Source organism: Streptomyces roseicoloratus, assembly GCF_004117935.1.
Lineage (GTDB): Bacteria > Actinomycetota > Actinomycetes > Streptomycetales > Streptomycetaceae > Streptomyces > Streptomyces roseicoloratus.
This window is the reverse complement of record NZ_SDOY01000118.1, coordinates 225,973-278,500: the sequence shown is the minus strand read 5'-3', so window position 1 is coordinate 278,500 and position 52,528 is coordinate 225,973. Positions and strand designations below refer to the sequence as shown.

Sequence of the window (52,528 nt, the reverse complement as noted above, 5' to 3'; positions counted from 1 at the left end):
TGTACGTGTTCATCGACGACCATGTGGCGCCTTGTCGCCGGATCGGGCGACCCCCGAAACTCACGGACGCCGAACTGCTGTGCCTGGCCGTCGCCCAGGTCCTGCTCGGCTTCCCCTCGGCCCGGCACTGGATCCGCTTCGCGCATGCCCGGCTGGGACACCTGTTCCGCTACCTGCCCCAGCAGTCCGCCTACAACAAGCGCCTCAACGCCGCAGGTCCGCTGATCAGCCAGGTGATCGAGGCACTGGCCCGGCAGGTGCCGACCTGGAACGACGACCTGCGGCTGATCGACTCCACCCCGCTGCCCTGCGCGGCCTCCCGCGAGACCGTCAAACGCTCCGAACTGGCCGGGCACTGCGGATACGGCTACTGCCGCAGCCACTCCCGCTTCTTCTGGGGCTTCCGGCTCTACCTGGTCACCACCGCCGAGGGCATGCCCGTCACCTGGTGTCTGGCCAACCCGAAGATCGGCGAGCGGGAGGTGATGGCCGCCCTGCTCGAACACGACCACCACCTCGTCCGCCAAGGGCAGGTGATCCTCGCCGACAAGGGCTTTGCCGGGAAGGAGTTCGAGACCTTCGTCAGCGAGCGCCTCGGCGCCCACCTCGTGCGGCCGGACCGCAAGGACGAACCGGTCCGGCACGGGAAGATCGCCCGGGTCCGACAGTGGATCGAGGCCGTCATCGACACCCTCAAAGGCCAGCTCAGCCTCGAACACCACGGCGGCAGAACCCCGGCCGGTGTCTTCGCCCGCACCGGACAACGACTCCTCGCCCTGGCCGCCGGCATCTGGCACAACTGGACCACCGGCGCCGCAGTCAAACGCTCACTGATCGCCTACGACCACTGAAAACATCGGACTCATTCATCTAGACCGTCCTGACCTTCCCGGTCTTCCCGGTCTTCCCGGTCTTCCCGGTCTTCCCGATCCATCCGCTCCAGGAGCCGTAACACCGTCATGACCGTACGCAAGAACCAGGCCACGCTGACCGCCGACGAGAAGCGGCGTTTCGTCGCCGCGCTGCTCGAACTCAAGCGCTCGGGCCGCTATGACGCCTTCGTCACCACGCACAACGCCTTCATCATGGGCGACACGGACACGGGCGACCGCGTCGGGCACCGGTCGCCGTCGTTCCTGCCGTGGCACCGGCGCTTCCTCCTGGAGTTCGAGCAGGCACTGCAGTCGGTCGACGCCACCGTCGCGCTGCCGTACTGGGACTGGACGGCCGACCGCACCTCCCGTTCCTCTCTCTGGGCGCCCGACTTCCTCGGCGGCACCGGCCGCGCGCGGGACGGGCAGGTGCTCGACGGCGCGTTCGCCCGCTCGGGGAACCGCTGGACGATCAACGTCCGGGTGGACGGCCGCGACTACCTGCGCCGTGACCTGGGCGCGGGTGGACGCCAGTTGCCGACGCGCGCGGAGGTGGACTCGGTCCTCGCCATGGAGACGTACGACACGGCCCCGTGGAACAGCGCGTCGGAGGGCTTCCGCAACCACCTGGAGGGGTGGCGCGGCGTGAACCTCCACAACCGCGTCCACGTCTGGGTCGGCGGCCAGATGGCCACCGGAGTGTCCCCGAACGACCCGGTGTTCTGGATGCACCACGCTTTCGTCGACAAGCTGTGGGTCGAGTGGCAGGCCCGTCACCCCAAGTCGCCGTACCTCCCGGCCGCGGGCACGCCGAACGTCGTCGACCTGCACGACACGATGCGCCCGTGGAACGACGTGACGCCGGCGGACATGCTGGACCACAGGGCGCACTACACGTTCGACACGGCCGCGTGACCTGACCGGGAGGCCGGCAGGGGCGTCAGGGGCGTCAGGGCCGGCAGCGGAACCCGGGCCCGCTCGCGCCCCGCGGGCGTCGACCTCACAGCCCGGCGCGAAGGGATCGAAGCCGTGCTCGATCAGCTGGCCCGCTGCCGGCAGACTGCGCAGCGACGATGTCGCCACCACGCCCGCCGAGCCGCGTCACGGCCCACGGACTCCTCCGCCCCACACGCCCTGCACGGGCCCACACGCCCCACACACACCACACGCCCCGTCCGGTCACCCCTGAGCCGACAGGATCTCTCGCACGCCCGGCGCCCATGCCCGGCGTCCATGCCCGACGCCCATGCCCGGCGCGCCTCAACACGTACTCGGTCCTACGCTGTTCCCTGTGAACGAGATGCCGCGGGACCACCGCCCCGCCAGGTCGACCAGGGTCCTCCTCGCCGAGGACCAGGGGATGATGCGGGGCGCGCTCGCGCTGCTGCTCGGGATGGAGCCGGACATCGAGGTCGTCGCGCAGGTGGGGCGGGGCGACGAGATCGTGGCCGCCGCGCTGACGGCGCGGCCGGACGTGGCGCTCCTGGACATCGAACTGCCGGGCCGTTCGGGCCTGGAGGCGGCGGCCGATCTGCGGGACGAGGTGCCGGACTGCCGGGTCCTGATCCTGACGACCTTCGGCAGACCCGGCTACCTGCGCCGCGCGATGGAGGCGGGTGCGGCGGGTTTCCTGGTGAAGGACGGCCCGGTCGAGGAGCTGGCCGAGGCCATCCGCAAGGCGCTGCGCGGCGAGACGGTCATCGACCCGGCCCTCGCGGCGGCGGCCCTGAGCGCGGGCCCGAACCCGCTGACGGCCCGCGAACGGGACGCCCTCGGCGCCTCGGTGGACGGCGCGACCGTCGCCGACATCGCGGAGAAGCTCCACCTCTCCGAGTCCACGGTCCGCAACTACCTGTCGTCGGCCATCGGCAAGACGGGCACCCGCAACCGCATGGAAGCGGTGCGGGAGGCCCGTCAGCAGGGCTGGCTGTAGCCGCATAGCCGCGGCTAGCCGCGGCGCTCGTCCCGGGGCCGGTGGCTACTTCTGCTCCGGCCTGGGCAGCCACACCGCCATCACCACCGCCGTCGCCACGAGCACGACCGTCGCCACGCGGAAGGCCGCCGCGTAGCCCGAGGTCAGGGCCTCCGGGTCGGTGCCGCCGGCGGTGACCGAGGCGGCCACGGTGGAGAGGGTGGCGAGGCCGAGGGCACCGCCCATGGTGCGGGAGGTGTTGATGAGACCGGAGGCGAGACCGGCCTCGGAGGCGGGCACCCGGGTGGTGGCGAGGACGGCGAGCGGCGTGGAGCCGAGGCCGACGCCGAACATCATCAGGACGCCGGGCAGCAGGATCGAGGTGAGGTACGAGCCGTCGGCGGTCATCGTGGACTGCCAGGCGAAGCCGCCCGCCCCGACCAGGGTGCCGAGGACGGCGACCCGGCGGGCGCCGAGCCGGGGCAACAGGCGGGGGGCGAGCTTGGAACCGGCGATGACGCTGGCGGAGCTCGGAACGAGGGCGAGCCCGGCCATCAGCGGCTCGTAGCCGAGGACGTTCTGCGCGTAGAGCGTCATGAAGAACCACATGCCGAACGAGGTGGAACCGCACAGCAGCATCGTCACGTTGGCGGCCGACACCGCGCGCGTACGGAAGATCCGCAGCGGCATCAGCGGTTCGGCGGCCACCCGCGCCTCGACGGCGACGAAGACCGCGAGCAGGAGGAGCCCGGCGACCAACGGCACCAAGGTCGCCGCGGAGGTCCAGCCGGTCCGCTCCGTCTGCACGATGCCGTACGCGAGGGTCGCCAGGCCCGCCGTGACGAGCACCGCGCCGGGCAGGTCGGGCCGGCGACCGCCGCCGGCCCGGCTCTCGCTCAGCCACCAGTAGGCGCCGGCGAGGACGAGGGCGCCGACGGGCACGTTGATGAGCAGCACCCAGCGCCAGGAGAGCAGGTCGACGAGGGCGCCGCCGACGAACCCGCCGGCGGCACCGCCCGCCGCGCCGACCGCGGTCCAGGTGCCGACGGCCCGGCTGCGGGCGGGCCCGGCGGGCACGGCCGCCGTGATGAGGGTGAGGGTGGACGGCGACAGGACGGCCGCGCCGAGCCCCTGCACGGCGCGGGCGGCGAGCAGCTGCCAGCCCTCCTGGGCGAGCCCGCCCGCGACGGAGGCGAGGGTGAAGAGGGACAGTCCGACGACGAACATCCGCTTGCGCCCGAAGAGGTCCGCCGCCCGCCCGCCGAGCAGCATGAACCCGGCGAACGCGATCGCGTACACGTTCACGACCCACTGCAGCCCCGGCGCCGTCAGCCCGAGCGCCTCCCGCATCGACGGCAGCGCCACGTTGACCACGGACACGTCAAGCACGACGAGGAACTGCGCCGCACTGGCGACGAGCACGACGAGCCAGGGACGGCGGGGCGACGGCGCGGAGACGGCGGAGCTGGGTATGGCGGACTCGGTACGCGACATGCCCGTCATGGTCGCAGACACCCCATGCCCCGTACATCGGGATATGGCCCTACGGCTCCGGGCGGACGGCCGGACTCCGGGCCGGCGGCCGGACTCCGGGCGGACGGACTTCGAGTCGGCGGTCGGACTCCGGCGGACCACCGCGCTCCGGGCGGCCGGACCCCGAGACGGCGGTCGGACTCCGAGACGGCGGTCGGACCCCGAGACGGCGGTCGGACCCCGAGACGGCGGTCGGACTCCGAGCCCGGCGGCCGGACCCCGGCGGACCACCGCGCTCCGGGCGGCCGGGCTCCGCTCGGTGCCGTTCACCTCCGCAGCAGGGTCACCACCGCCGCGCCGCCCAGGCCGATGTTGTGGGCGAGGCCCACGCGGGCGTTCGGGACCTGGCGGGGGCCCGCTTCGCCGCGGAGTTGCCAGACGAGTTCGGCGGTCTGGGCGAGGCCTGTGGCGCCCAGGGGGTGGCCCTTGGAGATGAGGCCGCCGGAGGGGTTGACCACCCAGCGGCCGCCGTAGGTCGTGGCGCCGGACTCGACGAGTTTGCCGGACGCGCCCTCCTCGCACATGCCCAGCGCCTCGTACGTGAGGAGTTCGTTGATCGAGAAGCAGTCGTGCAGTTCGACGACGTCGACGTCCTCGATGCCGAGCCCGGAGGCCTCGTACGCCTGGCGGGCCGCCGCCCGCGACATCGGCCGGCCGACGACGTCGATGCAGGAGCCCGAGGCGAAGGACTCCTCGGTGTCGGTGGTCATGGCCTGCGCCGCGATCTCCACCGCCCGGTCGCGCAGCCCGTGTTCGTCGGCGAAGCGCTCGGAGACGACGACCGCCGCGGCCGCGCCGTCCGAGGTGGGCGAGCACTGGAGCTTGGTCAGCGGGTGGTGGATGGTCCGGGCGGCGAGGATCTCGTCGACCGAGTGGACGTCCTGGAACTGGGCGTTGGGGTTGCGGGAGGAGTGCAGGTGGTTCTTGGCGGCGACGGCTGCGAGCTGGACCTCCGTGGTGCCGTAGCGGTCCATGTGCTCGCGCGCCGCGTTGCCGAAGATCTGGGCGGTGGGCGGCGCCATCTCGAAGCCGTGTCCGGCCGCCATGATCCCGTAGTGCCGGGCGACCGGTGAGCTCGCGAAGTCCCCGCCGTCCGAGCCGCCGCCCAGCGCCCCGCGCGTCATCTTCTCGAAGCCGAGCGCGAGCACGCAGTCGGCGGCGCCGCCCGCCACGAACTGCCGGGCCATCATCAGGGCCGTCGACGCCGTCGCGCAGTTGTTGTTGACGTTGTAGACGGGCACGCCGGTGAGCCCGAGTTCGTACACGGCGCGCTGTCCGGCCGTCGACGCCTGGAAGCAGTAGCCGACGGGCACCTGCTGGACGAGGCCGTACGGGATCCCGGCGTCGGCCAGGGCGGCGGTGCCGGCCTCCTTCGCCATGTCCCAGTACTGCCAGTCCCGGGTCTCCGGCTTCTCGAACTTCGTCATGCCGACGCCCACGATGTACGTCTTCCCCATGGGAGGGGCCCCCTCGTCTCTCGGGTCGGTTTGCCCGTCAGTCCCTCGGCAGGCCCAACAGGCGTTCTGCCACGACGTTCAGCTGTACTTGCGTGGTGCCGCCCGCGATGGTCAGGCACCGTGACATCAGCAGTCCGTGCACTGCCCGCTCCCCCGGGCCCTCCGCCACGGCGCCCGCCGGGCCCAGGAGTTCCAGGCCGAGCTCCGCGACCTTCTGCTGGTGGAGGGTCTGGACGAGCTTGCGGACGCTGGCGCCCGGGCCCGGTTCGAGGCCGGACACCTGGAGGAGCGTGGTGCGCAGGCCGATGCAGGCGAGGGCGTGCGCCTCGGCGACGAGACCGCCGGCCCTGGCGCGGAGCGCGTCGTCGAGGGGCCTGCCGGGCGCGCACGCGGCGACGAGGGCTTCGAGGCCGGTGTCGAAGGCGACCTGGTCGGCCATGTGGACGCGTTCGTTGCCGAGGGTGTTGCGGGCCACCCGCCAGCCGTCGTTCACCTCGCCGACGACCGCGTCGGCGGGCAGCACGGCATCCTCGAACCACACCTCGTTGAACAGCGATTCGCCGGTGATCTCCTTCAGCGGGCGGATGTCGACGCCCGGCGTGTTCCTCATGTCGACGAGGAAGTAGGTGAGGCCGCGGTGCCGGGGCGCGTCGGGGTCGGTGCGGGCGAGGAGGATGCCGTAGTCGGCCCACTGGGCCGAACTCGTCCACACCTTCTGCCCGTTGATCCGCCAGCTGCCGTCGTCCAGGCGTTCGGCGCGGGTGCGGAGGGAGGCCAGGTCGGAGCCGGCCTCGGGTTCGGAGAAGAGCTGGCACCACTGCTGTTCGCCGCGCAGGGTGGGTCCGAGGTGGTGGTCGCGCTGGGCGGGCGTGCCGTACGCGATGAGCGAGGGCACGACCCAGGTGGCGACGGACAGCGGGCTGAGCCGGATGCCGAGGGCCTCCGCCTCGCGCTGGACGGCGAGTTGGCGCACCGGGCCGGCGCCGAGCCCGTACGGCTCCGGCAGGTGCGGGGCGGCGTAGCCGGTACCGGCGAGGGCTTTGCGCGCGGCGTGCGGGTCGAGCCCGACGGCGGGCGCGAGGGCTTCGCGGGCGGCGGCGCGGAACTCCTCCGCCTCCGCCGGGAGTTCGAGGCGGAGTACGCGCCGGGTCCCGGCGGCGGCGAGGCGGGCGGCGGCGAGGCGGTGGCCGTCGCCGGTACCGAGGAGCTGGCGGGAGACGAGGGCGCGGCGCAGGAGGAGGTGGGCGTCGTGTTCCCAGGTGAAGCCGATGCCGCCGAGGATCTGGATGCAGTCCTTGGCGGTGGTGTACGCGGCGTCGAGCGCGGTGGCGGCGGCGAGGGCGGCGGTCAGGGACCGCACGTCGCGGCCAGGGACGGGGCGGGCGTCTCCGTCGCGGCTCTCGCCGTCGCCGCAGGTCTCGCGGGCGGCGCGGGCGGCGTCCCAGGTGAGGGCGCGGGCCTGTTCGAGCCGGACGAGCATGTCGGCGCAGAGGTGTTTGACGCCTTGGAACCGCCCGATGGGTCGCCCGAACTGGACGCGGGTACGGGCGTGTTCGGCCGCGGTGTCGAGGGCGCGGGCGGCGGTGCCGCAGGCGTCGGCGGCGAGGAGGACGGCGGCGAGGTCGCGCACGAGACCGGAGCCGAGGGCGAGGACGCGTCCGCCGGGGACGAGGACGCCGTCGGCGCGGACCTCGGCGGTGGGCCGGACGGGGTCGGCGGAGGCGTGGAGGCGTACGGAGAGGGTGTCGGCGTCGACGGCGAGCCATACGGTCCCGTGGACGGCGCGCGCGGGCAGGACGATCAGGTCGGCGCAGGCCGCGCCGAGGACGGGCGGGGCGAGGCCGTCGAGGACGAGCCCGTCGGCGGTGCGGGAGGGCGCGGCGGTGAGGGTGCCGGGGTCGAGGGCGACGGCGGCGATGCGTTCGCCGCCGGCGACGGCCGCGGCCTGCGTGCCGTGTCCGGCGCGGTGGAGCAGTTCGGCGGCGAGGACGCTCGGGAGGTGGGGCCCGGGCAGCAGGGCCCGCCCGGCTTCCTCCAGGACGACGGCGAGGTCGACCAGATCGCCGCCTCCGCCCCCGTGCTCCTCGGGCAGATGCACCCCGAGCAGCCCCTGCCCGACGGCACCGTCCCAGTACGCGGGCCGGTCGGTGGCGCGGCCGGGCAGGTCGAGGTGCCCGCGCACTTCCTCGGGCGGTACGGCGCGGGTCAGCCAGCCGCGGACGGATCGGGCGAGCTCCCGCTGTTCGTGCGTGATGGCGATGCCCATGGCACGGCAGACTAGAACACGTTTCAATCTGACGGAAGGTCAGATGCGGGCTCGGTTCCGTCGCCGGAACTCGTACCGCCCCGCAGGGCTCCCTCGTCGTCATCGCCCCGCCGCCCCGCCGGCCCCGCCACCTTGCCGCCTTGCCGCCCCGCCGCCTTGCCTCCACGGCGGGCGCCGTCACACCGGCGCCCGCCGTCCGCCGCCGTGGCCCTGCGGCTCGGACCTCGCCAGCGGTGCCGCCGAAGGTGTCGGAGCCCGCCGTTAGCATCCGTCCATGAGCATGATCGGAGAGTACGTCCGCCTGACCCCCGCCGAACTCGATCGCACGATCGTTGACCCCGACTGGGCGCAGGAGTTCGTCTACGGGTTGATGCGCGCCGAGACGGACGCCGCACCCGAGGTGTCCGAGGCACGCTGGCATGAGACCGACAAGGCCTGGCACGCGCTCGGCTTCCTGCTGGACCGTGTCGGCTTCCCCGTCGACGTCGTGCACGGCGAGGAAGAGATCCCGGGGGCAGGCGACTGGGGTTACGGGCCGCCCCGCCTCCTGCGCCCGGACCGCGTGCGCGTCGCGGCGGAGGCCCTCGCCGCCACCCCGCACGAGACCCTCACCGAAGGTGTCGGTCCGGCGGAACTGGCCGAGGCCGGGATCTATCCGACCGTCGTCTGGGAGCGGGGGGAGTCGCTCGACTACGTGACGGACCACTACCAGGCCCTGGTCCCGTTCTTCCGGGCAGCGGCGGACGCGGGGGACGCCTTGCTCCTCTGGCTCGACTGACCCCCTTCGCCGCTCGGCTCCGCTCCGAGGCGGCGCCGCACGGGCCGTGCCGGTCCGTTCTCCCGGCGCCGGGCGGCGCGCGGGCAGGGAGCTGTCGTGCTCAGGAGCGGCGACGGAGTTCCCGCACGTCCTCGAGGTGCGGCGGCATGACGCCGGGTGAGATCTCACCGGCCGGTGGCGCCGACGACGCACCGCCCGCTCCCGGCCGGCCCCTTGACCGGCACCGTCACCACGTCCGGCGGGCACCCGCGTTGGCGTCGGTCCGTGTCCGAGTCACGACCGCCGGAACCCGAGTATCAGCATCGATGTCAGTGCCGTCTGTCACGCTGCGGAGCAGATCACGACAGGATCGGACAGAGAGGGCGTGCGCGCCATGGGAACCTGGGACGTCGGGCCGTTCGACAACGACACCGCCGCGGATTTCTCGTACCGGGTGGACGAGGTGCCGTCGGAGCAGCGCGCCGGCGTGCTGCTCGCCGCGTTCCGCGAGGTGAGCGGCGTCGGCGACGACTATCTGGACGCCGACCAGGCGGTGGAGGCCGTCGCCGCCGCGGCCCTGGTCGCCGCGCAGTGCCCGGGTGGCGACCCGGTCACCACCTCGTACGCCCCGGAGCAGCCGATACCGCCGCTCCCGGCCGAACTGCGCCCGGCGGCCGTGGAAGCCCTGGACCGGGTCCTGACGGAGCCGTCCGAACTGCTCGAGCTGTGGGAGGAGTCGGACGGCGAGGAGTGGAAGGCCGGCGTCCTGCGTCTGCGCACGGTGTTGGCGACGACGCCCGCCGGAGACTAGGGCCCGGTCCGGGGCGGGATTCCGGTCCGAGGCGGGAATCCGGTCCGGGGCGGGAGTTTCGCGCCACCGGGCCGGGAGTCGGTGCGGCCGGAGCGTCGCCCCGTCCGGCCGGCGTCACGTCCCGGCCAGGTGTCAGGAGCCAGATGTCAGGAGCCGGGACCGGAGCCGGGACCCGGAGCCCGGAGCCTGGAGCCGGGTACGGGTCACGCGCGGGTCGCGAGCCAGGTGGCGACACGCCTCCTCATCTCGCGGTCGTAGGGGGTGACGGCGCCCTCCCAGGTCGCGTACCGCTCCAGGTGCTGCACGACGTGCTCCGAGCGGTGCGGATGGCCCACCGCGAGCACGTCGACGCCCGCCTCGCCCGTCGAGCAGCGGACGTACACGCTGCTGTCGAGCGCCAGCATGTCGAAGCCCGGGTGGCCCGCGCGGACACCGAGGAACGCCGACGCGGCACCCCGGCCCATGATGTCCCAGTCGTCCAGGAGCCGGACCCGCGTCCAGGCCCTCGGCTCCGAGGCGTTGCTCCTGTGGGTACGGATGACCTCCGGAAGGAGGACGAGGAACTCGCGTCGCTCGTCGAGGAGTCCGACCGAGACCGCCAGGTCGTACCAGTCCTCGTTGAGACGCTCGACGAGACGTGGGGTCGCGTACGGGTGGGAGAAGCCGCCGACGACATCGCTGATGTCGTACCCGCCGACCCACGGCATCGTGCCGTCCGGGACGGCGTCCGGGATCACCTCGAGGCCGGCCCGCCGCAACGGCCCGTGCATCTTGCGTTCGCGCTCCTGGATTCCCATCGGGCCTGTTGTATCAGGGCGGGCGCCGGGACCCAGCCGGAGAGCACGGGCCCTCGCCGACGCGCTCAGGCGGTGAGGATCCGGCGGAGCCAGCGGGTGCGGGTCGCGCGGGCGTCTGCCGTGACGGCGGCGTGCCGGGCGAGGCCGTCGAAGCCGTGGCATGCGCCCGGTACGACGTGGAGCTCGGCACGGCCGCCGCACCGCCAGATCCGGTTCGCGTACGCCACGCCCTCGTCCCGGAACATCTCCGCCGAGCCGACCTCCACGTAGGCCGGAGGCAGATCCGACAGGTCCGAGGCGCGTGCCGGTGCGGCGTACGGAGGCAGGTCCGCCGCACCCGGCGCGTACCGCTCCCCCAGATACGCCCGCCAGATCGTCGCGTGCGACGTCAGGTCCCACACGTCCACGCCCGACATCTGCCGCGCGGAGTACGTCGCCATGCTGTCGTCCAGCATCGGCGACAGCAGCAGCTGCCCCAGCGTCGACGGCCCGCCGCGGTCCCGTACGAGCAGCGCCAGGGCCGCGGCGAGTCCGCCGCCCGCGCTCTTGCCGCCGATGACGACGCGGCCCGGGTCGACACCCAGTTCCGCCGCGTGCCCGGTCGCCCAGACCAGTCCCTCGTACGCGTCCTCCACCGCGGCCGGGTACGGCGCCTCCGGCGCCAGCCGGTACTCCACCGAGAGGACGGCCATGCCCAGCGGCTCGGCCCATTCCCGCAGCACCGTCGGCAGCACGGACCACGCGTTGCCCATCACCATCGCCCCGCCGTGCAGGTAATAGAGCAGCGGCAACGGCCCTTCCAGGCCCGCCGGCCGGGCACCGACGAGTGTCACGCCACCGTCCGCCCGCAGCTCCTCCACCACGAAGCGCCCGCCGGCCCGCAGTTCCCCGGCCGTGGGCCGGGGCCGCGAGGCCGCGTCGCGCGCCCGCCGCTCGGCCAGGTTCTCCGGGGTGAGCGGCACCCGCCAGTCCGTCCCCAAGGCCTCGATGGCCGCTGCCACTTCGGGATCGAACGGCGTCGGCCCGTACGTCGGCCCGTTCTGCGGCTCGCTCATCGGACCGCCGCGCCTCACGCCGCCGCCCCTCGCGCCGTCCCTCGCGCCGTCCCTCGACCCGTCCACCAGGCTCGCACCGCGAGAACGAGCGACGCGCCCGTCGCCGCGATTCCCGTTCCGCCGAGGACGGTCAGGGCCACGACGAGGACCACGATCCCGATGAGGACCGCCATGACGATCAGCGCCGTCCCATGCGGTCCTCCGCCGCCGCACTCACGAAGGCGGTGAACGCCGCCGGGGAGGCGGGGAAGACGGGGCCGGCGGGGTTCTTGGAGTCCCGGACGGCGATGGGGGCGGCGTGGTCGGCGAACTCGACGCATGCGCCGCCGTCGGGGCCGCTGGAGGACGACTTACGCCACCGCGATTCCTGGCTGGTGCCCATACCGTTGCCCCCTCACGCGCGCGAACAGCGCCGCCGAGTCCTCCCGCGAGAGAGCGGCGGCCTGCAGCCGAGCGTATCCGACGGAACGTTCCCTGATCACTTGCGGATCGGCCGTCATGTGGCCGCCTCCGCAGACCGGCGCGTAGAAGAGGTCCGGTCGTCGTCGAAGCGCACGGCAGACCGCGCCCGAACGGCAGGCCGCGCCCGAACGGCAGGCCGCGCCGCCGGACCGGGCGCCGCCTGCGCCGGCCCCGCCTGCGCCGGCCCCGCCGGGTCAGCTGCGTCCGGTCCTCCCCTTCACCGTCTCCGGGCCGCAGCCGATGCGTTCCGCCTCGGCCTCGACGAACGCGGGCAGCAGTTCGCGGGTGAGCCGCGCCGCGTCGTCGTAGAGGGGCCGGTCCTGCTCCACCATGAACACGACCGGTCCGGTCTGGCACCTCGCCCGGTACACCGCCCGGGTCGCGTTGACCTTTCCGTAGCCCTTGGGGCCGTCGACCCCCGAGCCACCCTTCAGCACGTCCTTCCCGAACAGGTCCACCAGCCCGCGGTCGACCACCGTCGTCAGCCTGATCGAGGCGCCCAGGCTCTCGTAGCCCGCCTCGCACACGCGCACGGGGCCGCCGTCGCCGTTGGTCCTGGTCCAGGTCAGCGACTTGTCCGTGCCCGCGGGCCGCTTCAGCCCCTTGATCCCGCAGAAGGACGTGGCCGAGACCGGGCCGCGCTCCGGGACGGCGGGCAGGCGGTCCGGGGTGCGGTAGGTGCCGGAGCAGCCGAAGTCGCGCATGACGCCGTTGGCCGCCGCGACGACCGCGCGGGTCAGGTCGGCGCGGTCCTCCTCCTCGTACGCCGACGGGTGGTCCCGTCCCATGCCCATCGAGACGTCGACCACGGCCGCCGCCTCGAACTCGCCCACCACGCCCGTGCAGCCCTCCGGCAGGGCGATCCAGGCCCGTTCGCCGGAGGCCATGCCGGGCAGGCCCTCGCCGAGCGGAACCGCCCAGGATGTGAGGAACTCGCGCGGCCAGCGGTGCCCGTCGGTGCCGTAGAGGCCGTCGAGCCGGTGGACGTCGACGTTCACCCGGCGCCGAATGCGGTCGCCGTCGTAGCTGGTGATGCGGCACTCGCCCCAGGTCATGCCCCGGGCGTTGCCGTCGTTCTCCAGGACCTGCTCCTCGACCCGCGTCTCGCGGTCACCGAACAGGCCCTTCATCGTGTCCTCGTCGAACGAGTCCCAGCAGGGGGCGTGGCCGCTCACCAGGGGCAGGGTGTCGGTGCGCCAGGCGACGGTGCCGGCGCCGAGCAGCGCGCCGACGACGGCGGCGACGGTCGCGGTGCGGGCCGTGCGGCTCCGGAGGAGGCGTCGCAGGCGGGAGGGCGGGGCGGCGGTGGCCGTCGCTTCCGTGGCGTGGCCGGAGGCCGTGCCGGGAGCGGCGTCGCCGCCGGTCGCCGTGTCGTCGGAGCCGTGCGCGTTCTCGGTCATCGTGTGGTCTCTCCCCCGGTCGCACCGCAGCCGATGCGCTTGCTCACGGACGTGACGAAGTTCTGGAACACCCGCCGGTCGTCCGGCTGTCCGTGTCCTTGCAGGCCGGGCTGGACGTCCCCGTAGAAGACCGTTTCCCGCCCGTCGCAGCGGGCGCGCACCAGTCCCTTGTCGGCGCCTTCGGGGAGGCCGGTGAACAGCGCGGCCATGCGTGGTTCGCCCGCCATCACGAACTGGGCGCCGGGCTGGGTGACCACGTTGCGCGTGCCGTACCACGCCGAGCAGGTCTGGAGTCCGTCCCCGACCGTTCCCACCTGTTCCCTGTAGTGGATCGTCTTGTCGAGCGTGAAGGTCAGACCCGGTATCCGGCACAGGGGTTTGTTGGCGAGTTCGCTGTCCTCCGCGAGCTTCACCAGCGGCGAGGTCATGCGCAGTTCCTCGCCCGGCGCGCAACCCGCCTGTTTCATGAGCTGGTTGGCGGCGTCGACGAGCATGCGGCCGACGGACGCCGGCCTGCCGATCACCATGTCGTCGCTCCACATCGTGACCGTCACCGGCCTGCCGTCCGCGTCGCAGGCGGCGGGCAGGACGATCATGCCCCGGTCGCCGGCGACGAGGCCGGGGACGCCGTCCGGCAGCGGGGTCGCGGAGCCGTGGAGGTAATCGGAGATCCACTTGCGGCGTTCCTCGGCTCCGGCGGGCACGGCCCCGTACGTCAGGGTGACCTTGCCGTGATCGTCGTCGTCGGCGTCGGACGCCGCCACCTCGACCGTGCAGGTGGCCTGCGGCCGGCCGGGTGCGGGTGGCGCGGACTCGGTGGAGTGGCGTTCGAAGCCCGGCTCGCCGAAGGGCTCGTCACCCAGGAGGCCGGGGCCACCGTGTTCCTGCCAGGTGCCCCAGCAGTACGCGTCCCGGAACGGACCGGTGTCCGTCGCCCACAGTCCGATGCCCGTGCCCGCCGCGATCGTCGCGCCCGCGATGACCGTGACGAGCAGTCCTCGTCGCCTCTTCCGGCTGCCGCCGTCCACGCCGTTCCCCCTTGCGAAGCGTTCATGCCAAAGCAAACGTCCATGATCGTACGACCTCGGGAACGGCGGGCGGGGTGCGGGTCGCCTCCGGGCCGCACCCCGAGGGGTCTCCACGCCGCACCCCGAGGAGCCTCCGGGCCGCACCCCGAGGAGCCTCCGGGTGCGACAGGGGACCGGGCATGGGGCACGATGGGCGCCCACACGTCGTACCGACCAGTAGGAGTGGTCCCATGGCCGCCACCACGGAGCCCAGCCCCGAGATTCTCGCCGCGTTCGAGGCGGCCAAGGGCTTCATGCCCGTCAAGGAGGGGCTGGCCCTGTACGAGGCCGCCGCCGAGGCGGCGAAGCTGGGCCTGCCGCTGCTGGAGGTCGGCACGTACTGCGGGCGGTCGACGATCCTGCTCGCGGACGTGGCGCGGCAGGCGGGCACGGTCGCGGTGACGGTGGACCACCACCGGGGCAGCGAGGAGCAGCAGCCGGGGTGGGAGTACCACGACCCGAGCGTGGTGGATCCCGAGGTCGGCGTGATGGACACGCTGCCGACGTTCCGCCGGACGCTGCGGAAGGCCGGCCTGGAGGAGCACGTGATCGCGGTGGTCGGCCGTTCGCCGCAGGTGGCGCGGGTCTGGGCCGGGCAGCTGGGCTTCGTGTTCGTCGACGGCGGGCACACGGACGAGCACGCGACGAACGACTACGAGGGCTGGGCGCCGAAGGTCGCTCCGGGCGGCGTCCTCGTCATCCATGACGTCTTCCCGAACCCGGAGGACGGCGGGCAGGCCCCGTACCGCATCTACCGGCGCGCGCTGGAGTCCGGCGAGTTCGAGGAGACCTCGGTCACGGACTCCCTCCGCGTCCTGCGCCGCCGCCGGGCCGCGTCCGCGTAGGGGCTTCCCGCGGACCCTGGAGGGGCGGGAGAGGCAGGAGCCACCGGCCGTCCGGGCGGCGCGGACGCCGGGGCGCTCCTCCGGGAGCGCCCCGGCGCGTCAGGCCGCGTGCGGGGCGGGGTCCCGGGCCGTGCGGGCCGCCCCGTGACCCGCCCGGTCCGAGGTTCCCGTGCCCGCCACCGCGCGGGTGAAGGCGTCCGGGTCGTCGAACATGATGTTGTGGCCGGCGTCGGGCACGGTCACCACGTCGACGCCGGCGGCCATGAGGGCGTCGGCGCCCGGGAGTTCGCCGCTCCGTTCGCCCTGGAGGTAGACGCGCTCGGCGCGCGAGCCCCGGAACATCTCCCGTACCGTCGGTTCGCTCTCCGCCCGCAGGTGGGTGGCCGAGCGGTACAGCGCGAGCGGGTCCGCGAGGCGCATGGTGGCGGCCCAGGTGGGGCCGACGCGTTCCAGGACGCGGGCGAAGCCCCCGCCGTGGACGAACTCCTCCTCCGTGTACGCCGCGATGCCGCTGCTGCCCGCCGTGGCCGGCGGGAACGGGTCGAGGTTCCCTTCGGTGACGACCAGCCGGGACACGAGGTCGGGCCTGCGGTGCGCGAGGACGATGACGACCCGGCCGCCCATGCTGTGCCCCGCCAGCACGGCGTCCCGCACGCCCGCCTCGTCCAGCGCGGCGGCCAGCGCGTCCGCGTGCTCCTCCGGGGTGTAGCCGAAGTCGGCGGGCCGGTCGCTGATGCCGTGCCCCGGCAGGTCCACGAAGAGCATCCTGCGGCCCGCGAGCTCCGGACGGGCGGCGATGTGGGCGTGGTAGACGGTCGAGGCGGCGCCGAGGCCGTGCACGAACACCACCGCCGGCCGCTCCCCACGGCCGGCGTGCCCCGAGCCCGCCTCCCGCCGGCCCGTCCCACCCGCCGCCGCGCCCGGAGCGGTCCCCGCCGGCACCTCGCCCCGGGCGGTCACAGCCGGAACCTCGCCCCGGCCGGCCCCACCCGGCGCCTCGGTCCACCGGATCCTGCTGCCCCGCGCGTCGAACCGTGCCTCACGCATCGTCCGCTCCCCTCGTCGCCGCTTCTCGCCGCTTCTCGTCGCCTCTGTCGCTCACGGCTCTCGCGCTTGCGACGCCGCGACCATACATCGACAACGTAGTACTACGTCAACGATGTACAGCGATCAGGAGAGAAAAGGAGGGACGTGAGGGAGAATGCGAGCCATGCTGGAACTGTCGATCCTCGGATTCCTCCACGAAGCCCCCCTGCACGGCTACGAGCTGCGCAAGCGCATCACCGCGCTCACCGGCCACGTGCGCCCGGTCGGCGAGTCCACGCTGTACCCGGCGATCAAGCGCCTGGAGAAGGCCGGGCTCCTCGCGCGCGAGACCCGGCAGGGCCCCGCCGCCGCGCCGCGGCACGTCCTCAGCCTCACGGCCGAGGGCAGGCGCGAGCTGCACCGCAGGCTCGCCGAGGCCGGGGGCACCGACATCACGGACGAGAACCGCTGGTTCACGCTGCTCGCGTTCCTGCGGCACCTGGACGACCCGGCCGCGCAGGCCGCCGTACTGCGGCGCCGGCTGGCCTTCCTCGACGAGCCGGCCAGCTTCTTCTACGACGGCGACCGGCCGCTGCGCGCCGAGGAACTGGACGACCCCTTCCGGCGCGGCATCCTGACCGTGGCCCGCGCCACCAGCGAGGCGGAGCTCGGCTGGCTGCGGGCCACGATCGCCGGCCTGGAGGGGTGAGGGGACGGCCTCAGCCGTTCGGCGTGCCGCCCAGGCGGATCACCCAGCGGCGTGACGGGTCGGAGTCACAGGTGAACTGGACCAGCCGCACGTTGTTGTCGGTCGACCTGCCCCCCGCGACCGTCGCGCACTTGCCCGTCTGGACGTTCACCAGCTTGTACGACGTGCCGCCCCAGTCCGTCAGGCGCCAGCGGCGCGAGGGGTCGGAGTCGCAGGTGAACTGCACGAGGGTGACGTTGTTGTCGGTCGACCGGCCACCGGCGACCGTCGCGCACTTGCCGCTCCGGGCGTTCACCAACTGAAAGGAATCACCGTCCCAGTTGGTGATGAGCCAGCGGCGCGACCGGTCCGTGTCGCAGTCGAACTGGAGCAGTTCGAGGTTGTTCTGGGCGAGCGTGCCGCCGTTGAAGGTCATGCACTTGCCGGTCTGGAGGTTCCTGAACTGGAAGGTGCCGCCGGAGATCCTGGCCTCCGCCGGGGACACCGCCGAGGAGTCGGCGGAGCGCGCCGCGGGATGGGCGATCGCGGGAGCGGGCAGGAGCAGGGTGCTTCCGGCCAGCAGGATCGTCGACGTCGTCAGAAGGCGACGGGAGCGCGTTTCCTTGCGTGGACGCATGGCGCCGCTCCTCTCTTGCGTACGAGGTGCGCCTGCGGGGTCTCGCCTGCGAAGGACTCGTGGTGCCTTCGAGGCATCCCCGCAAAGGCTCGTGGTGCTTTCGCGGTGTCACCCGCAAAGGCTCGTGGTGCCTTCGAGGCAGGTATCGGCCGCGAAGGCCTGCGGTGCCTTCGCGGTATCGCCCGCGAGGCGTCGCCTTCCTGGAGGGAGGGGCGACGGCCGCCCTCACCACTATCGGCGGGTCCGGCGACCCGCGCAAACGCGGGGCACCGGACCGTTGCCCGGTCAACATGTCAGCCGAACAGCGAGGTCACGTACAGGCAGTTGGTATACGAGTAGCCCGACTCGATCTTCGCCGTGCTGGCCTTCTTCACCTCCGCCGACGTGCTCGTGCCCGCGCGCTTCTGGAGCATCTGGTACGTGCCCGGCGGAAGCGTCAGCGTCCGCTTCGGGTACTTCGACGACGGCCCCGAGCAGGCCTTGACCTTGCCGCCCACCGGCAGGATCGACGGATAGGCCTTGCAGCCGCCGCAGGCCGGGAGGGTGACGCGGCCGGTGACCGGGCCGGTGTAGAGGAGCTCGACCTCGCCCGGGCCGTCGTTGCTCACCACCATGACCATGCCGGAGCCGTCCGGCGTGGCGCCCGACGGGACCTTGCCGCCGGCGGCCGGGCTCTCCTCGGCGATCTCGGCGACGATGGCGACGTTGCGCGCCTGGGCCGTCTGCGGGCTGCCCGGGTAGTCCTTGACGTAGTCGTTCATCGTCGAGACGGCCTCGGCGTAGTCCTTCTTCTTGAACTGGTCGATGCCGCAGGCGAAGTCGCCGCGCTGGATCGACCGGTCGACGTCCTTGCCGAGCGGGGCGAAGGCCGCGCTCGGCAGCGCGCCGACCGTCGTGTCGAAGCGGCGCAGGTCCTCGGCCGTGGCGCAGGGCGCGACGCCGAGGGACTTGTCGCGGGTGCGCAGGGCCTCGCGGAGGGCCGGCTCGACCTTCTGCGCGTAGGGCGACTGCGGGAAGGTCGTGAGCAGCGCGTTGAGGTGGTCGGCGGAGCTGGTCTCCTGACCGGCGTTCCCGGCCGTGCCGGTGCCGCACTGGAACAGCGACTCCGCCAGCGGCTCGTCGGCCCGGCCCGCGACCGTGCCGAGCAGGGCGGCGTCGAGCGTCCGGGGCAGCTCGCGCAGGTGTGTGAGGGCCGGGACGGCCCTGCAGTAGTCCTTCTTGCCGTACGGCGCGGAGACGGAGGCGTAGTAGGCCTGGACGCGGTCCGGGACCAGCTTCCCGGCCCGGGAGCCGGCGTGCTTCGTACCGATCCGCTGATACGTGTCGAGGGCCGAGCGGTAGCCGCTCTCCACACTGGTGAACGTCTGCCCCTCACCGTCCTTCACCAGCTTGTCGGCGGCGGCGAGCTGCTCCAGGAGCCGCTGCTCCTTCGCCTCGTCGCGGGCCGCGCCGTAGGCGAAGCCGCCGCCCACGGGCACCGCGAACAGCGCGAGCGCGAGCGGCACGACCAGGCCCTGGCGGGCCGCGGCCCAGGAGGCGAGCGGGGTACGGCGGGCCCGGCGCGCGGCGTCCGCCGCGGCCAGGAGCAGGAAGACGCCGTACGAGGCGAGCGCGCCGACCGGAATGCCGTCGGGGTCGGCGGGCAGGGCCGCGACGACCAGCGCGACGGTGGCGGCCCAGCAGACGACCGCGCCGATCCACTGGCGGAGCAGGACGTAACCCAGGCCCAGGAAGGAGAGGTTCAGGAGGCCGGCGGCGACGGCGTGGGACCAGGGCTGCGGCGGGGGCGGGGGCGGGGGCGGGAGCGGCGGCCCTGCCGGAGGCATCGCCCCGGCGCCGCCCCCGGGCCCGAACCCGGGTGCCGGCGTGGCGCCGGGCGCCGGTCCGAAGCCGGTCGCCGGCGTGCCGGGCGGCGGCACCGCGTCGTACACCGGCGGATGCGCGGGAGGCTGCGGGGGCGTCTGGGGCGCGTGGGGCGGCTCGGGCGCCTGGGAGGCCTGCGGGATCTGAGGGGCCTGCGGCACCTGGTGCGGTTGGTGCGGTTGGTGCGCCTCAGGCGCAGGAGACGCGGGAGGCACAGGAGGCTCGGGAGGCGCAGGAGACGCGGGAGGCGGCGGCTGAGGCGTCCGGGGTGGTGACTGCGGCGCCTGGTCGCCGGTCCATTCCCAAGGTGATGGGTGTCGCCCGGTCGTGCCGTGGGCGCGGTCGTGGTCGTGATCTTCCCCCGCCACAGGTCCCCCCTTGTGGTCGTCGTGGTTTTCCCCACTTACCCTTCACCCACCCCTCACACACGTGGGGCCCGTTCGGTTCCGGTACGGGCATTCCGGCGCGGGACCGCCTACAGTCGCGGGGTGCCGTACGACCACCGGAAGCCCCTCGCGAAGCGCCCCGCGAAGCCGCTCGCGCTCGCCCTGCCCCTGACCCTGGCCCTGCCGCTCGCCCTGACCGGCTGCGGCGGCTCCGCCGCGCCCGCGGGTCCGGCCGCGCCCGGGCAGTCCCGTACCGCGGACGCCAAGGGCGCCACCGCCCCGTCCGCGAGCGGCACCACGCCCTCCGCGCACGCGACCGGCCCCTCCACGAGCGCCGGCGCCACGACCCCCGCGCCGCTTCCGCTCGCCGGTCGGACCGTCGTCATCGACCCTGGGCACAATCCGGGAAACTTCCGGCATTCCTCGGAAATCAACAAGAAGGTGAACATCGGGACGACTCGTAAGGAGTGCGACACCACCGGCACCTCCACGAACGGCGGCTACACCGAGGCCGCCTTCACCCTCGATGTTTCACACCGCCTTCGCGATCTCCTCGAGAAGCAGGGCGCCGAGGTGGTCCTCGTCCACGACGCCGACCGCCCCTTCGGGCCCTGCATCGACGAGCGCGCCCGGATCGGCAACGCCGCGAAGGCGGACGCCGTCGTGTCCGTGCACGCGGACGGCTCGGCGGGCGGCAACCGCGGCTTCCACGTGATCCTGCCCGCGCGGGTGAACGGCGGTTCCGCGGACACGGCGACGATCGTGGGCCCGTCCCGTACCCTCGGCGAGAAGCTCGTCACGCACTTCGCCCGCGCCACCGGCTCCAGGCCCGCCAACTACATCGGTTCCGGTACCGGGTTGGACGTCCGTGACGATCTCGGGGGACTCAATCTCTCGACCGTGCCCAAGGTCTTCCTCGAATGCGGCAATATGCGTGACCCGAAGGACGCCGCGCTGCTGACCGACGCCGCGTGGCGCCAGAAGGCGGCGCACGGGATCGCGGACGGCATCGGCGCCTTCCTCCAGGGGTAGGACCGAGGGGCGGTCGGGCAAGCGATAGATTCGCTCCGTACGATGGGGCGCCCCCCGTGCTTCCGCGCCACCCGACGAGACGAACCGACGAAGGACTTCTTACGTGAATATCCGCTCCCTCACCCGAGGCGATGGCGTGTTGATCGGTGCAGCGGTGGTGCTGTTCATCGCCTCGTTCCTCGACGTCACCGGCTGTGACGCGCCGGACAACATCTGCGACCAGGTCGAGTCGGCGTTCTCCTGGGAGATGTCGCCGCTCGGCTGGGGCTCGTTCTTCCTGGGCATCGCCGGTGCCGCGCTCGTGATCGTCTCGCGCGCGCTGCCGCAGCCCCGCAAGGTGGCGGGTCTGGAGCTGGGCCAGGTGGGCGTCGCGTTCACCATCGCGTCCGCGTGGACCATGCTGATGTGGGTCTTCGAGTCCAACAACGCGGGCGCCGGCCTGATCCTCGGCGTCATCGCCTCGCTGATCCTGGCGGCCGGCGCGGTCGCCGCCCCGCTGGTCCCTGCCCTGCAGGGCCCGCTGGTCGGCGCGCCGGCGCCGCAGGCCCCGCAGCCGTACGGCATGCAGCCCGGCCAGGGCGTTCCCGGCGGCTACGGCTACCCGGGCGGCGCGCAGCAGCCGTACGGCTCCCAGCCCGACCCGTCGCTCGGCGGCCAGGGCTTCGGCGCGCAGCCGCAGGCGCACCAGCCGCAGCCGGGTCCGCAGGCCGCCGCCCCGCAGCAGCCGCAGGCCGCGGCGGCTCCGACCGGCGACTTCACCGCGTTCTGGTTCGCGGTTCCGGCCGCCCGTCCGCTGTACGCGGAGGACGGCTCGGCCGCGCCGATCGCCGAGCTGGCGCCGGGCACCTGGTACCTGGCGGTCGAGCAGCGCGGCCAGGCGCTGGTCGCGCAGACGCAGGACGGCCGCCGCGGTGTCCTCCAGGACACCACCGGCATCCAGCGCGGCTGACGCGAGGCACACGCGCGTTCCCTGCCGACGGCCCTCCGCCCGGACCCTGTTCCGGGCGGAGGGCCGTCGGCGTGCGTGCCGGGGGCCACGCCCCTTCCGGGTCGGGGGCCGTTGCCGTACAGTCCCGGCCTGTCGGCATAACTGACTCACCGTCAGAAAGGCTGCGCGGCATGCGACTCGGACTCGCCCTCGGCTACTGGGGCCGCGGCCCCTCCCCCGCCCACCTCGACCTGGCCCGCGAGGCCGAGCGGCTCGGCTACGACTCGGTGTGGACCGCCGAGGCCTGGGGCTCCGACGCCTTCACCGCGCTCACCTGGATCGCCGCCCACACCTCGCGGATCCGGCTCGGCACCGCCGTCGCGCAGATGGCCGCGCGCACGCCGACCGCGACCGCGATGCACGCGCTCACCCTCGACCACCTCTCCGGCGGCCGGATGACGCTCGGGCTCGGTCTTTCCGGGCCGCAGGTCGTGGAGGGCTGGTACGGGCGGCCCTTCCCGCGCTCGCCGCTCACCGCGACCCGCGAGTACGTGGACGTGGTGCGCCAGGTGCTGCGCCGCGAGGGGCCCGTCATGCTGGACGGGCGCTATCACCCGCACCCGTACGCCGGTCCCGACGGCGCCGGTCTCGGCAAGCCGCTGAAGCCGATCACCCATCCCCTGCGCGCCGACCTGCCCGTCCTCCTCGGCGCGGAGGGCCCGAAGAACATCGCGCAGACCCTCCGCATCGCCGACGGCTGGCTGCCGCTCTACTGGTCGCCGACCCGCTGGGCCGAGGTGTACGCCCTCCCCGACACCCTTCCGGAGGGCTTCGCCGTGGCTCCGCTGGTGCGCGCCCAGGTGTGCGAGGACGTCTCCGCCGGGCTGCTGCCGGTGAAGGCGATGCTCGGCTTCTACATCGGCGGCATGGGGCCGAACGGCACGCGTGCGCGGCACCCCCCGGGGGGCGGTGGCCGGGCGGCGGGCGGGCACAACTTCCACGCCGGCCTGATGGCGCGCATGGGCTACGAGGCCGAGGCCCGCCGCATCCAGGAACTGTTCGCCGCCGGACGGCGCGAGGAGGCGGTCCTGGCCGTGCCGGACTCCTTCGCCGACGAGATCTCCCTCGTCGGCCCGCGCGAACGGATCGCGGAACGCCTCGCGCAGTGGCGGAAGGGCCCGGTGACGGACCTCCTGGTCACGGCACCGGACCCGGCCACCCTGCGGACGCTGGCGGAGCTGAACGGCTGACGCCGGGGCCGGAGGCCCGCGCCGCCGCCCCGCGGCCTGCGGCCTATCCGCCGCTCAGCTGGGACGCGCTCGGCACCTTGTCGACGACCTCGGCACCCGCGCTCTTCCCCGCGTCCTTGACGCTGTTGATGACGTTCTCGAACGAGCCGACGTCGTCGGCGGTCGCCTCGCCCTTGCGGAGCTTCGTACCGAGGTCCTTGAGGGACTCGATGCCCGCGGTGAGCGGCGCCACCGCCTTGGAGAGCAGCGGATCGCCCTTGGCGTTGTTCACGGCCGCCTTGAGGCGGTTGTACGTGAAGGCGCCGGCGAGGCCCGCCTTGACCAGGGCGAAGGTCCGCCCGTCCGCGCCCTTCTTGAACTTGCCCTCGCGGTACGGCTTGACGATCCACTGGTACGTGGCGCCCGCCGCGAGGCCCGCGTTGGCGACGAACCGGGTCTTCGCCAGCTTCTGTTTCTCGAAGCTCGCCGACGCCGTCGGCGAGGCGGCGGCGCCCGTCGTCATGCTCTGCGTGCTGTCGCCGCCGCACGCGGCGGTCGTGGCGAGCAGCGCACCGGACAGGAACAGCGCGACGAGCGCGCGGCGCGCGCGTATGAGGCTGGGCACGGCGAGGACCTCCCTGAGGTCGTGACATCCCGGGGCCCGGGGACCGCTCCGGGCTGTGGCGCCAGCCTCGCCCCGGGGCGCGGGCCGCGCACCCGCTGTCCGCCGGGTGAGTGAACCGGCACCGGCGCCGCGGCGGCGGGCCGGTGCCTCCGGGGAGCGCCGAGGCGCCGTGCGCGCACGGCGCACGCATCAGCCGCAGCAGTCGGGCTCCAGACCGCGCGGCAGGCGTTCGCCGCCGAAGACCGCGACGGTGGCTTCGTCGCCGCCGAGGGCCGCCACCGCGAGCAGCAGCGAACCGGCGGTCCAGGTGGTCTGTTCCTCCGGCCAGACGGCGCGGTCGCCCTCGAAGACGTAACCGGTCCAGTAGTTGCCGTTCGGGGCGCGCAGGTGGCTGATGGAGGTGAGGATCTCCAGGGCCCGGTCCGACTCGCCCATGGCCCACAGGGTGAGGGCGAGTTCGCAGCTCTCGCCGCCGGTCACCCACGGGTTGGGCAGGACGCAGCGCACGCCGAGGCCGGGGACGACGAAGTCGTCCCACTTCTCGTCGATCCGGGCCTTCGCCGCCTCGCCCGTGACCGCGCCGCCGAGCACCGGGTAGTACCAGTCCATGGAGTAGCGGGACTTGTCGAGGAAGCGCTCGGGGTGCCTGCGGATCGCGTGGCCGAGGGCGCCGGCCGCCAGCTCCCAGTCCGGCTGCGGCTCCTCGCGTTCCTCGGCGATGGCGAGGGCGCAGCGCAGCGCCTGGTGGATGGAGGAGCTGCCGGTGAGCAGGGCGTCGGTCACCGGCGTGCCGTCGGCCTCGCGCTTCCAGCCGATCTCGCCGCCGGGCCGCTGGAGCCCGAGGACGAAGGCGACGGCCGCGTGGACGACGGGCCACATCCGGTCGAGGAAGGCGTCGTCGCCGGTCGACAGGTAGTGGTGCCAGACGCCGACGGCGACGTACGCGACGAAGTTGGACTCGCGGCCGCGGTCGGTGACGTCCTCGGGGTCGCCGTCCCGGTAGGCCGCGTACCAGGAGCCGTCGGCGTTCTGGTGCCGGGCCAGCCACTCGTAGGCGCGGCGGGCGGCCTCGTGCTCGCCCGCGGTGTCCAGGGCCATGGCGGCCTCGGTGTGGTCCCACGGGTCGAGGTGGTGGCCGCGGAACCACGGGATGGCGCCGTCCTCGCGCTGGACGGCCAGGATGCCGGCGACGGTCGCGGCGGCCTGCTCGGCGGTGAGCACCCCGGGCAGGACGAGGTGCTCCGCCATCCGCTCGGGAAGGGTCACTGGGCGTCGGCCTTCGGCAGGTGGGGCTTGGTCGCGTACGCCACGAAGCTCTTGCCGACGACCGGGTTGAGCAGCTGCTCGGCGACCCGGGTCAGGGCGGGCTTCTTCATGATGTCCCAGACCAGGAGCTTGTGGTAGGCGCGGACCGGCAGCGCCTTGTCGTTGTCGACGCCGAAGGCGCACTTGAGCCACCAGTACGGCGCGTGCAGCGCGTGGGCGTGGTGGGTGCCGTACGGCTTGAGGCCGGCCTGGCGCATCTTGGCGAGGAGCTCGTCGGCCTTGTAGATGCGGATGTGGCCGCCCTCGACCTCGTGGTACTCGTCGGAGAGCGCCCAGCAGACCTTCTCCGGGCCGTAGCGCGGGACGGTGACGGCGATCCGGCCGCCGGGCTTGAGGACGCGGACCATCTCGGCGAGGACGCCCTTGTCGTCCGGGATGTGCTCCATGACCTCGGAGATGATGACGACGTCGAAGGACTCGTCGGGGAAGGGCAGGTTGAGCGCGTCGCCCTCCATGGCGGTGGCGGACGCGCCGGCCGGGGCCTCGCCGGCCTCCTTCATCGCGGCGAACCACTTGGCGACCTCGCGGATCTCCTCGCCGTTCTGGTCGAGGGCCACGACCTGGGCGCCGCGCCGGTAGCACTCGAAGGCGTGCCGGCCCCCGCCGCAGCCCAGGTCGAGCACGCGGTCGCCGGGGGCGAGCGGGAAGCGGGTGAAGTCGACGGTCAGCACGGAGTCTGCCTTTCAGTGGCGTCGCGGTTCGCGGAGGTGAGGTGGCCGCGGTGTCGTGGGCTCAGTGACGGGGTGCCGCGGCGCGGCCCTGGCGGGCGAGGGCCTCGCGGTAGAGGTCGGCGGTGCCCTGGGCGGCGCGGGCCCAGGTGAAGCGGGCGAGGACCCGGTCGCGGCCGGCCCGGCCGAGGCGGGCGCGCAGCTCGGGGTCGCCGAGGACGCGGCCGAGGGCGGCGGCGAGGGCGCCGGGGTCGCCCGGCGGGACGGCCAGGCAGGTGTCGCCGTCGGTTCCGGCGACCTCCGGGATGGCGCCGCCGGTCGTGGCGACGAGCGGGGTGCCGGTGGCCATGCCCTCGGCGGCGGGCAGCGAGAAGCCCTCGTAGAGGGAGGGGACGCAGGCGACCTGGGCGGAGCGGTAGAGGTCGACGAGCTCGGCGTCGCTGACGCCCTTGACGAACCGGACGGCGCCGTCGAGCCCGTACCGCTCGATGGCCTGGGCGACGGGGCCGTCCTCGGCGCGCTTGCCGACGACGACGAGGTGGGCGTCGGGGTGCTCGGTGCGGAGCTTGGCGAGGGCCTCGATCAGGAAGACGAGGCCCTTGAGCGGGACGTCGGCGCTGGAGGTGGTGACGATCCGGCCGGGCACCTCGGCGACGGACGGGTCCGGGGACCACAGGTCGGTGTCGGCGCCGATGTGGACGACCTCGATGCGGTCCGCGCGGACGCCGAGGTGGTCGACGATCTCCTGGCGGGAGGTGCCGGAGACGGTGAGGACGGACGGCAGCCGGCGGGCGACCCGCTTCTGCATGCGGGTGAAGGCGTACCAGCGGCGGACGGAGGCGCGGCGCTTCCAGTCGGCGGCGGCGTCGAGTTCGAGCTGCCGGTCGACGGTGATGGGGTGGTGGATCGTGGTGACCAGCGGGGCGCCGAGGGCGCGCGGGCCGCCGAGGAGTCCGTAGCCGAGGGTCTGGTTGTCGTGGACGACGTCGAAGTCGCCGCGGCGGGCGGCGAGCAGCCGGCGGGCGCGGAGCGAGAAGGTGAGCGGCTCGGGGAAGCCGCCGGTCCACATGGTGGCGACCTCGAGGCCGTCGATCCAGTCCCGGTACTCCTCGCGCTTCGGCGTGCGGAAGGGGTCGGGCTGGCGGTAGAGGTCGAGGCTGGCGATCTCGGTGAGCGGGACGCCCTCGTCGAGGGTGGGGTACGGCTGGGAGCCGATGACCTCCACGCTGTGGCCGAGGCGGGCGAGCTCGCGCGAGAGGTGGCGGACGTAGACGCCCTGACCGCCGCAGAACGGGTTCCCCTTGTACGTCAGGAGAGCGATCCGCAACGGACCGTCACCGTCCGGGCCGGCACCCTGTCGGGGGCTTGCCTCTATGGCCTCCGCGGTCAACTGCGACCCCCTTCGAGCGTGCTTTTCGCGGGAGCGTAACCGCCCCGCTAATCTAGAACAAGTTACAGACTTGATCGCGAGACTTGATCACTCAAGATCTTCTTGATCTGCTGGATCCGGTCGATCCGCTCGATCCGCCGGGATCGACCGGAACGGCTCGACCGATCCGCTCGACCGATCCGCTCGACCGATCCGCTCGACCGATCTTCTTGATCCTTCGAGGAGCACAGAATCTACCGGCAGGTAGCTCCGTCGGGAGATCCGGAACAGGTGATTCGCGCCACGGCCGTCGCCCGTCCCATACTGTCGCTCCGCCACCGCACGGCACCGCACGGAACGGGGACCTCATGAACGCGGAAGGCAGACCTGCGTCGCCGCCCCTGACAGAGCGCCAGGAGGCACGCCGCCGGCGCATCCTGCACGCCAGTGCCCAGCTGGCCGGTCGCGGCGGTTTCGAGGCCGTCCAGATGCGGGAGGTCGCCGAGGCGGCCGGAGTGGCGCTCGGCACGCTCTACCGCTACTTCCCGTCCAAGATCCACCTCCTGGTCGCCACCATGCAGGACCAGCTGCAGCACCTGCACACCACGCTGCGCAAACGCCCGCCGGCGGCCGAGGACCCGGCCGAACGGGTGGCCGAGACCCTGATGCGGGCCTTCCGCGCGCTGCAGCGCGAACCGCAGCTCGCGGACGCGATGGTGCGGGCGCTGACCTTCGCCGACCGCAGCGTGAGCCCCGAGGTCGACACGGTGTCGCGGCTGACGACCGCGATCATCCTGGACGCGATGGGCGCGGAGCACCCGACACCGGAGCAGCTGTCGGCGGTGCGGGTGATCGAGCACACCTGGCACTCGGCGCTGATCACCTGGCTGTCGGGCCGGGCGTCGATCGCACAGGTGAAGATCGACATCGAGACGGTCTGCCGCCTGATCGACCTGACGGCACCCGAGGTGACGGCGACGCCCTGAGGTCCGCGCCCCGCCCGCGCCCCGCCCGCGCTCCCGAGGATCCGAGGACCCCACGAGTGAGGACCCGGCCCGCGCCCCCGAGGGGCGGCGCGGGGCGCGGTCCCGGCCGATTCCCGGTCGGGCTCCGCCCGTCCTACTGCTTGCTCTTCTCCAGGTCGGCCTTGAACAGGGCCTCGCAGGCGGGCGAGGTGTCGGTGGCGATGAACATCACCAGCTTCAGGACGCCGGCGCTGTGGTCGCTGGCCTTGAGCTGCCAGCCTCCCTTGGAGAGGCTGGTGATGGTCGAGCCGCTCTGCGAGAAGGTCTTGTCCGTCTTCCAGGACTCCTTGCCGAGCGCCGCCACGGTGTCCGTGTAGGACTTCTTCGGGTCGGCGGCCTTCTTGGCCTCGGCGCTCCAGGAGACCATGCACTTCTCCAGGCCGGGCGGGACCTGGTCGCCGGTCGCGGCCTGGACGAAGCCCGCGCCGGTGGCCGCGGTCTCGATCTCCTGCTTGACGTCGTCGGCCGTCAGGGCCTCGTCGCCACCGGTCCCCGCGCCGCCGCCCGCCGTCGAGCCGGCCGAGGAGCCGCCGGCACCCGCGGACGAACCGCCCTTGTCCGAGCCGCCGTTGCTCCCACAGCCGGCAACGAGCAGCACCACACCGGCAGCCGCGGCCGCGGTCATCAGCCTCGCCTTGCGCACAACACTCCCCATTCCGCGCGCACAAGGGCCTCTTGCCCCCGTGATCAAGGCAGTAGTTTTGCATAAGGGAAGCCCTTGTCCGGGGTCGGGACGAAGGCCGTGGCGCCCCGGGCGGCTACTCCTCCGGCGGGAACACCGGCTCGCCGCCGTCCGCGAGGGCGAGGGAGATCGCCTCCACCGGGCAGCCCTCCGCCGCCGCGAGGAGGCGTTCGTTCGCGTCCGACACCGGCTCGCGCGGGTGGGACTGGCGGGCGGTGTCGAGGCGGAAGGCGTCGGGGGCGTGGCCGACGCACATGCCGGAGCCGATGCAGACGCCCCGGTCGACCTCCACGTGCCAGCGGTCGCCCATCAGGCACCACTCCCCGGGCCCTCGTAGCCGGCGGGCAGGTGGATCATCTTGTGCTCCAGGTACTCGGACAGGCCCTCGGGCCCGAACTCCCGGCCCAGGCCGCTGTTCTTGTAGCCGCCGAACGGGCCGAGCATGTCGAGGCTGAAGGTGTTGACGTTGAAGGTGCCGGTGCGGACCCGGCGGGCGAAGTCGACGCCGCGGTCGACGTCGCCGGTCCAGACGCTGCCGGAGAGCCCGTAGTCGGAGTCGTTCGCGATCCGCAGCGCCTCGGCCTCGTCCTCGTACGGGAGGAGGCAGATGACCGGGCCGAAGATCTCCTCGCGGGCGATCCGCATCGTGTTGTCGACGCCGCCGAAGAGGGTCGGTTCGACGTACCAGCCGCGGTCCAGGCCCGCCGGACGGCCGCCGCCGGCCAGGACCTTGGCGCCCTCCGCCTGGCCGATGCCGATGTAGTCGAGCGAGCGCTGCTGCTGGCGGCGGGCGACGAGCGGGCCGACCTGGGTGGCCGGGTCCAGCGGGTCGCCGACGACGAGCGCGCCTGCCGCCGCCGCGAACGCCTCGGCGATCTCCTCGTAGCGGGAGCGCGGGGCGAGGATGCGGGTCTGGGCGACGCAGGCCTGGCCGTTGTTCATCCACGCGGCGGGCACGATCCCGGCGACGGCCGCGTCGAGGTCCGCGTCCGGCAGGACGACCGCGGCGGACTTGCCGCCGAGTTCCAGGGTGACGCGGGTGAGGTGGCGGGAGGCGACCTCCATGACGCGCCGGCCGGCCGCCACCGAGCCGGTGAAGGAGACCTTGTCGACGCCGGGGTGCCCGACCAGGTACTCGCTGACCTCCCGGTCCGCGGGCAGGATGGAGAGGACGCCTTCGGGCAGCCCGGCCTCGGCCGCGATCTCGCCGAGGATGTACGCGTCGAGCGGCGACTCCGGCGAGGGCTTGAGGATCACGGAGCAGCCCGCGAGCAGCGCGGGCCCGAGTTTGGCGGCGGCGGTGAACTGCGGCACGTTCCACGGCACCACGGCCGCCACCACGCCGACCGGCTCGCGCCGGACGAGCAGCGGCCCGAGGACTCCGGCCCGCCGCTCCTCGAAGGCGTACTGCCGGGCCACCGTGATGGCCGAATCCCACACCATCATCGCGCCGAGCGCCTGCGCGAGGACGGACCAGGAGTAGGGCGAGCCGTTCTGGGAGCTGATGGAACGGGCGATCTCCTCGTGCCGTACGGCGACGGCGTCCTTGATCCGCCCGACGACCTCGATCCGCTCCTCCAGCGTGGCCCGCGGCCAGGGGCCGTGGTCGAAGGCGCGGCGCGCGGCGGCGACGGCCCGGTCGACATCGGCCTCGGCGGCGTGCGGGACGCGGCCGATGACCTCCTCGGTGTGCGGGGAGATCACCTCGATGACCTCGCTGCCGAGCGGATCGGTCAACTCGCCGCCGATGAACAGTTTTCCGTGCTCCACAAGCTCGGTCATGACCGACTGCCTCCCGGAACCACGCGATTTCTGACGGTGCTTCAGTTCCAGAACTGATACCAGTTCTCGTTTCAGTTGGCCATACGCGGGACCGAACGGGGCCCACCCCCACCAGCGGGTTCACCACCGGCGGCGAGGGAGCGCGGCGAACGGGAGCGGGGCCCGTCAGGGCCGTGCACCCACGGCCCCCACCCCGACCGGCACGCCCGGCGCGGCGAGCGCCGCGCCGCCCACGAGGGTCTGCGCACCGCGCCGCACGAACGGGCCGCGGCTTCGGCGACCCCCTGCAGAGGGGACGCCCGGCCTGAATCCCGAAGCGCGCACAGGTCTCTGACGACACGTCAGTTCTCGTTATAGTGGCCCTGGCCGTACCGGGACCGAGCCGACTCGAGATGAGGGCGCCATGACCGAGGTGACCGAAGCGGTGACCCGACACGGCGGGGGCGTCTGGTCGTTGCGGGTGCCGATCCCGGACAACCCGCTCGGGCACACCCTCGTCCACGTCCTCGACACCGACCGCGGGCCCGTACTCGTCGACACCGGCTGGGACGATCCCGAGTCCTGGGGCGAGCTCTCGGCCGGGCTCGGCGCTCTGGGCCTCTCGCCCGCCGACGTCCACGGCGTCGTCGTCACCCACCACCACCCCGACCACCACGGCCTCTCCGGCAGGGTGCGCGAGGAGTCCGGCGCCTGGATCGCCATGCACGCCGCCGACATCGCCGTCGTCCGCCGCACCCGCGACGCCGAGCCCGGGACCTGGCTCGACTACCTGGCCCGCAAGCTCGCCGCCGTCGGCGCGCCCGACGAGCACACCGCCCCGCTGCGCGCCGCCCGGGCCGCGGGCGGGCGGATGCGGACGCTGCCCGGACTGCGCTCCGCGCTGCCCGACCGCGAGATCGTGCCCGGCGAGCTCCTCGACCTGGCCGGCCGCCGGCTCCGCGCCGTCTGGACGCCGGGCCACACGCCCGGCCACGTCTGCCTCCACCTGGAGGAGGCCCATCCGGCCGGGCTGCCCGGCCACGGCCGGCTGTTCTCCGGCGACCACCTGCTGCCCGGCATCAGCCCCCACATCGGCCTGTACGAGGACCCCGACGACGTCACCGGGACCGACCCCCTGGGCGACTACCTCGACTCGCTGGAGCGGATCGGCCGGCTCGGCGTCGCCGAGGTGCTCCCGGCCCACCAGCACGCCTTCACCGACGCCGCCGGCCGGGTCCGCGAGCTCCTCGCCCACCACGAGGAACGCCTCACCGGACTGCTGGCCCTGCTCGTCGTGCCGCTCACGCCGTGGCAGCTCGCCGAGCGCATGGAGTGGAACCGTCCCTGGGACCGCATCCCGTACGGTTCCCGCAACATCGCCGTCAGCGAGGCCGAGGCCCACGTCCGCCGCCTGGTGAAGCTGGGCCGCGCCGAGCCGGTGGCCGGCACCGACCCGGTGGCGTACGTGGCGGTGTGACGCGGCAGCGGTGGCGGGCGCGTACCTGACGGTGTGACACGGCAGCGGGTGGCGGGCGCGTACCTGGCGGTGTGACGCGGCGCACCTGGCGGGGCGCGCCCGGCGGTGTGACGTACGGCTCCGGGAGCGGCCGGCGGCAGGCCGGTAAAGTGGGCGGTCGTCGTCATGCCCGTGCGGGGGGAAGCCGGTGGGAATCCGGCACTGACCCGCAGCCGTGAGCCACCCCGAGTGGCGAGTCGGAATGCCCGGTACGGGACGTGAGCGCCGGCACCGTCGAGGAATACGGCGCCGGAGGCTGGCCCCCCGGGGTGCCGGTGTCCGGTGCCCGCAGAGAGGGACCCATGATCAGCGTTCGCCGCGCCGCCGCCGCACTCGCGGCCGGTGCCGTGCTCAGCACCACCGCCGCCGGAGTGGCCGCCGCAGCGCCCTCGCCGACCCCCTCGCCCGTCACGGTCCCGGCGGGGCTCTACGGCACGTCCGACCCGACCTACGACGGCGTCTGGCGGCAGTCGCTCGCCTTCCTCGCGCAGCGCACCTCCGGGATCCAGCCCGCCGACCAGGCCGTGGACTGGCTGCTCGGCCAGCAGTGCGCCAACGGCGGCTTCGCCGCGTACCGCCCGGACCCGGCGAAGGCCTGCGACGCCACGACCATGGTGGACAGCAACTCCACCGCCGCCGCCGTCCAGGCCCTCGGCGCGGTGAAGCGCCAGTCCGTCGCCCCGGCGAAGAACGACAAGGCCGTCAAGGCGGGCGTCGAGTGGCTGAAGAGCGTCCAGAACAAGGACGGCGGCTGGGGCTACATGCCCGGCGGCCCCAGCGACGCCAACTCCACCTCGATCGTCATCGGCGCCTTCGCCGCCTCCGGCGTCCGCCCCGGCCTCGTGAAGTCGGCCGACGGCAAGACCCCGTACGACGCGCTCCTCACCTTCGCCCTGCCGTGCACCGGTGGGACGGAGAAGGCCGCGGGCGGCGAGGCGGACAAGGCCGCCGCCGGCACGACGGACAAGACCGCGGCCGGTGCCGGGGGCGCCTTCGCCTACCAGCCCGACAAGAACGGCAAGCTCCTCGCCAACGCCGACGCCACGGCCGCCGCCACCCTGGCCGGCCTCGGCAAGGGCATCACCGCCCGCGGCGCGGACCCCGAGCAGAAGCCGGTCTGCACCGACCAGACCGGCAAGCCCACGCCCGAGCGGGCCGCCCTCAACGGCGCCTCCTACCTCGCCGCGCAGCTCGCGAAGACCGGCCACCTCGTCGCGCCCCCGATGCCCGGCGCCGCCGAGCCCGCCGAGCTGCCCGACTACGGCAACACCGCCGACGCCGTCGTGGCGCTCGCCGCCTCCGGCGCCAAGAAGGAGGCCGGCGGCGCGCTGGCCTGGCTCGAGAAGAACGCCGCGACCTGGGCCGAGACCAACGGCCCCGCCGCCTACGCCCAGCTGGTCTTCGCCGCGCACGCCATGGACACCGACCCGCGCGCCTTCGGCACGGTCGACCTCCTGAAGAAGCTGAACGCCACCGGCCCCGAGCCCAAGGCGCCCGACAACTCGCAGGCGTCCGCGGGCGCCGACGAGGACGAGGGCGGCTTCGACCTGTGGTGGATCATCGGCATCGGCACGGTCGTCGGCGTCGGCATCGGCTTCCTTCTGAGCGGCCGCAAGAAGTGAGGACCCGGCTCGCCGCGGGCGTCGGCGCAGCGATCCTGACGCTCGCCGTCGCGGCGCCCGCCGGGGCGGAGTCCGGCTACCGCTACTGGTCCTTCTGGGAGGGCCCGGCCTCGGGCACGACCGCCGGTTCCGGTTCCGGCGCCGTCGGGAAGTGGGGCTACGCCTCCCTGGGCCCGGCGCTCGCCCGGCCCGAGGACGGCGACGTCGTCGGCTTCCGCTTCGCCGTCAGCCGTGACGCCGCCGACGCGACCCAGCCCTCCGCCGCCCCCGACTTCGCCCGCATCTGCGCGGGCGTCGGGAAGAAGGACGGGACGAAGCGGGTCGCCGTGGTCGTCGACTTCGGCGGCGCCGAGGACGCGCCGACCGGCGAGACCCCGCCGATTCCGGCGGTACGGACCGACTGCCCGCGCGTACGGGAGGAGGCCACCGCCGCGGAGGCACTGGCGGCCGTCGCCAAGCCGCTGCGGTACGACAGCAACGCGCTGTTGTGCGGCATCTCCGGCTACCCGCGGCAGGGCTGCGGCGAGCAGGTGACGCTGCCGGACACCGCGCCGGGGACGAAGCCGGGCACGAAGCCGACGGCGGAGCCCGCCCCGTCCGCCTCCTCTTCCTCCTCTTCCTCCTCTTCCTCGTCGGCCTCGTCGGACACCGGTGGCCCGTCCCTCGGTCTCGTCGCGGGCGGAGCCGCCGTGCTCCTCCTCGGCGCCGCGGGCGTCTGGCAGGCCCGCCGCCGCGGCCGATGACCGCGAGACCGCCGGCGGGGCAGGCGGAGGCGCCCGGGCCGGCCGCGCGCCTGCGGGCGCCGGCCGCCACGCGGGCCAACGCGCTGCACCCCGGTGCCTGGTGGCTCTGGGCGCTCGGGCTGGCCGTGGCCGCGTCGCGGACCACCAATCCGCTGCTGCTCGGGCTGATCGTGGGCGTCGCCGGTTATGTCGTCGCCGCCCGCCGTACCGACGCGCCCTGGGCCCGCTCGTACGGCGCGTTCGTGAAGCTCGGTCTCTTCGTGGTCGGGCTCCGCGTGCTCTTCTCGCTGCTCCTCGGCTCGCCGATCCCCGGCTCGCACCCGCTGTTCACGCTGCCCGAAGTGCCCCTGCCCGACTGGGCGCAGGGAATCCGGTTCGGCGGCCGGGTCACGGCCGAGCAGCTGCTGTTCGCGCTGTACGACGGGCTGAAGCTGGCCGCCCTGCTGATCTGCGTGGGCGCGGCGAACGCGCTCGCCAATCCCTCCCGGCTGCTGAAGTCGCTGCCGGGGGCGCTGTACGAGGCCGGGGTCGCCGTCGTCGTGGCCATGACGTTCGCGCCGAACCTCGTCGCCGACGTGGTGCGGCTGCGCACCGCACGCCGGCTGCGCGGCCGGCCGGCCGGCGGCGTGCGGGCGCTGCTGCAGATCGGGCTGCCCGTGATCGAGGGCGCGCTGGAGCGATCGGTGGCGGTTGCGGCGTCGATGGACGCGCGCGGGTACGGCCGTACGGCGCAGGTGCCGCCCGCCGTGCGGCGCACGACCAACGCGCTGACGCTCGGCGGGCTGCTCGGCGTGTGCGCCGGCTCGTACGGCCTGCTGGCCGCGCAGGGCGCCGGGTACGGGCTGCCGCTGTGCGTGGCGGGGCTCGTCGCGGCGGTCGCGGGGCTGCGGCTCGGCGGGCGCAGGGCGGTGCGCACGCGCTACCGGCCGGACCGGTGGGGTGTGCGGGCGTGGCTGGTCGCCGGTTCCGGGGTGGCGGTGGCGGTGCTGGTGATCCGTACCGGCGCGGCCGTGCCGGAGGCGCTGCACCCCGGGGTCGTACCGCTGGAGGCGCCGGCGCTGCCGGTGTGGCCGGCCGTCTCGGTGCTGGTCGGCCTGTTGCCGGCGTTCGTGGCGCCGGTGCCGCCCGTGGCACCGACGGCGCCCGCGGCCGGTGGGAGCCCCGCGCCAAAGGACGTACGTGACGTAGACGAGGCACGCAAGGAGAGTCCGCGCCCGTGATCCGCTTCGAGAACGTGTCGGTCGCGTACGACGGCGAGGCCGAACCCACGCTGAAGAACGTCGACCTGACCGTGCCCGAGGGCGAGCTCGTGCTGCTCGTCGGCCCGTCGGGCGTCGGCAAGTCGACCCTCCTGGGCGCCGTCTCGGGCCTGGTCCCGCACTTCACGGGCGGCACCCTGAGCGGCCGGGTGACGGTGGACGGGCGGGACACGCGGACGCATCCGCCGCGTGAGCTGGCGGATCTGGTGGGCACGGTCGGGCAGGACCCGGCGGCGCACTTCGTCACCGACACGGTCGAGGACGAGCTGGCCTACGGCATGGAGTCGCTGGGGCTCGCGCCGTCGGTGATGCGGCGGCGCGTCGAGGAGACGCTCGACCTGCTCGGCCTCGCGGAACTGCGCGACCGTCCCATCGCCACGCTGTCGGGCGGGCAGCAGCAGCGGGTCGCGATCGGATCGGTGCTGACGCCGCACCCGAAGGTCCTCGTCCTCGACGAGCCGACGTCGGCGCTCGACCCGTCGGCCGCGGAGGACGTGCTCGCGGTGCTGCAGCGCCTGGTCCACGACCTGGGCACGACGGTCCTGATGGCGGAGCACCGCCTGGAGCGGGTGGTGCAGTACGCGGACCAGGTCCTGCTCCTGCCGGAAGCGGTCCTGGGCCCGCCCGCCGAGATCATGTCCGTGTCCCCGGTCCACCCTCCGGTCGTCGCCCTGGGCCGCCTGGCGGGCTGGTCCCCTCTTCCCCTCTCCGTCCGCGACGCCCGACGGGCCTCCGACCCCCTGAAGGCCCGCCTGTCCCGGTCCCCGGCTCCGGCTCCGGCTGGGGCTGCGGCTGGGGCTGCGGCTGCGGCTCCGGTTGGGGCTGCGGCTGGGGCTGCGCGTCAGGCTGTGGATCCGGGTCCGGGCGCCGCGGCCGTGGGTGCGGGGGCGGTCGCGGAGGCGCCTGTGCCGAGGTTCTCCCTGTTCCGGCGGCGCCGTACGCGCCCCGTCGGCACCGCAACCGCAACCGCAGCCGGAACGGGCACTGGCACGGGCACGGGCACCGGCACCGGCACCGCCGCCTCCCCCGCCGGCCCGCTCGTCTCCGTCGACCGCCTCGCCGTCCGTCGCGGGCGGGTCGAGGCGCTGCGGCAGGTGACCGTGCGGGTCGCGGCCGGGGAGACCGTCGCGCTCATGGGGCGGAACGGGGCCGGGAAGTCCACGCTGCTCGGGGCGCTCGTCGGCATGGTCGCGCCGACGGGCGGCCGGGTCCGGGTCGCCGGACTCACCCCGCACACCACCGATCCGCGCGAGCTGATCCGGCACGTGGGCCTCGTGCCCCAGGAGCCGCGGGACCTGCTGTACGCGGACACCGTCGCGGCGGAGTGCGCCGCGGCCGACGCCGACGCGGGCGCCGCGCCCGGCACCTGCCGGGAGCTGGTGTCGGAGCTGCTGCCGGGCGTCGCGGACGGCACGCACCCGCGGGACCTGTCCGAGGGCCAGCGGCTCGCGCTCGCCCTCGCCGTCGTCCTGACCGCCCGCCCGCCGCTCCTGCTGCTCGACGAGCCGACCCGGGGCCTGGACTACGCGGCGAAGGCCCGCCTGGTGACCCACCTGCGGGCGCTCGCCGCCGACGGGCACGCCATCGTGCTCGCCACCCACGACGTGGAGCTGGCCGCGGAGCTCGCACACCGTGTCGTGATCGTCGCGGGCGGTGAGGTGGTCGCCGACGGGCCGACCGCCGAGGTCGTCGTCTCGTCCCCGGCCTTCTCGCCGCAGGTCGCGAAGATCCTCGCGCCCGAGCCGTGGCTCACGGTCGAGCAGGTGCAGGAGGCGCTCCGCGCATGAAGGCCCTCCTCTCCGCCGACCGGACCCGGCCCACCCGGCCCACCGGCCGCCCCACCCGCCCCATCCGCCTCGGCCCGCGCTCGGTCGCCGCGCTCGTGCTCGTCTCGTTCGTCGGGCTCGTCGGCATCTGCTGGCCGCTGTTCGCCGACGCCGGCTCCGCCGTGACCGACCACGCCGCCGACGCCCCCTGGCTCTTCGCCCTGATCCTGCCGCTGCTCATCGCGGTCGTCGTGGCGACCATCGCGGACTGCGGCATGGACGCGAAGGCGGTGGCGATGCTGGGCGTGCTCGCCGCCGTCGGGGCGGCGATGCGGCCGATCGGCGCCGGTACGGCCGGCCTGGAGCCGATGTTCTTCCTGATGGTGCTGAGCGGCCGGGTCCTCGGGCCGGGCTTCGGCTTCGTCCTCGGCGCGGTCACGATGTTCGCCTCCGCGCTGCTCACGGGCGGCGTGGGTCCGTGGATGCCGACGCAGATGCTGGCCATGGGCTGGTTCGCGATGGGCGCGGGCCTGCTGCCGGGCCCGTCACGGCTGCGCGGCCGGCGCGAGCGCCTGCTGCTCGCCGCGTACGGCTTCGTCGCGGCCTTCGCGTACGGCACGGTCACCAATCTCTACGGGTGGGTGACCGTCAGCGGCGGGGAGAACCCGGGCGCCGGGGGGATCTACTTCGTCCCGGGCGCGCCTGCCGCCGAGAACCTGGTGCGTTTCGCCGCGTACGTCCTCGCCACCTCCCTCGGCTGGGACCTCGGCCGCGCCCTCCTCACCGCCGTCCTCACCCTCACGGTCGGCGGTCCCCTCCTCCGCGCGCTCCGGCGGGCCACGCGGCGCGCGAACTTCGAGGCCCAGGTCACATTCGAGGGCCCCGAGAGGGCCTCACGGGGTGAGGCCCCTCATAGGACCCATGTCACGTACGAACGGGAGTAGTAGCCGGGACGAGCCTCCCATATCACCCCATACGCGCACGTGACCTGCGGAAACGGGGTGGGTCGTACGTCCCGGGAGCGCCCGGGACCGGTCGCCGTGGTCCGAATCCTCCTCGTACAGGGGGTCGTTGCATCGCCGCCGCAGGCCTGTTTGTCTGGTGGACGTCGCCAGGCAGCCGGTGCTCAGCGAGGTTCGTGAAGAGCCACCGCGAACACCACGGCACACGCCTCGGCAGGCCGGTTCCCCGCCAGTCCCCGGATCCCCGGGCTCTGGTTCCGGCATGCCGGAAACGCCTGGCGCGACCTTGCCCCCGACGTTAGGTATGACGCTTTGTTCCGCTCGATCGCCACCCGCGCCGTCTCCCGCAAGAAGACCTTCGCCGTCTCCGCCGCCGTCCTGATCGGCGCCTCCGGCGCGGTCCTCGGCAACACGGGCACGGCCTCGGCCGCCACTCCGCAGGAGATCGCCCGGAAGATCGTGCCGCCGGCGCAGTTCGCGTCCTTCAGCAAGATCGTCGAGCACGAGTCCGGCTGGAACCACACCGCCACCAACTCCTCCAGCGGCGCCTACGGCCTGGTCCAGGCCCTCCCCGCCTCCAAGATGGCCTCCGCCGGTTCCGACTGGAAGACCAACCCCGCGACCCAGATCAAGTGGGGTCTGGAGTACATGAACGAGCGCTACGGCTCCCCGAACGGCGCCTGGAACTTCTGGCAGACCCACGGCTGGTACTAAGAGTCACCACGCCGCGACGCGCCACCGCAAGGCCCCGCCCTCCGCACGGAGGGGCGGGGCCTGCGGCGTTTCCGGGGCTCCGTCGTGGCGTTTTCGGAGCTCTGCCGTCCGATTCCCGGAGCCCTGCGACGCGGCGTTCCGGGGCCTCGCGACCCCATCCGCGAGCGGGGGCTACAGCCGCTGGATGATCGTCCCCGTCGCCAGCGCGCCGCCCGCGCACATCGTGATCAGCGCGAACTCCTTGTCCGTGCGTTCCAGCTCGTGCAGCGCCGTCGCGATCAGCCGCGCGCCGGTGGCGCCCACCGGGTGGCCGAGGGCGATGGCGCCGCCGTTCACGTTGACCTTCGCGAGTCCGTCCAGGTCCCGGTCGAACTCCTGCGCCCAGCTCAGCACGACCGACGCGAAGGCCTCGTTGATCTCGACCAGGTCGATGTCCTTCAGCGACATCCCGGCCTTGCCGAGCACCGCCCTGGTCGCGTCGATCGGCCCGTCGAGGTGGAAGTGCGGATCGGCGCCGACCAGGGCCTGGGCGACGATGCGGGCCCGGGGGCGCAGCTTGAGGGCGCGGGCCATGCGCTTGGAGGCCCACATGATCGCGGACGCGCCGTCGGAGATCTGGGAGGAGTTGCCGGCGGTGTGGATCGCGGCCGGCATGACCGGCTTCAGCCCGGCCAGTGCCTCCATGCTGGTGTCGCGCAGGCCCTCGTCGCGGTCGACGAGCCGCCACATGCCCTGTCCGGCGTGCTGCTCCTCCTCCGTGGTCGGGACCTGGACGGCGAAGGTCTCGCGCTTGAAGCGCTCCTCGGACCAGGCGACGGCGGCGCGTTCCTGGGAGAGCAGGCCGAGGGCGTCGACGCGTTCGCGGGTGAGGCCGCGTTTGCGGGCGATGCGCTCGGCGGCCTCGAACTGGTTGGGCAGGTCGACGTTCCACTCGTCGGGCCAGGGCTTGCCGGGGCCGTGTTTGGAGCCGGAGCCGAGCGGGACCCGGGACATCGCCTCGACGCCGCAGCTGATCCCGATGTCGATGACGCCCGCGGCGACCATGTTGGCCACCATGTGGCCGGCCTGCTGGGAGGAGCCGCACTGGCAGTCGACGGTGGTGGCGGCGGTCTCGTACGGCAGGCCCATGGTGAGCCAGGCGGTGCGGGCGGGGTTCATGGACTGCTCGCCGGCGTGGGTGACGGTGCCGCCGACGATCTGTTCGACGCAGTCGGCGGGGATGCCGGTGCGGCCGAGGAGTTCGCGGTAGGTCTCGCCGAGGAGGTAGGCGGGATGGAGGTTGGCGAGGGCGCCTCCGCGCCTGCCGATGGGGGTGCGTACGGCTTCGACGATGACGGGTTCCGCGGCCATGAGCTCGTCCTCTCCTCGCCCGGACGGGGGGTGTCCCGGCACCCCTCGCCGGTCGACGTCACGTAGAACTAGTACGCGTTCTAGTTCCGAGTGCAGTCTTATGACTGCTACCGCGGGTACGCAAGGGTCCGGGACGCAACAGTTCCCACCCCTTCTCTTGCGCCTTGTAGGACTCGTTACTACCTTTCCGGCATCTTCTGATGGGCCATCAGATAATGGAGTGTGTTGCCGATGCCCTGCCCCCGCCTCTCCGAAGGGTTCGACGCCACCGACCCCGATCTGCTCCAGAGCCGTGTCCCGCACCCCGAGTTCGCCCGGCTCCGGCAGACCGCTCCCGTCTGGTGGTGCGCCCAGCCCCCCGGCGTCACCGGCTTCGCCGACGAGGGCTACTGGGCCGTGACGCGGCACGCCGACGTCAAGTACGTCTCCACGCACCCCGAGTTGTTCTCCTCCCAGGAGAACACCGCCGTCATCCGCTTCAACGAGCACATCAAGCGCGAGCAGATCGAGGTCCAGAAGCTGATCATGCTGAACATGGACCCGCCCGAGCACACCCGGGTCCGCCAGATCGTCCAGCGCGGCTTCACCCCCCGCGCCATCCGCGGGCTGGAGGCCGCGCTGCGCGACCGCGCCCGCGCGATCGTCGCCGAGGCCCGGGCCGAGACCGGCCCCGACGGCGCCTTCGACTTCGTCACCAGGGTCGCCGTCGAACTCCCGCTCCAGGCCATCGCCGAACTCATCGGCGTACCGCAGGAGGACCGCGCCCGGATCTTCGACTGGTCCAACAAGATGGTCGCGTACGACGACCCCGAGTACGCGATCACCGAGGAGATCGGCGCCGAGGCCGCCATGGAACTCATCGGCTACGCCATGAACCTCGCCGCCGCCCGCAAGGAGTGCCCGGCCAGGGACATCGTGTCCCAGCTCGTCGCCGCCGAGGGCCAGGGCAACCTGTCCTCCGACGAGTTCGGCTTCTTCGTCCTGCTCCTCGCCGTCGCCGGCAACGAGACCACCCGCAACGCCATCAGCCACGGCATGCACGCCTTCCTCACCCACCCCGACCAGTGGGAGCTCTACAAGCGGGAACGGCCCGCGACGGCCGCCGAGGAGATCGTCCGCTGGGCGACACCCGTGGTGTCCTTCCAGCGCACCGCCACCCAGGACACCGAACTCGGCGGTCAGAAGATCCGCCGCGGCGACCGCGTCGGCCTCTTCTACTCCTCCGCCAACAACGACCCCGAGGTCTTCGAGAACCCCGAGGCCTTCGACATCACCCGCGACCCGAACCCGCACCTCGGCTTCGGCGGCGGCGGACCGCACTTCTGCCTCGGCAAGTCCCTCGCCATCAAGGAGATCGAGCTGATCTTCGACGCGCTCGCCGACGCGCTGCCCGGCCTCACCCTCGCGGGCGACCCGCGCCGCCTGCGCGCGGCCTGGCTCAACGGCATCAAGGAACTGCGGGTGCGGGTGGGGTAGAGCTCCCGGTCCGTGTGCGGAACCGCATGATCCGTTCCTGCGTCGCAGCAGGCATGCGGGGGACACACAGAATTCTCACGACGATCATCGCGCTGCTCGCGCTCCAGCTCGGCTCGCTCGTCGCGCCGGCCTACGCCTGCGGCTGCGGCGCCATGGTCACCCACCGGATGGACCGGATCGGCGTCGACCGGGAGACCTCGGCCGTGCACTGGGACGAACGCACCGGCACCGAGCGGATCGTCATGCGCTTCACCGTGCACGGCGACGCCGAGAAGGCCGCCTGGATCATGCCGGTGCCGCACCGCGCCGACGTCGAGCTCGGCGACCCGGAGCTCTTCGACGAGCTCGCCCGGCTCACCGCGCCCGAGCGCCGCCCCCGCGACTACTTCTGGCCGCGCGGCCGCGACTGGCCCTTCTCCTGGGGCGAGACGGACGGCGCCGGCGCCGCGGCGCCCGGCGCGGCCGGCGGTCCGGGTGTCGGTGTCGTCGGCCGCGAACGGCTCGGCCCCTTCGACGTGGCCCGGCTCACCGCCACCGACCCGACCGCGCTCGGCGACTGGCTGCACCGCAACGGCTTCGAGCTCTCCGACCGGCTGGAGGAAGGGCTGCGCCCGTACGTCGAGCGGAAGTGGGAGTACGTCGCCGTCCGCCTCGCGCCCGCGAAGCCCGGCGAGCCGCTGCGCGGCGAACTCGACCCGCTCCGCATCACGTTCACCAACGACCGGCCCGTCTACCCGATGCGGCTGTCCCGGCTCGCCACCACCCCGCAGTCCCTCGGCCTGTACGTGCTCGCCGGCCACCGCACGGAACCGAAGGACGCCATCGGCGGCGACCGCCCCGAGGTGCTCTTCGCGGGCGCCATCGACGAACCGGCCGGCGCCGTCGCCGACCTCACCGGCCCGGGACGGGTGTTCCTCACCGCCGTCGACCAGTCGTTCCCCGAGCCCGCCCGCATCGACGACGACCACGAACTCGTCCGCGCCGCCGCCGACACCCCGTACCGCGAGGTGATCTGGCGGGACCGGCTGTGGCGGGTCGGCGGCGTCCCGGTCTGGGTGCTGACCATGGCCGGCACGCTCGTGCTGCTCGTGGCGGGCGGGTTCGCCGTGGCACGTGCCCGAAACGCGCGGCCCGCCGCGCCGTCCACCGGTGTACGTTCGGGCGCATGACCAATGATCAGGCCCAATGGAACGCCGTCGACGCCTACTTCACCGACCTCCTGGCCCGGGACGACGAGGCGCTGACCGCCGCGCTCGCCGACTCCACGGCCGCCGGTCTGCCCGAGATCGCCGTCGCACCGAACCAGGGCAAGCTGCTCCACCTGCTGGTGGCCGCGCAGGGCGCGAGGAACATCCTCGAAATCGGCACCCTCGGCGGCTACAGCACCATCTGGCTGGCCCGCGCGCTGCCCGCGGACGGCCGGCTCGTCACCCTGGAGTACGACCCGAAGCACGCGGACGTCGCCCGCGGCAACCTCGCCCGGGCCGGCTTCGACAAGACCGTCGAGGTGCGGGTCGGCCCGGCCCTGGACACCCTGCCGCTCCTGGAACAGGAGGGCGCGGGTCCGTTCGACTTCGTCTTCATCGACGCCGACAAGGTCAACAACCCGCACTACGTGGCCTGGGCGCTGAAGCTGTCGCGGCCCGGCACCCTGATCGTCGTCGACAACGTGGTGCGCGGCGGCAAGGTCGCCACCGCGCACCCGGACGACCCGGCGGTCACCGGCACCCGCGAGATGTTCGACCTGGTCGCCGCCGAGCCGCGCCTCGACGCCACCGCCCTCCAGACGGTCGGCACGAAGGGCTACGACGGCCTGCTGATCGCCCGCGTGGTGGACCCGGCGTAGCCGGAGGCCCCTCTGCGGTGGACGGCGAAGGGATGCGGCCGGAGGCCCTTCCGCGTACGGCGAAGGGGTGTTGGCCGGAGGCCCTTCCGCGTACGGCGAAGGCCGCCCGGTCCGGTCCGCCGCCGCCGGGGAATTGAGCTGCGTCCCGGTCATGCGCGTCGCAGAATGGCGCGCATGGCCTGGTCCTTCTCTCCCGAGCGCGTCGACACCCCGGACGCCACCGCCCTGCGCCGCGACTACTACGGCGACGTCGCGGGCCGTTACTTCCGGCGCGTCCTGACCGAGGACGAGTACGACCAGCAGATGATCGACGAGGGGCTCGACCTGCTCGCCCCGCCCGCCGGCGCCTTCCTCGTCGGCCGCCACGAGGGCAAGCCGGCCGCCTGCGGCGGCGTCGTCCTGCTCGACGCCGAACGGGCCGAGCTGACAAGGGTGTTCATCCGCCCCGCCTTCCGCGGGACCGGCGGCGCGAACCTCCTCCTGAGCGGACTCGAGGACGCGGCGCGCGCACTCGGCGCCCGCCGCACGGTCCTGAACACCCGCCTGGACCTGGTGGAGGCGCGGTCCCTGTACACGCGCAACGGCTACGCGGAGATACCGGCGTACTGCACCGGCCCGTACATGGAGATCTGGTACGGCAAGGATCTGTAGCCCACGTCGGCCCCACACGGGGCGGGCGCGGGCGGCCCGCACGGGAGGCGGGGCGGCCTCACGCCTGGTGGTCGCGGGGCGGTTCCGGTGAGCGGGGGCGTTCCGCGTCGCAGCCGCCCAGCTCGGCCGTCAGCTCCTCGACCAGCTTCACCAGGTCGGTGGGCCGGTCCGGCCCCCACCAGTCGCCGAGCAGCTCGCTCAGCGAGTCCTCACGCGCCGTGTCGAGCCGTACCGCCGTCCGGGCCCCCTGCTCGGTCAGCACCAGCTGGATCCCCTCCCTGGCCACCAGCCGCCGTTCCTCCAGCTGTCTGGCCGCCTCCGTGACCACCCGCAGCGGTACGGGCGTGGCCTCGGCGAGCCGCGCGGGCTCGACGGTGCCGTGCCGGCGGACCCGCAGCAGCAGCCAGCTCGACGCGGGCAGCAGGTCGAGCCCGGCGCGGGCGGTGATCTTCTCGTAGACGGCCTTGCGGCCCTCCCGCGACCCGAGCACCGACAGCGCGCGGGCGCACTCGTCGTACGAGGAGCGCTCGACGGGGTTGGAGGCGAGGGTCTGGCTGGGGTCGGGCGCGGTGACGGAGACGCGCAGCGGGTCCTCCTTGAGGAACCACGCGACGACGAAGGCGACGAGGACGACCGGCGCCGCGTACAGGAAGACGTCGGTGATGGATGTCGCGTAGGCGTCCAGGACGGCGGGCCGCAGGTCGGGCGGGAGTCCGGCCAGCGCACGCGGGTCGGCGGCGAGCTGGTCGGGTCCGGCGCCGGGCGGGAGGTCCTGGCCGGCGAGGGCGTCCTCCAGGTTGCGGGTGAGCCGGCCCGTGAAGATCGTGCCGAAGACCGCGACGCCGAAGGAGGCGCCGACGGAGCGGAAGAAGGTGGCTCCGGAGGTGGCGACGCCGAGGTCCTCGTAGGAGACGGCGTTCTGCACGACGAGGACCAGGACCTGCATGACCAGTCCGAGTCCGGCACCGAAGACGAAGAAGGAGACGCTCATCTCCCAGGTGGAGCTGGTCCCGGTCAGCCGGTGGAGGAGCAGCAGGCCGAGGGCGGTGACGGCGGTCCCGGCGATCGGGAAGACCTTCCAGCGGCCGGTGCGGGACACGATCTGCCCGGAGCCGGTCGAGGTGAGGAGCATGCCGACGACCATGGGCAGCATGTGCACGCCGGACATGGTCGGGCTGACGCCCTGGACGACCTGGAGGAAGGTCGGCAGATAGGTCATCGCGCCGAACATCGCGAAGCCCACGACGAAGCTGATGACGGAGACCAGGGTGAAGGTGCGGATCCGGAACAGCTGGAGCGGGAGGACCGGTTCCGCGGCGCGCCGCTCGACGTACACGAAGCAGACGAGCAGGACGGCCCCGAGGACGCAGAGGCCGATGATCTGCGCCGAGCCCCACTCCCAGGTGGTGCCGCCGAGGGAGGCGACCAGGACGAGGCAGGTGGCGACCGAGGCGATGAGGAAGGTGCCGAGGTAGTCGATGCGGTGGCGGGTGGCGCGGACCGGGATGTGCAGGACGGCGGCGATGACGAAGAGGGCGACGATCCCGATCGGCAGGTTGACGTAGAAGACCCAGCGCCATGAGAGGTGTTCGGTGAACAGGCCGCCGAGCAGCGGGCCGAGGACGCTGGTGGCGCCGAAGACGGCTCCGAAGAGTCCCTGGTAGCGGCCGCGTTCGCGGGGCGAGACGAGGTCGCCGACGATCGCCATGGACAGGACCATGAGGCCGCCGCCGCCGAGACCCTGGATCGCGCGGAAGCCGATGAGCTGGGGCATGTTCTGGGCGATGCCGCAGAGCGCCGAGCCGATGAGGAAGATGACGATGGCGGCCTGGAAGAGCCGCTTGCGCCCGTACTGGTCGCCGAGCTTGCCCCAGAGGGGCGTGGCGGCGGTCGAGGCCAGCATGTAGGCGGTGACGACCCAGGACAGGTGCTCCATGCCGCCGAGCTCGCTGACGATGGTCGGCAGGGCGGTGGAGACGATGGTCTGGTCGAGTGCGGCGAGGAGCATGCCGAGCAGCAGCGCGCCCATCGCGACGACGACGGAGCGGCGGCTCTGCCCCTCCCCCGGCCCGGGGCCGCCGGGGCCGCCAGGGCCGCCACCGGTGTGCGGCGCGCGTACTTCCTGGGCCATGGGCGTCTCCTCGGGGGCGGCTTCTCGGGGCTTCTCAGGGGCGGCTTCTTGGTAGCGGCTTCTTGGTAGCGGCTTCTCGGGGGTGGCTTCTCGGGGCGTCTCCGCGGGCTCTGGGTGCGGGCCGTCGGGCTCGCGGCCGTCGGGCTCGCGGCCGTCGGACTCGGAGCCGTCGGACTCGGAGCCGTCGGACTCGGGACCTTCGGGCTCCGGCCGTCGGGCTCGGGTCCTCTCCATCCTGGGGCGTTTGCCCCGTTCTGGCCTGCGGAGGAGCACGGCTGCGGTACATCTGTTCGCCCCGCGACGGCGGTCGGGCTGCATAATCGCTCCGAGTTGACCGGGGAGGGGACCCATCGATGTCCGGACACGTCTGTCTCGAATGCGGCGTACACAGACCCGGCTGCGCCTGCGAACGCGCGCAGGCGCAGGCCGCGGAGCAGGCCGCGGCGGAGGACTTCCACCCCCTGCGCATCCGGCCGTACGTGACGCTGAGCGCCACGGAGGACGAGGCGGGGACGCCGGCGGCCACGGAGGCTCAGGGCGCGGCGTACGAGAACCCGTACGGCGGGTACGAGCCCGGCCGCGCGGACGACCGGCCCGGAACCGCCCCGGCGGGCCACCCGGCCGACTTCCGCGCCGGCAACCCGGCCGACTTCCGCACCGGCCACCCGGACGGCGTTCCGGGCGGGATTCCGGGCGGCTTGCCGATCGGGATTCCGGGCGGCGTTCCGGGCGACTTCCCGGGTGGGTTTCCGGGCGACCACCCGAACGCCACCACGACGGCGGCCCACCCCAACGGCTTCCCCGGCGAACCGCCGAACGGCTTCCCCGCCGGCCACCCGGACGACGACGGGCCCGCACTGACCCTCGCGTACGCCCCCGAGGGGCGCGGGGCCGTGCGGCGGCGCGGCCGGGGCGCCGTGATCGCGGGCGTGGTCGCGGCGGCCGTCGTGAGCACGGCGGCGCTGGCCGCCGCCCTGATCGCCGGCGACGACGGCACGGACGACCTGGCCGGCGTCCCGGAGGTCACCACCAGCGCATCCGAGAACGTGGCCGTGTCCGAGGCGCCGACGAGCACTCCGTCCAGCTCGGCCTCCGCCTCGGCCGACCCGTCCCCGACGTCCGCCTCGCCCTCGCCCTCCGCGTCCGCATCCGCGTCGCCGTCCCCCACCGCCGCCCGGACCAGGTCCACCGATCCCTCCGCTCCTCCCACCCGCACGGCCCCGGCCGCACCGGCGCGCCCGAGCGTGACGACCGCGCCTTCGTACGGACCCTCCGAGCCCCCGACGCTCAGCCTCGGCTCCTCGGGCGAGGAGGTCTCGGAGCTCCAGCGGCGACTGTGGGAGCTCGGGCTCTACGACGGCCCCGTCAACGGCTCGTACGGCAGGAAGGTGGAACGCGCGGTCGAGCGCTACCAGTCGTACATGTACATCGAGGAGGACCCGCGAGGCGTCTACGGCCCGCACACGCGGGAGGCCCTGGAGGCGGTCACGGAGGGCTGAGCGGACCCGGGGATCCTCGCGGCCCCTGCCGAGTCGCGGGGGGCTGCCGGATCGGTCCCGGGATGCGGACGGGGTTGGCCAGGTGCGGAGCCGTTTTGTATCGTGGAGGAACAAAGTGGCCCCGCCCGTATTCCCTGACCGGCGGGCGGGACCGCTTCGTTTCTTCGCGCCCATCTCCGACCACCCTTCCTGGAGATTCCCGATGACCGCCACCACCCCGGCGTCGCTCACCACACGTGCCCTCCTCCTCGACATGGACGGCACGCTCGTCAATTCCGACGCCGTCGTGGAGCGCTGCTGGCGGCGCTGGGCGGAGCGACAGGGGCTGGACCCGGCCGAGGTCCTGAAGGTGGTGCACGGGCGCCAGGGCTACGCCACGATGGCCGTGCTGCTCCCGGACCGGCCGATGGAGGAGAACCACGCGGACAACCGGGTGATGCTCGCCGAGGAGACCGCCGATCTCGACGGGGTCGTGCCGGTGGCGGGCGCACCCGCGTTCCTGGCCGCGCTGGCTCGGCTGCCGCACGCCCTGGTGACCTCGGCCGACGAGGCCCTGGCCCGGGCCCGGATGGGCGCGGCGGGCCTGCCGATGCCGGAGACGCGGGTCACGGCGGAGAGCGTCGGCGCGAGCAAGCCGGATCCCGAGGGCTTCCTGAAGGGCGCGGCGGCGCTGGGCTTCGAGCCGGCCGACTGCGTCGTCTTCGAGGACTCCGAGGCGGGCATCCGGGCGGGCCGGGCGGCGGGCATGCGGGTGGTCGGCATCGGCCCGCGCGCCGCGGCCTTCGCCCCGGACGTGCACGTGGCCGACCTCACGGCCGTACGGATCGAGCCGGCGGCGGACGGCACGCTCACCCTGGCGTTCGCACAAGCCTGAGAAGACCCCCGCTCCGACTCCGCGGCGACGCGTCTACCGTGACGCGCCGCCGCGGAGTCGTTCGCGCACCCGGGCGCACCGCGCACCCACCCGCACGACGGCGCGGCGCAGCGCTCCCCGCGCCCGCACCCCCTTGGAACGCCCCCAACTCCCCTACATTCCGGGCACTTCACACCCCTTGATGTGACGTGAGCATGTCGCCACCCTGTTACCTGGCGCACCCCTCACGGAAACCAGGCGCCGCCACGATGACCGGGCCGGCCGTCCCCCAGGGTCCGACCCCGGGAGACGGATCCGGTCAAGGTCCCCCCACATCAAGGGAGTTCGCATGTCCAGCGTCCGCATCTACGCGCGTCACACAGCGGCACTCGCCGCCTCGGCCGCCCTGGCCGCGACCGGCCTGCTCGCGACCGCCCCGGCGGCACAGGCCGCTCCGCCCACACCGGTCAGCGCCTCCACCGCCCGTACGTACCTCGCCTCGCTCACCGTGAAGGCGGAAGGTTCCTCCAGCGGCTACAGCCGGGACCTGTTCCCCCACTGGATCACCCAGTCCGGCGCCTGCAACACCCGCGAGGTGGTCCTCGAGCGCGACGGCGTGAACGTCGTCCAGGACTCCAGCTGTGCGGCGGTGAGCGGCAGCTGGTACTCCGCATACGACGGGGCCACCTGGACCGCGGCCTCCGACCTGGACATCGACCACGTGGTCCCGCTCGCCGAGGCCTGGCGTTCGGGCGCCAACTCCTGGACCACCAGCAAGCGCCAGGGCTTCGCCAACGACCTGACGCGCCCGCAGCTCATCGCGGTCACGGACAACGTCAACCAGTCGAAGGGCGACCAGGATCCGGGCGAGTGGATGCCTCCGCGCGCGTCGTACCGCTGCACGTACGCCCGGATGTGGGTGCAGGTGAAGTACCACTACGGCCTCAGCGTCGACTCGACGGAGAAGAGCGCCCTGCAGTCGACCCTGAACGGTTGCTGACGCGGGATCGGCGGCCGCGGGGACGGGAGGGCGCGACAGCCATCGACGCGGGACGCGACGGCCATTGACGCAGCGTCAATCAGTGCTGACGCGCGGTCGATGGCCCCGACACCTATTTGTTGAACTTGCAAGCAATAGTGAGGGGTGCCTAACCTGAGGTCCTCGGTTCCCGTCCCCCACGGCCCGCGCCTCCGGCGCAGCCAGACCGAAGGAGTCCACCTCCATGAACGCGCTTGCGAGCCGTCTGAACCAGGCTCAGCCCTACGCGCTCGGCCTCTTCCGCATCGTCGTCGGCCTGCTCTTCGCCTGCCACGGCGCCGCCTCCCTCTTCGGATGGCTCGGCGGCGCCGGCGGCAGCGGCGGCACGATCCCGGGCGGCACCTGGCCCGGCTGGTACGCGGCGGTGATCCAGCTCGTCGCGGGCGGCCTGGTCCTGCTGGGCCTGTGTACGCGCGGCGCGGCGTTCCTCGCCTCGGGCTCGATGGCGTACGCGTACTTCGACGTCCACCAGTCCCAGGCCCTGTTCCCGCTCCAGAACGGCGGCGAGTCGGCGGCCCTGTTCGCCTGGGCCTTCGTGCTGCTCGTCTTCACCGGCCCGGGTGCGCTGGCGCTCGGGGCCCTCTTCGGGGCACGCGGCACGGCCGCGGAGGGCTCGGGAAGCCCGGAGGAGAAGCGGGCGACGACGGTCGCCGCGTAAGCGGCGAGCAGACGGACCGGGCCGAAGTGACGCACGGATCCGCCGGACGTCGCGCATCCTGCGCACGCGGCAGGTCCCGCCGGAGTCGCGCGGCAGGTCCGCCGGAGGCGCGGGTCCGTGCGTACGCGGCTGGCCCGCCGGGCACCGTTCGTCGACAGGGGCCGGAGACCGCGAGGGCGGTTTCCGGCCCCTGTCGGCGTCCGGGCCCGGGGCGCCGCGTAGGCTCTGGCCCCGTGAACGTGCTCGACAGCACGGGGTGGTCACTGCAGTCGCTGACCGCGGGCCCGTGGATCTACGCGGCGGTGATGACGTCGATCCTTCTCGACGTCTTCCTGCCGGTGCTGCCGAGCGGCATCCTGGTGGTCACGGCCGCCACCGCCGCCTCGGCCACGGCGGCGGGCGCGACGGGTGCGGCGGACGCCGCCGGCGCCGTCGGTACGGCCGGCGCGGCCGGTGCCGAGGCCGCCGCGTACGCCCCGGCCCTGGTGCCGCTGCTGCTCTGCGCCGCCACCGCCTCGATGCTCGGCGACCTGGCCGCGTACCACCTGGCCCGGCGCGGCGGGACCCGGTTCGGGCACGCCGTGGCCCGCTCGCGCCGCCTGAACGCGGCGCAGGAACGTCTCGGCGAGACCCTGGCGCGCGGCGGCGGACTGCTCGTCGTGCTCGCCCGCTTCGCGCCCGCCGGGCGCTCCGTCGTCTCGCTCGGCGCGGGTGCGACCGGGCGCCGGCTGCGGGACTTCCTGCCGTGGTCGGCGCTGGCGGCGGTGGTGTGGGCGACGTACGGCGTGGGGCTCGGCTGGCTCGGCGGCCGATGGCTGGGCGCGACCTGGCTGGGCGCCTGCGTCCCGGTGCTGGCGCTCTTCCTGGCGGGCTCGCTGGCGGCCTGGGTCATACGGCGTCCGGCTGCGGCTCCGGCTCCCGCTCCGGCGTCCTGACGGGGTGCGACCCGCGGATCTCCAGGTCGGCGAGGAGCCGTGCGGTGGCGGCGGCCACCTCTTCCACGGCGCGGTCGAACACCTCGCGGTTGTGGGCGGCGGGCGCGCGGAACCCGGAGACCTTGCGGACGAACTGCAACGCGGCGGCATGGATGTCGTCGCCGGTGGCCTCGTGGGGCAGGGCGGGCGGGCGAAGGGTCTTGATGCTGCGGCACATGCCTCCAGTGTGACGCGCCCCACTGACAACGGAGGTCTACCGGGACACGGGCCACCGCGGCGGGCCCGGGCTGCGACGAGGCGGGGCCCGGCGGCCCCGGCCGCCTCAGGTGCCCAGCCCCCGGCGACTGCGCGCGTTGATCTCCGCGGCTCGGGCGCGCAGCTCCCGCAGGGGCGTGGCGAGCTGGACGTCGGCGGGGTCGGCCTCCCACTCGCCGCCGCCGTTGACGCACCGGATGCGGAACCGCCCGGCGACGCTCGCGACGTAGAAGCCGACCTGTCCGGTGGCGGCATCGCGGACGAGGTCACCCTTCTCGGGCACTGATTGCACGCGCGTCCCTCCGTCCATCGGTCCCTCCGTCCATCGGCCCATCCGTCCGTTCCGTCACCGGATCCGTGCGACCGGACCGGAGAGGAGACTCCGTACGACCGGACCGGGGATCGGACGGCGACGGATACGCCTGGATGCACCTGGATACACCCAGCGAAGCCTGGGGATCGCTCTCTGTCAACGCATCTCTAGAGATGTCCCCCGAAGGATGGATCGCCCGCGCGGGACGGCCCACCGGTGTCCTTCGCCTCCTCGGGGCGCGCCGTAGGGTGTCCCGCAGAACGAAGGGAGTGGTCCACTCATGACTGACCCGGACAGCGGTCGTCGGCCCAAGTACCAGCGGATCGCCGACGAGTTGAGAACCGCGATCCAGGCGGGCACCTTCGCGCCGGGCGACCGGCTCCCCGGCGAGAACGACCTGATGTCGACCTACGACGTGGCCCGGATGACCGCCCGCCAGGCCCTGTCCGTCCTGCGCAACG

The 52,528-nt window shown here is 73.6% G+C and carries 50 protein-coding genes, 1 pseudogene and 1 riboswitch (1 of these 52 cut by a window edge); of the genes and pseudogenes, 28 read left to right on the top strand and 23 right to left on the bottom strand.

The features are described from left to right. Positions 1–851 (top strand): IS982 family transposase (locus tag ESG85_RS17090; RefSeq protein WP_128978292.1); only part of this gene is annotated, 851 nt, incomplete at its 5' end. A 108-nt stretch (positions 852–959) separates the two neighbouring features. Then, positions 960–1,787: a tyrosinase MelC2 gene (melC2, locus tag ESG85_RS17085; protein WP_128980176.1), complete on the top strand. Its 828-nt coding sequence runs from the start codon at positions 960–962 to the stop codon at positions 1,785–1,787. 63 nt (positions 1,788–1,850) lie between these two features. Here the strand turns inward: melC2 and ESG85_RS35925 are convergent. Then, positions 1,851–1,943 (bottom strand): annotated as a pseudogene (locus tag ESG85_RS35925) (aminoglycoside phosphotransferase family protein); the annotation flags it as partial. Between the two features lie 229 nt (positions 1,944–2,172). Here ESG85_RS35925 and ESG85_RS17075 point away from each other — a divergent pair. Continuing rightward, positions 2,173–2,805 (top strand): response regulator transcription factor, encoded by a 633-nt coding sequence (locus tag ESG85_RS17075; RefSeq protein WP_128980230.1) that lies wholly within the window; start codon positions 2,173–2,175, stop codon positions 2,803–2,805. Between the two features lie 45 nt (positions 2,806–2,850). On the opposite strand, the gene ESG85_RS17070 is transcribed toward ESG85_RS17075, so the two are convergent. The 3 genes from ESG85_RS17070 to ESG85_RS17060 all read right to left on the bottom strand — a co-directional run bounded on the left by ESG85_RS17070 (position 2,851) and on the right by ESG85_RS17060 (position 8,040). Then, complete coding sequence (locus ESG85_RS17070) at positions 2,851–4,287, bottom strand: MFS transporter (protein ID WP_128980174.1); 1,437 nt, start codon at positions 4,285–4,287, stop codon at positions 2,851–2,853. 296 nt (positions 4,288–4,583) lie between these two features. Beyond that, positions 4,584–5,774, bottom strand: a complete 1,191-nt coding sequence (locus tag ESG85_RS17065) for a lipid-transfer protein (RefSeq protein ID WP_128980172.1) — start codon at positions 5,772–5,774, stop codon at positions 4,584–4,586. 37 nt (positions 5,775–5,811) lie between these two features. Then, positions 5,812–8,040, bottom strand: coding sequence for an acyl-CoA dehydrogenase family protein (locus ESG85_RS17060; RefSeq protein ID WP_128980170.1), 2,229 nt, complete (start codon positions 8,038–8,040; stop codon positions 5,812–5,814). Positions 8,041–8,314: 274 nt separating this feature from the next. Between ESG85_RS17060 and ESG85_RS17055 the strand changes: the two genes are divergently transcribed. Both ESG85_RS17055 and ESG85_RS17050 read left to right on the top strand, forming a co-directional pair. Beyond that, on the top strand, positions 8,315–8,818 hold the full coding sequence (locus ESG85_RS17055; RefSeq protein ID WP_128980168.1) for a YfbM family protein: 504 nt from the start codon (positions 8,315–8,317) through the stop codon (positions 8,816–8,818). 373 nt (positions 8,819–9,191) lie between these two features. Further along, entirely contained in the window at positions 9,192–9,608 is a 417-nt protein-coding gene (locus ESG85_RS17050; RefSeq protein ID WP_128980166.1) for a DUF4259 domain-containing protein, read from the top strand. Positions 9,609–9,811: 203 nt separating this feature from the next. Here ESG85_RS17050 and ESG85_RS17045 read toward each other — a convergent pair whose 3' ends face one another. The 5 genes from ESG85_RS17045 to ESG85_RS17020 all read right to left on the bottom strand — a co-directional run bounded on the left by ESG85_RS17045 (position 9,812) and on the right by ESG85_RS17020 (position 14,350). Then, positions 9,812–10,405 (bottom strand): hypothetical protein, encoded by a 594-nt coding sequence (locus ESG85_RS17045; RefSeq protein WP_246095093.1) that lies wholly within the window; start codon positions 10,403–10,405, stop codon positions 9,812–9,814. A 65-nt stretch (positions 10,406–10,470) separates the two neighbouring features. Further along, the gene (locus tag ESG85_RS17040) at positions 10,471–11,460 is read right to left on the bottom strand and encodes an alpha/beta hydrolase (RefSeq protein ID WP_128980164.1); all 990 of its coding nucleotides are present in this window, start codon (positions 11,458–11,460) and stop codon (positions 10,471–10,473) included. Positions 11,461–11,638: 178 nt separating this feature from the next. Continuing rightward, positions 11,639–11,842, bottom strand: coding sequence for a DUF397 domain-containing protein (locus tag ESG85_RS17035; RefSeq protein WP_128980163.1), 204 nt, complete (start codon positions 11,840–11,842; stop codon positions 11,639–11,641). A 274-nt stretch (positions 11,843–12,116) separates the two neighbouring features. Further along, on the bottom strand, positions 12,117–13,322 hold the full coding sequence (locus ESG85_RS17025) for a hypothetical protein (protein WP_128980161.1): 1,206 nt from the start codon (positions 13,320–13,322) through the stop codon (positions 12,117–12,119). Continuing rightward, on the bottom strand, positions 13,319–14,350 hold the full coding sequence (locus ESG85_RS17020; RefSeq protein ID WP_128980159.1) for a hypothetical protein: 1,032 nt from the start codon (positions 14,348–14,350) through the stop codon (positions 13,319–13,321). Before ESG85_RS17020 ends, ESG85_RS17025 begins: the two co-directional genes overlap by 4 nt. 230 nt (positions 14,351–14,580) lie before the next feature. Between ESG85_RS17020 and ESG85_RS17015 the strand changes: the two genes are divergently transcribed. After that, positions 14,581–15,234, top strand: coding sequence for a class I SAM-dependent methyltransferase (locus ESG85_RS17015; RefSeq protein ID WP_128980157.1), 654 nt, complete (start codon positions 14,581–14,583; stop codon positions 15,232–15,234). Between the two features lie 99 nt (positions 15,235–15,333). Here the strand turns inward: ESG85_RS17015 and ESG85_RS17010 are convergent, their stop codons facing one another. After that, on the bottom strand, positions 15,334–16,281 hold the full coding sequence (locus ESG85_RS17010; RefSeq protein WP_219825197.1) for an alpha/beta fold hydrolase: 948 nt from the start codon (positions 16,279–16,281) through the stop codon (positions 15,334–15,336). Between the two features lie 163 nt (positions 16,282–16,444). Between ESG85_RS17010 and ESG85_RS17005 the strand changes: the two genes are divergently transcribed. Then, positions 16,445–16,969 (top strand): PadR family transcriptional regulator, encoded by a 525-nt coding sequence (locus ESG85_RS17005; RefSeq protein ID WP_128980155.1) that lies wholly within the window; start codon positions 16,445–16,447, stop codon positions 16,967–16,969. Between the two features lie 10 nt (positions 16,970–16,979). On the opposite strand, the gene ESG85_RS17000 is transcribed toward ESG85_RS17005, so the two are convergent. Together ESG85_RS17000 and ESG85_RS16995 are read right to left on the bottom strand one after the other, a co-directional pair. Beyond that, positions 16,980–17,585: an RICIN domain-containing protein gene (locus tag ESG85_RS17000; RefSeq protein ID WP_128980153.1), complete on the bottom strand. Its 606-nt coding sequence runs from the start codon at positions 17,583–17,585 to the stop codon at positions 16,980–16,982. Between the two features lie 293 nt (positions 17,586–17,878). Beyond that, positions 17,879–19,609, bottom strand: coding sequence for a tol-pal system YbgF family protein (locus ESG85_RS16995; RefSeq protein ID WP_246095091.1), 1,731 nt, complete (start codon positions 19,607–19,609; stop codon positions 17,879–17,881). 327 nt (positions 19,610–19,936) lie between these two features. Between ESG85_RS16995 and ESG85_RS16990 the strand changes: the two genes are divergently transcribed. From ESG85_RS16990 to ESG85_RS16980, 3 genes are all read left to right on the top strand, one after another. Further along, a complete protein-coding gene (locus tag ESG85_RS16990) occupies positions 19,937–20,866 on the top strand; it encodes an N-acetylmuramoyl-L-alanine amidase (protein WP_128980151.1) in 930 nt (309 codons plus the stop codon). A gap of 103 nt (positions 20,867–20,969) precedes the next feature. Beyond that, complete coding sequence (locus ESG85_RS16985) at positions 20,970–21,815, top strand: DUF5336 domain-containing protein (protein ID WP_128980149.1); 846 nt, start codon at positions 20,970–20,972, stop codon at positions 21,813–21,815. A 170-nt stretch (positions 21,816–21,985) separates the two neighbouring features. Next, positions 21,986–23,044, top strand: coding sequence for an LLM class F420-dependent oxidoreductase (locus ESG85_RS16980; protein ID WP_128980147.1), 1,059 nt, complete (start codon positions 21,986–21,988; stop codon positions 23,042–23,044). Between the two features lie 43 nt (positions 23,045–23,087). Here ESG85_RS16980 and ESG85_RS16975 read toward each other — a convergent pair whose 3' ends face one another. The 4 genes from ESG85_RS16975 to ESG85_RS16960 form a co-directional block, all read right to left on the bottom strand. After that, complete coding sequence (locus ESG85_RS16975; protein ID WP_128980145.1) at positions 23,088–23,648, bottom strand: hypothetical protein; 561 nt, start codon at positions 23,646–23,648, stop codon at positions 23,088–23,090. Positions 23,649–23,837: 189 nt separating this feature from the next. Further along, complete coding sequence (locus ESG85_RS16970; RefSeq protein WP_181019052.1) at positions 23,838–24,914, bottom strand: prenyltransferase/squalene oxidase repeat-containing protein; 1,077 nt, start codon at positions 24,912–24,914, stop codon at positions 23,838–23,840. Next, positions 24,911–25,645, bottom strand: a complete 735-nt coding sequence (locus tag ESG85_RS16965; protein WP_128980143.1) for a class I SAM-dependent methyltransferase — start codon at positions 25,643–25,645, stop codon at positions 24,911–24,913. Before ESG85_RS16965 ends, ESG85_RS16970 begins: the two co-directional genes overlap by 4 nt. 61 nt (positions 25,646–25,706) lie before the next feature. Then, positions 25,707–27,032 (bottom strand): glycosyltransferase family 4 protein, encoded by a 1,326-nt coding sequence (locus tag ESG85_RS16960; RefSeq protein ID WP_128980141.1) that lies wholly within the window; start codon positions 27,030–27,032, stop codon positions 25,707–25,709. Positions 27,033–27,379: 347 nt separating this feature from the next. Between ESG85_RS16960 and ESG85_RS16955 the strand changes: the two genes are divergently transcribed. Continuing rightward, the gene (locus ESG85_RS16955; protein ID WP_128980139.1) at positions 27,380–27,997 is read left to right on the top strand and encodes a TetR family transcriptional regulator; all 618 of its coding nucleotides are present in this window, start codon (positions 27,380–27,382) and stop codon (positions 27,995–27,997) included. 133 nt (positions 27,998–28,130) lie between these two features. Here the strand turns inward: ESG85_RS16955 and ESG85_RS16950 are convergent, their stop codons facing one another. The 3 genes from ESG85_RS16950 to ESG85_RS16940 form a co-directional block, all read right to left on the bottom strand. Then, the gene (locus ESG85_RS16950) at positions 28,131–28,661 is read right to left on the bottom strand and encodes a hypothetical protein (protein WP_246095089.1); all 531 of its coding nucleotides are present in this window, start codon (positions 28,659–28,661) and stop codon (positions 28,131–28,133) included. Between the two features lie 133 nt (positions 28,662–28,794). Beyond that, positions 28,795–29,028, bottom strand: a complete 234-nt coding sequence (locus ESG85_RS16945; protein WP_128980135.1) for a ferredoxin — start codon at positions 29,026–29,028, stop codon at positions 28,795–28,797. Continuing rightward, positions 29,028–30,500, bottom strand: a complete 1,473-nt coding sequence (locus ESG85_RS16940; protein WP_128980133.1) for an aldehyde dehydrogenase — start codon at positions 30,498–30,500, stop codon at positions 29,028–29,030. The genes ESG85_RS16945 and ESG85_RS16940 overlap by 1 nt, the downstream gene beginning before the upstream one ends. 403 nt (positions 30,501–30,903) lie before the next feature. On the opposite strand from ESG85_RS16940, the gene ESG85_RS16935 reads away from it, so the two are divergent. The 7 genes from ESG85_RS16935 to ESG85_RS16905 all read left to right on the top strand — a co-directional run bounded on the left by ESG85_RS16935 (position 30,904) and on the right by ESG85_RS16905 (position 39,061). Further along, a complete protein-coding gene (locus tag ESG85_RS16935; RefSeq protein WP_128980131.1) occupies positions 30,904–31,956 on the top strand; it encodes a Strvi_7410 family MBL fold metallo-hydrolase in 1,053 nt (350 codons plus the stop codon). 177 nt (positions 31,957–32,133) lie between these two features. Then, a riboswitch (cobalamin riboswitch) is annotated at positions 32,134–32,203 on the top strand. Positions 32,204–32,297: 94 nt separating this feature from the next. Continuing rightward, positions 32,298–33,617, top strand: a complete 1,320-nt coding sequence (locus ESG85_RS16930; protein WP_181019051.1) for an SCO2321 family membrane protein — start codon at positions 32,298–32,300, stop codon at positions 33,615–33,617. Beyond that, positions 33,614–34,360, top strand: coding sequence for an SCO2322 family protein (locus tag ESG85_RS16925; protein ID WP_128980129.1), 747 nt, complete (start codon positions 33,614–33,616; stop codon positions 34,358–34,360). Before ESG85_RS16930 ends, ESG85_RS16925 begins: the two co-directional genes overlap by 4 nt. Next, positions 34,357–35,580 carry an energy-coupling factor transporter transmembrane component T gene (locus ESG85_RS16920; RefSeq protein WP_128980127.1) on the top strand — a complete coding sequence of 408 codons (1,224 nt, stop codon included), beginning with the start codon at positions 34,357–34,359 and terminating at the stop codon, positions 35,578–35,580. Before ESG85_RS16925 ends, ESG85_RS16920 begins: the two co-directional genes overlap by 4 nt. Beyond that, positions 35,577–37,406, top strand: a complete 1,830-nt coding sequence (locus tag ESG85_RS16915) for an ABC transporter ATP-binding protein (protein WP_128980125.1) — start codon at positions 35,577–35,579, stop codon at positions 37,404–37,406. The genes ESG85_RS16920 and ESG85_RS16915 overlap by 4 nt, the downstream gene beginning before the upstream one ends. Next, positions 37,403–38,329: an ECF transporter S component gene (locus ESG85_RS16910; RefSeq protein WP_128980123.1), complete on the top strand. Its 927-nt coding sequence runs from the start codon at positions 37,403–37,405 to the stop codon at positions 38,327–38,329. The genes ESG85_RS16915 and ESG85_RS16910 overlap by 4 nt, the downstream gene beginning before the upstream one ends. A gap of 330 nt (positions 38,330–38,659) precedes the next feature. Then, the gene (locus ESG85_RS16905) at positions 38,660–39,061 is read left to right on the top strand and encodes an aggregation-promoting factor C-terminal-like domain-containing protein (RefSeq protein WP_128980121.1); all 402 of its coding nucleotides are present in this window, start codon (positions 38,660–38,662) and stop codon (positions 39,059–39,061) included. Positions 39,062–39,232: 171 nt separating this feature from the next. On the opposite strand, the gene ESG85_RS16900 is transcribed toward ESG85_RS16905, so the two are convergent. After that, positions 39,233–40,411 carry a steroid 3-ketoacyl-CoA thiolase gene (locus ESG85_RS16900; RefSeq protein WP_128980119.1) on the bottom strand — a complete coding sequence of 393 codons (1,179 nt, stop codon included), beginning with the start codon at positions 40,409–40,411 and terminating at the stop codon, positions 39,233–39,235. 231 nt (positions 40,412–40,642) lie between these two features. Here ESG85_RS16900 and ESG85_RS16895 point away from each other — a divergent pair, with 231 nt between their 5' ends. The 4 genes from ESG85_RS16895 to ESG85_RS16880 all read left to right on the top strand — a co-directional run bounded on the left by ESG85_RS16895 (position 40,643) and on the right by ESG85_RS16880 (position 44,384). Beyond that, positions 40,643–41,887 (top strand): cytochrome P450, encoded by a 1,245-nt coding sequence (locus ESG85_RS16895; RefSeq protein WP_128980117.1) that lies wholly within the window; start codon positions 40,643–40,645, stop codon positions 41,885–41,887. A 53-nt stretch (positions 41,888–41,940) separates the two neighbouring features. Then, positions 41,941–43,056, top strand: coding sequence for a DUF2330 domain-containing protein (locus ESG85_RS16890; protein WP_128980115.1), 1,116 nt, complete (start codon positions 41,941–41,943; stop codon positions 43,054–43,056). Beyond that, positions 43,053–43,733: an O-methyltransferase gene (locus tag ESG85_RS16885; protein ID WP_128980113.1), complete on the top strand. Its 681-nt coding sequence runs from the start codon at positions 43,053–43,055 to the stop codon at positions 43,731–43,733. Before ESG85_RS16890 ends, ESG85_RS16885 begins: the two co-directional genes overlap by 4 nt. A 165-nt stretch (positions 43,734–43,898) precedes the next feature. Next, on the top strand, positions 43,899–44,384 hold the full coding sequence (locus tag ESG85_RS16880; RefSeq protein WP_128980111.1) for a GNAT family N-acetyltransferase: 486 nt from the start codon (positions 43,899–43,901) through the stop codon (positions 44,382–44,384). A gap of 58 nt (positions 44,385–44,442) precedes the next feature. Here ESG85_RS16880 and ESG85_RS16875 read toward each other — a convergent pair whose 3' ends face one another. Beyond that, positions 44,443–46,515, bottom strand: coding sequence for an MDR family MFS transporter (locus ESG85_RS16875; RefSeq protein ID WP_128980109.1), 2,073 nt, complete (start codon positions 46,513–46,515; stop codon positions 44,443–44,445). Between the two features lie 353 nt (positions 46,516–46,868). Between ESG85_RS16875 and ESG85_RS16870 the strand changes: the two genes are divergently transcribed. The 5 genes from ESG85_RS16870 to ESG85_RS16850 all read left to right on the top strand — a co-directional run bounded on the left by ESG85_RS16870 (position 46,869) and on the right by ESG85_RS16850 (position 51,499). Beyond that, a complete protein-coding gene (locus tag ESG85_RS16870) occupies positions 46,869–48,014 on the top strand; it encodes a peptidoglycan-binding domain-containing protein (RefSeq protein WP_128980107.1) in 1,146 nt (381 codons plus the stop codon). A gap of 202 nt (positions 48,015–48,216) precedes the next feature. Further along, positions 48,217–48,888, top strand: coding sequence for an HAD-IA family hydrolase (locus ESG85_RS16865; protein ID WP_128980105.1), 672 nt, complete (start codon positions 48,217–48,219; stop codon positions 48,886–48,888). A 328-nt stretch (positions 48,889–49,216) separates the two neighbouring features. Next, a complete protein-coding gene (locus ESG85_RS16860; RefSeq protein WP_128980103.1) occupies positions 49,217–49,867 on the top strand; it encodes an HNH endonuclease family protein in 651 nt (216 codons plus the stop codon). 223 nt (positions 49,868–50,090) lie between these two features. Next, complete coding sequence (locus ESG85_RS16855) at positions 50,091–50,564, top strand: DoxX family protein (RefSeq protein ID WP_128980101.1); 474 nt, start codon at positions 50,091–50,093, stop codon at positions 50,562–50,564. A gap of 239 nt (positions 50,565–50,803) precedes the next feature. Next, positions 50,804–51,499: a DedA family protein gene (locus tag ESG85_RS16850; protein ID WP_246095098.1), complete on the top strand. Its 696-nt coding sequence runs from the start codon at positions 50,804–50,806 to the stop codon at positions 51,497–51,499. On the opposite strand, the gene ESG85_RS16845 is transcribed toward ESG85_RS16850, so the two are convergent. Further along, positions 51,453–51,716 carry a DUF2277 domain-containing protein gene (locus ESG85_RS16845; protein WP_128980099.1) on the bottom strand — a complete coding sequence of 88 codons (264 nt, stop codon included), beginning with the start codon at positions 51,714–51,716 and terminating at the stop codon, positions 51,453–51,455. The two genes, ESG85_RS16850 and ESG85_RS16845, sit on opposite strands and share 47 nt — an antisense overlap. A 105-nt stretch (positions 51,717–51,821) precedes the next feature. Then, complete coding sequence (locus ESG85_RS16840; protein WP_128980097.1) at positions 51,822–52,046, bottom strand: hypothetical protein; 225 nt, start codon at positions 52,044–52,046, stop codon at positions 51,822–51,824. Between the two features lie 301 nt (positions 52,047–52,347). On the opposite strand from ESG85_RS16840, the gene ESG85_RS16835 reads away from it, so the two are divergent. Further along, positions 52,348–52,528: the 5' portion of a GntR family transcriptional regulator gene (locus tag ESG85_RS16835; protein WP_128980095.1), read on the top strand. The gene runs 584 nt beyond the window's last position; only the first 181 of its 765 coding nucleotides appear in the window; the start codon lies at positions 52,348–52,350; the stop codon falls past the right edge of the window.

What these genes read in the sequence shown, in the direction of transcription:
- ESG85_RS16870 (WP_128980107.1), top strand. Translation starts at nt 46,869, where the DNA reads ATGTCCGGACACGTCTGTCTCGAATGCGGCGTACACAGACCCGGCTGC.
- ESG85_RS17000 (WP_128980153.1), bottom strand. Translation starts at nt 17,585, where the DNA reads ATGCGTCCACGCAAGGAAACGCGCTCCCGTCGCCTTCTGACGACGTCG.
- ESG85_RS16880 (WP_128980111.1), top strand. Translation starts at nt 43,899, where the DNA reads ATGGCGCGCATGGCCTGGTCCTTCTCTCCCGAGCGCGTCGACACCCCG.
- ESG85_RS17075 (WP_128980230.1), top strand. Translation starts at nt 2,173, where the DNA reads ATGCCGCGGGACCACCGCCCCGCCAGGTCGACCAGGGTCCTCCTCGCC.
- ESG85_RS16910 (WP_128980123.1), top strand. Translation starts at nt 37,403, where the DNA reads ATGAAGGCCCTCCTCTCCGCCGACCGGACCCGGCCCACCCGGCCCACC.
- ESG85_RS16920 (WP_128980127.1), top strand. Translation starts at nt 34,357, where the DNA reads ATGACCGCGAGACCGCCGGCGGGGCAGGCGGAGGCGCCCGGGCCGGCC.
- ESG85_RS16935 (WP_128980131.1), top strand. Translation starts at nt 30,904, where the DNA reads ATGACCGAGGTGACCGAAGCGGTGACCCGACACGGCGGGGGCGTCTGG.
- ESG85_RS16845 (WP_128980099.1), bottom strand. Translation starts at nt 51,716, where the DNA reads ATGTGCCGCAGCATCAAGACCCTTCGCCCGCCCGCCCTGCCCCACGAG.
- ESG85_RS17070 (WP_128980174.1), bottom strand. Translation starts at nt 4,287, where the DNA reads ATGACGGGCATGTCGCGTACCGAGTCCGCCATACCCAGCTCCGCCGTC.
- ESG85_RS16950 (WP_246095089.1), bottom strand. Translation starts at nt 28,661, where the DNA reads ATGACCGCGGCCGCGGCTGCCGGTGTGGTGCTGCTCGTTGCCGGCTGT.
- ESG85_RS16895 (WP_128980117.1), top strand. Translation starts at nt 40,643, where the DNA reads ATGCCCTGCCCCCGCCTCTCCGAAGGGTTCGACGCCACCGACCCCGAT.
- ESG85_RS16865 (WP_128980105.1), top strand. Translation starts at nt 48,217, where the DNA reads ATGACCGCCACCACCCCGGCGTCGCTCACCACACGTGCCCTCCTCCTC.
- ESG85_RS16955 (WP_128980139.1), top strand. Translation starts at nt 27,380, where the DNA reads ATGAACGCGGAAGGCAGACCTGCGTCGCCGCCCCTGACAGAGCGCCAG.
- ESG85_RS16980 (WP_128980147.1), top strand. Translation starts at nt 21,986, where the DNA reads ATGCGACTCGGACTCGCCCTCGGCTACTGGGGCCGCGGCCCCTCCCCC.
- ESG85_RS17025 (WP_128980161.1), bottom strand. Translation starts at nt 13,322, where the DNA reads ATGACCGAGAACGCGCACGGCTCCGACGACACGGCGACCGGCGGCGAC.
- ESG85_RS17040 (WP_128980164.1), bottom strand. Translation starts at nt 11,460, where the DNA reads ATGAGCGAGCCGCAGAACGGGCCGACGTACGGGCCGACGCCGTTCGAT.
- ESG85_RS16855 (WP_128980101.1), top strand. Translation starts at nt 50,091, where the DNA reads ATGAACGCGCTTGCGAGCCGTCTGAACCAGGCTCAGCCCTACGCGCTC.
- ESG85_RS16945 (WP_128980135.1), bottom strand. Translation starts at nt 29,028, where the DNA reads ATGGGCGACCGCTGGCACGTGGAGGTCGACCGGGGCGTCTGCATCGGC.
- ESG85_RS16900 (WP_128980119.1), bottom strand. Translation starts at nt 40,411, where the DNA reads ATGGCCGCGGAACCCGTCATCGTCGAAGCCGTACGCACCCCCATCGGC.
- ESG85_RS17050 (WP_128980166.1), top strand. Translation starts at nt 9,192, where the DNA reads ATGGGAACCTGGGACGTCGGGCCGTTCGACAACGACACCGCCGCGGAT.
- ESG85_RS17060 (WP_128980170.1), bottom strand. Translation starts at nt 8,040, where the DNA reads ATGGGCATCGCCATCACGCACGAACAGCGGGAGCTCGCCCGATCCGTC.
- ESG85_RS17045 (WP_246095093.1), bottom strand. Translation starts at nt 10,405, where the DNA reads ATGGGAATCCAGGAGCGCGAACGCAAGATGCACGGGCCGTTGCGGCGG.
- melC2 (WP_128980176.1), top strand. Translation starts at nt 960, where the DNA reads ATGACCGTACGCAAGAACCAGGCCACGCTGACCGCCGACGAGAAGCGG.
- ESG85_RS17055 (WP_128980168.1), top strand. Translation starts at nt 8,315, where the DNA reads ATGAGCATGATCGGAGAGTACGTCCGCCTGACCCCCGCCGAACTCGAT.
- ESG85_RS17035 (WP_128980163.1), bottom strand. Translation starts at nt 11,842, where the DNA reads ATGGGCACCAGCCAGGAATCGCGGTGGCGTAAGTCGTCCTCCAGCGGC.
- ESG85_RS17065 (WP_128980172.1), bottom strand. Translation starts at nt 5,774, where the DNA reads ATGGGGAAGACGTACATCGTGGGCGTCGGCATGACGAAGTTCGAGAAG.
- ESG85_RS16890 (WP_128980115.1), top strand. Translation starts at nt 41,941, where the DNA reads ATGCGGGGGACACACAGAATTCTCACGACGATCATCGCGCTGCTCGCG.
- ESG85_RS16940 (WP_128980133.1), bottom strand. Translation starts at nt 30,500, where the DNA reads ATGACCGAGCTTGTGGAGCACGGAAAACTGTTCATCGGCGGCGAGTTG.
- ESG85_RS17015 (WP_128980157.1), top strand. Translation starts at nt 14,581, where the DNA reads ATGGCCGCCACCACGGAGCCCAGCCCCGAGATTCTCGCCGCGTTCGAG.
- ESG85_RS16875 (WP_128980109.1), bottom strand. Translation starts at nt 46,515, where the DNA reads ATGGCCCAGGAAGTACGCGCGCCGCACACCGGTGGCGGCCCTGGCGGC.
- ESG85_RS17010 (WP_219825197.1), bottom strand. Translation starts at nt 16,281, where the DNA reads ATGCGTGAGGCACGGTTCGACGCGCGGGGCAGCAGGATCCGGTGGACC.
- ESG85_RS16860 (WP_128980103.1), top strand. Translation starts at nt 49,217, where the DNA reads ATGTCCAGCGTCCGCATCTACGCGCGTCACACAGCGGCACTCGCCGCC.
- ESG85_RS16885 (WP_128980113.1), top strand. Translation starts at nt 43,053, where the DNA reads ATGACCAATGATCAGGCCCAATGGAACGCCGTCGACGCCTACTTCACC.
- ESG85_RS16930 (WP_181019051.1), top strand. Translation starts at nt 32,298, where the DNA reads ATGATCAGCGTTCGCCGCGCCGCCGCCGCACTCGCGGCCGGTGCCGTG.
- ESG85_RS17005 (WP_128980155.1), top strand. Translation starts at nt 16,445, where the DNA reads ATGCTGGAACTGTCGATCCTCGGATTCCTCCACGAAGCCCCCCTGCAC.